This window comes from Ruegeria sp. BJ3, assembly GCF_056535665.1.
In genome coordinates, this window is sequence record NZ_JBQFIT010000001.1 from 1,637,810 (window position 1) to 1,692,626 (window position 54,817).

General features: G+C 60.5%; 61 protein-coding genes and 1 tRNA gene (2 of these 62 cut by a window edge). 21 read left to right on the top strand and 41 right to left on the bottom strand.

Features of this window, described 5'->3' with window-relative positions; translation table 11 throughout:
- Both ACR3EL_RS08205 and ACR3EL_RS08210 read right to left on the bottom strand, forming a co-directional pair.
- On the bottom strand, positions 1–353 hold the 5' portion of the coding sequence (locus ACR3EL_RS08205; protein ID WP_480721143.1) for a phosphotransferase. It extends 673 nt beyond the left edge of the window; only the first 353 of its 1,026 coding nucleotides appear in the window; it begins with the start codon at positions 351–353; the stop codon falls past the left edge of the window.
- 32 nt (positions 354–385) lie between these two features.
- Positions 386–1,204 (bottom strand): SDR family NAD(P)-dependent oxidoreductase, encoded by an 819-nt coding sequence (locus ACR3EL_RS08210; protein ID WP_170357836.1) that lies wholly within the window; start codon positions 1,202–1,204, stop codon positions 386–388.
- Positions 1,205–1,358: 154 nt separating this feature from the next.
- Between ACR3EL_RS08210 and ACR3EL_RS08215 the strand changes: the two genes are divergently transcribed.
- From ACR3EL_RS08215 to ACR3EL_RS08225, 3 genes are all read left to right on the top strand, one after another.
- A complete protein-coding gene (locus ACR3EL_RS08215) occupies positions 1,359–2,354 on the top strand; it encodes an NADPH:quinone oxidoreductase family protein (protein WP_480721146.1) in 996 nt (331 codons plus the stop codon).
- Between the two features lie 130 nt (positions 2,355–2,484).
- A complete protein-coding gene (gene aroQ, locus ACR3EL_RS08220; protein WP_170338624.1) occupies positions 2,485–2,934 on the top strand; it encodes a type II 3-dehydroquinate dehydratase in 450 nt (149 codons plus the stop codon).
- Positions 2,934–3,686, top strand: coding sequence for a LuxR family transcriptional regulator (locus ACR3EL_RS08225; RefSeq protein WP_093962957.1), 753 nt, complete (start codon positions 2,934–2,936; stop codon positions 3,684–3,686). Before aroQ ends, ACR3EL_RS08225 begins: the two co-directional genes overlap by 1 nt.
- 346 nt (positions 3,687–4,032) lie before the next feature.
- Here the strand turns inward: ACR3EL_RS08225 and tsf are convergent, their stop codons facing one another.
- From tsf to ACR3EL_RS08250, 5 genes are all read right to left on the bottom strand, one after another.
- Positions 4,033–4,908, bottom strand: a complete 876-nt coding sequence (gene tsf / locus ACR3EL_RS08230) for a translation elongation factor Ts (RefSeq protein WP_170338626.1) — start codon at positions 4,906–4,908, stop codon at positions 4,033–4,035.
- A 76-nt stretch (positions 4,909–4,984) separates the two neighbouring features.
- Positions 4,985–5,764 carry a 30S ribosomal protein S2 gene (rpsB, locus tag ACR3EL_RS08235; protein ID WP_093962056.1) on the bottom strand — a complete coding sequence of 260 codons (780 nt, stop codon included), beginning with the start codon at positions 5,762–5,764 and terminating at the stop codon, positions 4,985–4,987.
- Between the two features lie 168 nt (positions 5,765–5,932).
- Positions 5,933–6,787 (bottom strand): lyso-ornithine lipid O-acyltransferase, encoded by an 855-nt coding sequence (gene olsA / locus ACR3EL_RS08240; protein WP_170338628.1) that lies wholly within the window; start codon positions 6,785–6,787, stop codon positions 5,933–5,935.
- Complete coding sequence (gene olsB / locus ACR3EL_RS08245) at positions 6,774–7,529, bottom strand: L-ornithine N(alpha)-acyltransferase (protein WP_170338630.1); 756 nt, start codon at positions 7,527–7,529, stop codon at positions 6,774–6,776. The genes olsA and olsB overlap by 14 nt, the downstream gene beginning before the upstream one ends.
- A 108-nt stretch (positions 7,530–7,637) precedes the next feature.
- The gene (locus tag ACR3EL_RS08250; RefSeq protein ID WP_093962053.1) at positions 7,638–7,820 is read right to left on the bottom strand and encodes a DUF3553 domain-containing protein; all 183 of its coding nucleotides are present in this window, start codon (positions 7,818–7,820) and stop codon (positions 7,638–7,640) included.
- Positions 7,821–7,866: 46 nt separating this feature from the next.
- Here ACR3EL_RS08250 and ACR3EL_RS08255 point away from each other — a divergent pair, with 46 nt between their 5' ends.
- Positions 7,867–8,463 carry a histidine phosphotransferase family protein gene (locus ACR3EL_RS08255; protein WP_093962052.1) on the top strand — a complete coding sequence of 199 codons (597 nt, stop codon included), beginning with the start codon at positions 7,867–7,869 and terminating at the stop codon, positions 8,461–8,463.
- A 9-nt stretch (positions 8,464–8,472) separates the two neighbouring features.
- Here ACR3EL_RS08255 and ACR3EL_RS08260 read toward each other — a convergent pair whose 3' ends face one another.
- The 9 genes from ACR3EL_RS08260 to ACR3EL_RS08300 all read right to left on the bottom strand — a co-directional run bounded on the left by ACR3EL_RS08260 (position 8,473) and on the right by ACR3EL_RS08300 (position 15,943).
- Complete coding sequence (locus ACR3EL_RS08260; RefSeq protein ID WP_480721153.1) at positions 8,473–9,735, bottom strand: glutamate-5-semialdehyde dehydrogenase; 1,263 nt, start codon at positions 9,733–9,735, stop codon at positions 8,473–8,475.
- Positions 9,736–9,786: 51 nt separating this feature from the next.
- Complete coding sequence (gene proB / locus ACR3EL_RS08265; protein ID WP_170338633.1) at positions 9,787–10,893, bottom strand: glutamate 5-kinase; 1,107 nt, start codon at positions 10,891–10,893, stop codon at positions 9,787–9,789.
- Complete coding sequence (obgE, locus tag ACR3EL_RS08270; RefSeq protein ID WP_005983058.1) at positions 10,881–11,915, bottom strand: GTPase ObgE; 1,035 nt, start codon at positions 11,913–11,915, stop codon at positions 10,881–10,883. Before obgE ends, proB begins: the two co-directional genes overlap by 13 nt.
- A 37-nt stretch (positions 11,916–11,952) precedes the next feature.
- A complete protein-coding gene (locus ACR3EL_RS08275) occupies positions 11,953–12,489 on the bottom strand; it encodes a GNAT family N-acetyltransferase (protein ID WP_170338635.1) in 537 nt (178 codons plus the stop codon).
- The gene (locus ACR3EL_RS08280; protein ID WP_480721156.1) at positions 12,486–13,094 is read right to left on the bottom strand and encodes a LysE family translocator; all 609 of its coding nucleotides are present in this window, start codon (positions 13,092–13,094) and stop codon (positions 12,486–12,488) included. Before ACR3EL_RS08280 ends, ACR3EL_RS08275 begins: the two co-directional genes overlap by 4 nt.
- A gap of 96 nt (positions 13,095–13,190) precedes the next feature.
- Complete coding sequence (gene rpmA / locus ACR3EL_RS08285) at positions 13,191–13,460, bottom strand: 50S ribosomal protein L27 (RefSeq protein WP_480721158.1); 270 nt, start codon at positions 13,458–13,460, stop codon at positions 13,191–13,193.
- Between the two features lie 11 nt (positions 13,461–13,471).
- Positions 13,472–14,086: a 50S ribosomal protein L21 gene (locus ACR3EL_RS08290; protein ID WP_170339207.1), complete on the bottom strand. Its 615-nt coding sequence runs from the start codon at positions 14,084–14,086 to the stop codon at positions 13,472–13,474.
- 208 nt (positions 14,087–14,294) lie between these two features.
- Positions 14,295–15,101 carry a DUF2059 domain-containing protein gene (locus ACR3EL_RS08295; RefSeq protein WP_480721159.1) on the bottom strand — a complete coding sequence of 269 codons (807 nt, stop codon included), beginning with the start codon at positions 15,099–15,101 and terminating at the stop codon, positions 14,295–14,297.
- Positions 15,101–15,943: a DUF2059 domain-containing protein gene (locus ACR3EL_RS08300; protein WP_170338641.1), complete on the bottom strand. Its 843-nt coding sequence runs from the start codon at positions 15,941–15,943 to the stop codon at positions 15,101–15,103. The genes ACR3EL_RS08295 and ACR3EL_RS08300 overlap by 1 nt, the downstream gene beginning before the upstream one ends.
- Before the next feature lie 123 nt (positions 15,944–16,066).
- On the opposite strand from ACR3EL_RS08300, the gene ACR3EL_RS08305 reads away from it, so the two are divergent.
- From ACR3EL_RS08305 to ACR3EL_RS08345, 9 genes are all read left to right on the top strand, one after another.
- A tRNA-Ser gene (locus ACR3EL_RS08305) sits at positions 16,067–16,156 on the top strand.
- Positions 16,157–16,364: 208 nt separating this feature from the next.
- Positions 16,365–16,916, top strand: coding sequence for a hypothetical protein (locus ACR3EL_RS08310; protein WP_170338643.1), 552 nt, complete (start codon positions 16,365–16,367; stop codon positions 16,914–16,916).
- Between the two features lie 231 nt (positions 16,917–17,147).
- Positions 17,148–18,176, top strand: a complete 1,029-nt coding sequence (locus ACR3EL_RS08315) for a zinc-binding dehydrogenase (RefSeq protein ID WP_170338645.1) — start codon at positions 17,148–17,150, stop codon at positions 18,174–18,176.
- Positions 18,177–18,252: 76 nt separating this feature from the next.
- Positions 18,253–19,128 carry a branched-chain amino acid ABC transporter permease gene (locus ACR3EL_RS08320; protein ID WP_005983028.1) on the top strand — a complete coding sequence of 292 codons (876 nt, stop codon included), beginning with the start codon at positions 18,253–18,255 and terminating at the stop codon, positions 19,126–19,128.
- A 4-nt stretch (positions 19,129–19,132) separates the two neighbouring features.
- Positions 19,133–20,230, top strand: a complete 1,098-nt coding sequence (locus ACR3EL_RS08325) for a branched-chain amino acid ABC transporter permease (RefSeq protein WP_170338647.1) — start codon at positions 19,133–19,135, stop codon at positions 20,228–20,230.
- On the top strand, positions 20,227–20,991 hold the full coding sequence (locus ACR3EL_RS08330; protein WP_170338649.1) for an ABC transporter ATP-binding protein: 765 nt from the start codon (positions 20,227–20,229) through the stop codon (positions 20,989–20,991). The genes ACR3EL_RS08325 and ACR3EL_RS08330 overlap by 4 nt, the downstream gene beginning before the upstream one ends.
- Complete coding sequence (locus tag ACR3EL_RS08335; RefSeq protein WP_170338651.1) at positions 20,988–21,761, top strand: ABC transporter ATP-binding protein; 774 nt, start codon at positions 20,988–20,990, stop codon at positions 21,759–21,761. The genes ACR3EL_RS08330 and ACR3EL_RS08335 overlap by 4 nt, the downstream gene beginning before the upstream one ends.
- 5 nt (positions 21,762–21,766) lie before the next feature.
- Positions 21,767–23,653: an AMP-dependent synthetase/ligase gene (locus tag ACR3EL_RS08340; RefSeq protein ID WP_480721165.1), complete on the top strand. Its 1,887-nt coding sequence runs from the start codon at positions 21,767–21,769 to the stop codon at positions 23,651–23,653.
- 31 nt (positions 23,654–23,684) lie between these two features.
- On the top strand, positions 23,685–24,845 hold the full coding sequence (locus ACR3EL_RS08345; RefSeq protein ID WP_480721167.1) for an ABC transporter substrate-binding protein: 1,161 nt from the start codon (positions 23,685–23,687) through the stop codon (positions 24,843–24,845).
- Between the two features lie 70 nt (positions 24,846–24,915).
- Here ACR3EL_RS08345 and rpsI read toward each other — a convergent pair whose 3' ends face one another.
- From rpsI to ACR3EL_RS08360, 3 genes are all read right to left on the bottom strand, one after another.
- On the bottom strand, positions 24,916–25,401 hold the full coding sequence (gene rpsI / locus ACR3EL_RS08350; RefSeq protein ID WP_005983014.1) for a 30S ribosomal protein S9: 486 nt from the start codon (positions 25,399–25,401) through the stop codon (positions 24,916–24,918).
- A gap of 6 nt (positions 25,402–25,407) precedes the next feature.
- The gene (gene rplM, locus ACR3EL_RS08355; protein ID WP_093962031.1) at positions 25,408–25,866 is read right to left on the bottom strand and encodes a 50S ribosomal protein L13; all 459 of its coding nucleotides are present in this window, start codon (positions 25,864–25,866) and stop codon (positions 25,408–25,410) included.
- Between the two features lie 164 nt (positions 25,867–26,030).
- The gene (locus ACR3EL_RS08360; protein ID WP_170338657.1) at positions 26,031–27,434 is read right to left on the bottom strand and encodes an aminotransferase-like domain-containing protein; all 1,404 of its coding nucleotides are present in this window, start codon (positions 27,432–27,434) and stop codon (positions 26,031–26,033) included.
- A 99-nt stretch (positions 27,435–27,533) separates the two neighbouring features.
- On the opposite strand from ACR3EL_RS08360, the gene ACR3EL_RS08365 reads away from it, so the two are divergent.
- Complete coding sequence (locus ACR3EL_RS08365; protein ID WP_093962029.1) at positions 27,534–27,761, top strand: DUF1127 domain-containing protein; 228 nt, start codon at positions 27,534–27,536, stop codon at positions 27,759–27,761.
- Positions 27,762–27,822: 61 nt separating this feature from the next.
- Here the strand turns inward: ACR3EL_RS08365 and ACR3EL_RS08370 are convergent, their stop codons facing one another.
- The gene (locus ACR3EL_RS08370; protein WP_093962028.1) at positions 27,823–28,266 is read right to left on the bottom strand and encodes a PaaI family thioesterase; all 444 of its coding nucleotides are present in this window, start codon (positions 28,264–28,266) and stop codon (positions 27,823–27,825) included.
- Between the two features lie 58 nt (positions 28,267–28,324).
- Between ACR3EL_RS08370 and ACR3EL_RS08375 the strand changes: the two genes are divergently transcribed.
- The 4 genes from ACR3EL_RS08375 (at position 28,325) to gluQRS (ending at position 32,252) form a co-directional block, all read left to right on the top strand.
- Entirely contained in the window at positions 28,325–29,110 is a 786-nt protein-coding gene (locus tag ACR3EL_RS08375) for an enoyl-CoA hydratase (protein WP_170338659.1), read from the top strand.
- 274 nt (positions 29,111–29,384) lie between these two features.
- Positions 29,385–30,725, top strand: coding sequence for a methylenetetrahydrofolate--tRNA-(uracil(54)-C(5))-methyltransferase (FADH(2)-oxidizing) TrmFO (trmFO, locus tag ACR3EL_RS08380; protein WP_480721170.1), 1,341 nt, complete (start codon positions 29,385–29,387; stop codon positions 30,723–30,725).
- Positions 30,726–30,762: 37 nt separating this feature from the next.
- The gene (locus ACR3EL_RS08385; protein ID WP_170338662.1) at positions 30,763–31,377 is read left to right on the top strand and encodes a class I SAM-dependent DNA methyltransferase; all 615 of its coding nucleotides are present in this window, start codon (positions 30,763–30,765) and stop codon (positions 31,375–31,377) included.
- Positions 31,374–32,252, top strand: a complete 879-nt coding sequence (gluQRS, locus tag ACR3EL_RS08390) for a tRNA glutamyl-Q(34) synthetase GluQRS (protein ID WP_480721172.1) — start codon at positions 31,374–31,376, stop codon at positions 32,250–32,252. Before ACR3EL_RS08385 ends, gluQRS begins: the two co-directional genes overlap by 4 nt.
- A 15-nt stretch (positions 32,253–32,267) precedes the next feature.
- Here the strand turns inward: gluQRS and hisI are convergent, their stop codons facing one another.
- Positions 32,268–32,657, bottom strand: coding sequence for a phosphoribosyl-AMP cyclohydrolase (gene hisI / locus ACR3EL_RS08395; RefSeq protein ID WP_480721173.1), 390 nt, complete (start codon positions 32,655–32,657; stop codon positions 32,268–32,270).
- 48 nt (positions 32,658–32,705) lie between these two features.
- Between hisI and ACR3EL_RS08400 the strand changes: the two genes are divergently transcribed.
- Entirely contained in the window at positions 32,706–33,158 is a 453-nt protein-coding gene (locus tag ACR3EL_RS08400; protein WP_093962022.1) for an iron-sulfur cluster assembly scaffold protein, read from the top strand.
- 58 nt (positions 33,159–33,216) lie between these two features.
- Positions 33,217–33,855, top strand: a complete 639-nt coding sequence (locus ACR3EL_RS08405) for a MarC family protein (protein ID WP_093962021.1) — start codon at positions 33,217–33,219, stop codon at positions 33,853–33,855.
- 186 nt (positions 33,856–34,041) lie between these two features.
- Here the strand turns inward: ACR3EL_RS08405 and ACR3EL_RS08410 are convergent, their stop codons facing one another.
- The 5 genes from ACR3EL_RS08410 to sciP form a co-directional block, all read right to left on the bottom strand.
- Positions 34,042–34,164 carry a hypothetical protein gene (locus ACR3EL_RS08410; protein ID WP_260066061.1) on the bottom strand — a complete coding sequence of 41 codons (123 nt, stop codon included), beginning with the start codon at positions 34,162–34,164 and terminating at the stop codon, positions 34,042–34,044.
- A gap of 110 nt (positions 34,165–34,274) precedes the next feature.
- Entirely contained in the window at positions 34,275–36,365 is a 2,091-nt protein-coding gene (gene recG, locus ACR3EL_RS08415; RefSeq protein ID WP_480721174.1) for an ATP-dependent DNA helicase RecG, read from the bottom strand.
- A complete protein-coding gene (gene ligA / locus ACR3EL_RS08420; protein ID WP_170338671.1) occupies positions 36,362–38,488 on the bottom strand; it encodes an NAD-dependent DNA ligase LigA in 2,127 nt (708 codons plus the stop codon). The genes recG and ligA overlap by 4 nt, the downstream gene beginning before the upstream one ends.
- A 122-nt stretch (positions 38,489–38,610) precedes the next feature.
- Positions 38,611–39,327, bottom strand: coding sequence for a response regulator transcription factor CtrA (gene ctrA / locus ACR3EL_RS08425; RefSeq protein WP_480721177.1), 717 nt, complete (start codon positions 39,325–39,327; stop codon positions 38,611–38,613).
- 84 nt (positions 39,328–39,411) lie between these two features.
- Entirely contained in the window at positions 39,412–39,705 is a 294-nt protein-coding gene (gene sciP, locus ACR3EL_RS08430) for a CtrA inhibitor SciP (protein WP_170338674.1), read from the bottom strand.
- Positions 39,706–39,835: 130 nt separating this feature from the next.
- On the opposite strand from sciP, the gene mnmA reads away from it, so the two are divergent.
- Entirely contained in the window at positions 39,836–40,981 is a 1,146-nt protein-coding gene (gene mnmA, locus ACR3EL_RS08435; RefSeq protein ID WP_170390053.1) for a tRNA 2-thiouridine(34) synthase MnmA, read from the top strand.
- Here mnmA and ACR3EL_RS08440 read toward each other — a convergent pair.
- The 15 genes from ACR3EL_RS08440 to ACR3EL_RS08510 form a co-directional block, all read right to left on the bottom strand.
- Positions 40,975–41,559: a hypothetical protein gene (locus ACR3EL_RS08440; protein ID WP_217372046.1), complete on the bottom strand. Its 585-nt coding sequence runs from the start codon at positions 41,557–41,559 to the stop codon at positions 40,975–40,977. The genes mnmA and ACR3EL_RS08440 overlap by 7 nt on opposite strands.
- Positions 41,559–42,716, bottom strand: coding sequence for a lipid-A-disaccharide synthase (gene lpxB / locus ACR3EL_RS08445; protein WP_170459178.1), 1,158 nt, complete (start codon positions 42,714–42,716; stop codon positions 41,559–41,561). The genes ACR3EL_RS08440 and lpxB overlap by 1 nt, the downstream gene beginning before the upstream one ends.
- Positions 42,716–43,510 (bottom strand): LpxI family protein, encoded by a 795-nt coding sequence (locus ACR3EL_RS08450; RefSeq protein WP_170338683.1) that lies wholly within the window; start codon positions 43,508–43,510, stop codon positions 42,716–42,718. The genes lpxB and ACR3EL_RS08450 overlap by 1 nt, the downstream gene beginning before the upstream one ends.
- A gap of 4 nt (positions 43,511–43,514) precedes the next feature.
- Positions 43,515–44,300: an acyl-ACP--UDP-N-acetylglucosamine O-acyltransferase gene (lpxA, locus tag ACR3EL_RS08455; RefSeq protein WP_170338685.1), complete on the bottom strand. Its 786-nt coding sequence runs from the start codon at positions 44,298–44,300 to the stop codon at positions 43,515–43,517.
- A complete protein-coding gene (gene fabZ, locus ACR3EL_RS08460) occupies positions 44,297–44,770 on the bottom strand; it encodes a 3-hydroxyacyl-ACP dehydratase FabZ (protein WP_093962012.1) in 474 nt (157 codons plus the stop codon). Before fabZ ends, lpxA begins: the two co-directional genes overlap by 4 nt.
- Positions 44,771–44,842: 72 nt before the next feature.
- Positions 44,843–45,358 (bottom strand): OmpH/Skp family outer membrane protein, encoded by a 516-nt coding sequence (locus ACR3EL_RS08465; RefSeq protein WP_480721181.1) that lies wholly within the window; start codon positions 45,356–45,358, stop codon positions 44,843–44,845.
- Between the two features lie 74 nt (positions 45,359–45,432).
- Positions 45,433–47,793 carry an outer membrane protein assembly factor BamA gene (gene bamA / locus ACR3EL_RS08470; protein ID WP_170338688.1) on the bottom strand — a complete coding sequence of 787 codons (2,361 nt, stop codon included), beginning with the start codon at positions 47,791–47,793 and terminating at the stop codon, positions 45,433–45,435.
- 127 nt (positions 47,794–47,920) lie between these two features.
- On the bottom strand, positions 47,921–48,049 hold the full coding sequence (locus tag ACR3EL_RS08475; RefSeq protein WP_254920122.1) for a hypothetical protein: 129 nt from the start codon (positions 48,047–48,049) through the stop codon (positions 47,921–47,923).
- Positions 48,050–48,152: 103 nt separating this feature from the next.
- Positions 48,153–49,505 (bottom strand): RIP metalloprotease RseP, encoded by a 1,353-nt coding sequence (gene rseP, locus ACR3EL_RS08480; protein WP_093962009.1) that lies wholly within the window; start codon positions 49,503–49,505, stop codon positions 48,153–48,155.
- 4 nt (positions 49,506–49,509) lie between these two features.
- On the bottom strand, positions 49,510–50,682 hold the full coding sequence (gene dxr / locus ACR3EL_RS08485; protein WP_170338690.1) for a 1-deoxy-D-xylulose-5-phosphate reductoisomerase: 1,173 nt from the start codon (positions 50,680–50,682) through the stop codon (positions 49,510–49,512).
- The gene (locus ACR3EL_RS08490) at positions 50,682–51,464 is read right to left on the bottom strand and encodes a phosphatidate cytidylyltransferase (protein WP_170338692.1); all 783 of its coding nucleotides are present in this window, start codon (positions 51,462–51,464) and stop codon (positions 50,682–50,684) included. Before ACR3EL_RS08490 ends, dxr begins: the two co-directional genes overlap by 1 nt.
- A complete protein-coding gene (locus ACR3EL_RS08495; RefSeq protein WP_170368417.1) occupies positions 51,461–52,192 on the bottom strand; it encodes an isoprenyl transferase in 732 nt (243 codons plus the stop codon). Before ACR3EL_RS08495 ends, ACR3EL_RS08490 begins: the two co-directional genes overlap by 4 nt.
- Positions 52,193–52,201: 9 nt before the next feature.
- Positions 52,202–52,765 (bottom strand): ribosome recycling factor, encoded by a 564-nt coding sequence (frr, locus tag ACR3EL_RS08500; RefSeq protein WP_093962005.1) that lies wholly within the window; start codon positions 52,763–52,765, stop codon positions 52,202–52,204.
- Positions 52,766–52,948: 183 nt separating this feature from the next.
- Positions 52,949–53,944: an acryloyl-CoA reductase gene (acuI, locus tag ACR3EL_RS08505; RefSeq protein WP_170338698.1), complete on the bottom strand. Its 996-nt coding sequence runs from the start codon at positions 53,942–53,944 to the stop codon at positions 52,949–52,951.
- Between the two features lie 88 nt (positions 53,945–54,032).
- On the bottom strand, positions 54,033–54,817 hold the 3' portion of the coding sequence (locus ACR3EL_RS08510) for a dimethylsulfoniopropionate demethylase (protein WP_170442650.1). 319 nt of this gene lie beyond the right edge of the window; only the last 785 of its 1,104 coding nucleotides appear in the window; its start codon lies off the right edge, out of view — the gene reads right to left on this strand; it ends in the stop codon at positions 54,033–54,035.

The window sequence follows — 54,817 nt, forward strand, 5'->3', positions numbered from 1 at the left end:
ATGGTCGGTTCCAGAAAATTCCGGCCGACGAGACGCTCCATGACATAGAAGGCAGAGCCGATGATGCTGTCATCCTCGCACAGCACGTACATGCGCGGCACCGGCACTTTGCTGTGCGCCAACGCGGTCTGAACACGGAATTCGCGGTCGACCGCGTGTGCGGATTTCAGCAGAACTCCGGGCGGCTTGCGCCGCAGAACATAGGATTTGCCAGGCGTGCGCAGTTCGTAGGTCGGATTGGACTGACCCACCGTGAACTTCTTCGCCTCAAGCGGACCGGCATAGCCTTGCAGGTTGACGCGCAGATAGGCATCTACGGCGACAAGGTCGAGGGTGTTCGGGTCATCGCTCATGCGATCGACCTCGCTTGATAATGGACCAGGTTTCACAGGGCATCGGCAAAGATGTTTCCTCCGGTCAGAACGTTGATACCACCCGAGACCGGGATCACGGCGCCGGTCACGTAACTGCCGCCGCGTCCGCTGAGGAACAGCATACAGCCCGCGATGTCCTCGTCGCGCCCGACACGGCCCAGCGGGACTGACTTGCCCACTTTCTCGCGTTTTTCCTCGTCAGCCGTGGCAAAGGCGGTCATGCGCGAAACGAACGGTCCCGGTGCCAGAGCATTCACAGTCACGCGGTAGGGCGACAGCTCCTTTGCCATGATCTTGGTCAGATGGATGACGGCCGCCTTGGACGCGGAATAGCTGTAGGCGCCATCACCCATCGGAACTTCTCCCATCACCGATGCGACGTTGATTACCCGTGCAGGATCATCGTCCGAGCCCGATTGCATCAGCAGAGGAAGCAGCTTCTGGGTCAGATGAAAGATGCCGGCGACATTCACGGACATGACTTTGTCCCAGGCGTCATAGGGAAACTGTCCCATAGGAGCGCCCCACGAAACGCCGGCATTGTTCATAAGAATATCAAGCCTTTGGGTGCGGTTGCTCACCTCTTCGACCAGTGCGTCAATGCCGGCCTCGCTGCTGACGTCACCGGCAAACCCTTCGGCGGTTCCGGACGCATCCAGCGCGTTCAGTTCGGCGGCCACAGCTTCGCAGGCTTCGCCCTTGCGCGAGGCGATCAGCACCCGCGCACCCGCGCGCAGCAGAGCCTCGGCTGCCATCCGACCAATGCCGGTCGCGCCGCCCGTGACCAAAGCAGTCTTGCCCGCTAGCGAAAATAAGTTCTCCGGTGTCATCAGCCTCTCCCCATAATTCGTTTTTGTTGCGTCCTGAGTTCTATTTCAGGTCGGGTCAGTTTCACTGTGCAGAATTGCATTTCACATCTGCCTTGACAACATGGTGTCAGGACCCGACCTTCGGGCCGACAAATGGCGAGGATCGGAATACGAAATGCAAGCATTACTCAGCGTCGCCCCGGGTGGTCCGGAAACACTGGAATTGACCACCCTGCCCGATCCAACGCCCAAAAAGGGTCAGGTGCTGATCCGGGTACGTGCGGCAGGCGTGAATTTTCCGGACACGCTGATCATTCGCGATTTGTACCAGATGAAACCACCGCGCCCCTTCGCGCCCGGAGGGGAGGTGTCGGGCGATTTGATCGCCGTTGGAGATGGTGTTTCCGATCTGAAGGTCGGTGACCGCGTTCTGGCCCTGACAGGTCACGGAGGTTTCGCCGAACAGCTTTGCATTCCGGCCGCCAGCGCCGTTACCATCCCGGAGTCCATGCCGTACGAGGATGCGGCTTGTTTCATTTTCACCTACGGAACGTCCTACCATGCACTGAAGGATCGCGCCGGGCTCAAAGGCGGTGAAACTCTGTTGGTGCTTGGGGCCGCTGGCGGTGTCGGCTCGGCCGCGGTTGAATTGGGCAAAGCCATGGGCGCGCGTGTGATTGCTGCGGTGTCCACGGAAGACAAAGCTCAGTTCTGCAGGGATTTGGGCGCTGATGAAACGATCGTCTACTCCAAGGAGATGACGCGAGAGGCGCAAAAAGCGTTCTCGTCAGAAATCAAGAAGCTGGCGGGCGGTGATGGCGTTGACGTGGTCTATGATGCGGTTGGCGGCGACTATGCCGAACCGGCATTGCGCGCGATGGCCTGGAAGGGGCGGTTTCTGGTCGTTGGTTTTCCGGCCGGAATCCCCAATATCCCGTTGAATCTGCCTTTGCTTAAGGGCTGTGAGATCGTCGGCGTGTTCTGGGGCGCGTCCGTATTCCGCGATCCGGCCGGACATGCCGAAAACTTGCGGGAACTGTTTGCCATGTATCATGGCAGCAAGATCAAGCCGCGTATCAGCGCCCGCTTTTCCTTGCCCCGCGCCGCCGAAGCTTTGGAGATGTTGGGCGATCGGTCGGTTCTCGGCAAAGTTGTCGTGTCCATCGACTAGGAACGACATTCACGGTCGTTTCACAGCATGACCCCATGACCTGACCTGCACCCGCTCGCCTCATGAGAGCAAAGCCGGTAGACGCGTTTTCAATTCGCGGCTATGAAACAGGTATGGGGACAGAAAAATAATGCGTACTATTCTTGTATTGAACGGACCGAACCTGAACCTTTTGGGCACACGGCAGCCCGAGGTTTACGGTCATACCACCTTGAAGATGATCGAAGACTTGTGCGTTTCGCATGGCGCATCGATCGGGTTGCGTGTCGAGTGCGCTCAATCAAACCATGAAGGTGTGTTGATCGATGCCATCCACGGCGCGCGCGGGACCCATGACGGGATCGTCCTGAACGCCGGCGCGTATACCCACACGTCAATAGCGTTGATGGATGCCATTTCGTCGGCTGAACTGCCGGTAGTCGAGGTTCACCTGTCCAATATCCACGCCCGCGAGGCATTTCGGCACAAGTCCTACATCTCGGCCGTGGCCATCGGGCAGATCTGCGGCTTTGGCGCTCAAAGCTATGTTCTGGCGCTGGAAGCGCTGGCCGCGCATCTTCAGGAGGGTGGCGGCGCATGATGACGCTCAAGGAATACCTCAACTTTCTGAGCTATGTGAAAACCCTCGAGGAGCTTTGGGCCGCGCACACCGAACAGATGGCCAAGTATGGTTTTGACCGCCTGTTGTACGGACACACACAGTACCGCACCCAAACGTCTTTGGGCGACCCCGAAGATTTCGTGATCCTGACCAATCACTGCAAGGAATACATGGACGGTTTCCTTCGGGATGGTCTGTATTTCCATGCGCCCATGCTGAAATGGGCATTGGATCACGAAGGGGCCGCAAGCTGGAGCATGATCCGTGAGATGATGTCCAGCGGCACGATGACCAACGAAGAACGCAAGGTGTACGAGTTCAACCGCTCGAAAGGTATCACTGTCGGTTACACGATCAGTTTCACTTCGGTGTCCATGCGGTCGAAGGGGGCAATTTCGCTGGCCGCTCTGAACCGCAGCCAGGACGAGATGGACGAGATGTGGGCCGAGCATGGTGATGACATCCTGCTGATGAACAACATCGCCCATCTCAAGATCCTGACCCTGCCCTACAATCCCCCGAACCGCGCCTTGACCAAGCGGCAGCGTGAGGCTCTGGAATGGGTGGGTGACGGCAAAACGACCCAGGACATTGCCCTGCTGATGGGACTGACTTCGGCAACTGTTGAAAAACACCTCAGGCTGGCGCGCGAGGCTCTTTCCGTCGAAACGACCGCACAGGCGGTTTTGAAGGCTTCGCTGCAGAATCAGATGTTCGTAATGGAGGTCTGAAGCCGCTGTCGCACGACGGTTGACCTTAGGTAAGGAATACATGACTTCCTAAAACTGCGCAGAAATTGCACATTGATCCCGTTCCGTGAGTGGTGGCTTTAGCCAAGGAACATTTGGACGGATCTTTGTATTCCCAAGGCTCTCCGTTCGCTCTGACAAAGGGCGCTTATTCGTCCGCGTGCCGATGTCGGAAATTTTGGGGGGCCTCGACCATCCCCATCTTGCGGGGCCCTCCAATTACTACTCTGATCAATCGGAAAATTCGCCAAGAAAAAACCGGTCGCGCGTTGCGCAACCGGTTTCGGGTGTTTTTGGATCAGCCCGGAAAACCCGGGCTGAATAGGCGTCAGCCCTGAGCCGCTTTGGCGACTTCGGCAGCAAAGTCTTCTTTTTCGACCACGATGCCTTCGCCAACTTCCAGACGAACAAAACCGGTGATGGTTGCGCCGGCTTCCTTGGCCGCTGCTTCCACGGTCAGGTCGGGGTTCACAACGAACTGCTGGCTCAGCAGGGTCGATTCCGCAACGAATTTCTTCATGCGGCCCTCGATCATCTTTTCGATGACCTGCTCGGGCTTGCCAGACTCGCGCGCGATGTCCATCTGGACCTGCTTTTCTTTTTCGACAACGGCCGGATCCAGGTCGGCTTCGGACAGAGCGGCCGGGTTCACGGCTGCGATGTGCATCGCGACCTGCTTGCCGATGGCTTCATCGCCGCCCGAAAGAGCAACCAGAACACCGATCTTGCCCATGCCGTTGGTCGCGGCGTTGTGGACATACGAGACTAAGGTGTCGCCCGACAGTTTGGCCATGCGGCGGACCGACATGTTTTCGCCGATGGTGGCGATCTTGTCGGTCAGCGTGTCGGCAACCGACTTGCCGCCGAGATCAGCAGCCAGCAGTTCCTCAACCGAGTCAACGCCCTGGGCTGCATAGGTGATCTTGGCGACCATTTCCTGGAACTCGGCGTTCTTCGCGACAAAGTCGGTTTCCGAGTTCACTTCGACAGCAACACCGTTGCCGCCTTCGACGTGAACGGCAACCAAGCCTTCTGCTGCGGTACGGCCGGATTTCTTTGCGGCCTTTGCCAGACCTTTGGTGCGCAGCCAGTCAACGGCCTCGTCCATGTTGCCGCCGGTTTCGGTCAGCGCTTTTTTCGCGTCCATCATGCCTGCGCCGGTCGAGTCGCGCAGTTCTTTCACCATTGCTGCAGTGATTGCCATCTCTTGGCTCTCCTCAATTCAAACGGAATTGGGGCAGGTCTACCCTGCCCCATATGTCATTTACGTGACGGGCAGCTTACGCTTCGGCCGACGCTTCGGCTTCTTCTGCAACGGCTTCTTCAACCGGTGCTTCTTCGAACTCGCCCAGGTCGACGCCGGCGGCGCCCAGCTGTGCGGTCATGCCGTCCAGCGCAGCACGTGCGGCCAGGTCGCAATACAGTGCGATTGCACGGGCAGCATCGTCGTTGCCGGGGATGATGTAGTCCACACCATCCGGCGAGCAGTTGGTGTCGACGACGGCCACAACCGGAATACCCAGCTTGTTGGCTTCGGCGATGGCCAGCGCTTCTTTCTTGACGTCGATGACGAACAGCAGGTCAGGAACGCCGCCCATCTCGCGGATGCCGCCCAGCGAAGCCTGCAGCTTGGCCTGGTCACGCTCCATGCCCAGACGCTCTTTCTTGGTCAGGCCTTCAGCGCCCGATTCCATGGCTTCGTCGATCTGGTTCAGACGGTTGATCGACTGGGAAACGGTTTTCCAGTTGGTCAGCGTGCCGCCCAGCCAGCGGTGGTTCATGTAATACTGAGCCGACTTTTCAGCGGCTTCGGCGATCGGCTGTGCAGCCTGACGCTTGGTGCCGACAAACAGAACGCGGCCACCTTTGGCGACGGTGTCACGTACCGCCTGCAGCGCCTGGTCCAGCATCGGAACGGTCTGGGTCAGGTCCATGATGTGGATGCCGTTGCGCGCGCCATAGATGAACGGCGCCATGCGGGGGTTCCAACGCTGTGTTTGGTGACCAAAGTGAACGCCAGCTTCCAGCAGCTGACGCATGGTGAACTCGGGAAGAGCCATGCTATCTTTTCCTTTTCCGGTTTTCGCCTTGGCGGGGGTGAAAGAAGCGTTTGCTCCAACCGGCGGCCTTGATGAGGATGTCTCCCTCAAAACGACCAAACCCCGCCTGCGGATTTGAATGCCGCGCGTATACTGCAGGTTGACTGATGGTGCAAGGGGCTTTTACCCCTATTTTTCTGGCCGCGCCAAGGCATGCCCGTGGCGAACGGCCTGCTCGCAATGCGCGGCCAAAGCCTTGCGGTTGTCGAAATCGCTGACCCGCGCCGGAGAATGATAAATCAATTCGACACGCCCCTGCCGCCGCGCGCCCAGCGTCTTCAGAAGATGCGGGGCAAAATCCATGTCCCCCCACCAGCCATAGAACCGGTCCGGCTGCCCGTCGGGCGCGTGGTAGACAACCGAAACCGGCTGAACATACATGAAATCACGCAGCTCATCTGCAAAGAATGCCGCAAAAAGCGTTGTTTTGAATGGCAAAACCCGAAGGCCATCTGTCGATGTGCCCTCTGGAAAAAACAACAGCTTGTGCCCGGCCTTCAGACGGTCTTCGAACAATCTGGTCTGCTCGCGCGCTTTTTTGGGATTACGTTCGATGAACACGGTTCCGGTGGCCCGGGCCAGCCAACCGATGCCGGGCCAATTCGCCACCTCGGCCTTGGACACGAAGTATACACGCTTGCGGGCGTTGAGCGCGAAGATATCCAGCCAGGACGTGTGATTGGCCACAACTGCCCCGCGCTGCTGCATCAACTCACCCGAGCTGGAAAATCCGATCCCAAGAATTCGAAACGCATTGCGACATACGAATTGGGCAATGAACGGCGTTACCGGCCGACGCAGGCCAAAGATGGGTCTTTCGACCAGGCGCACAAGCAACAGAACGATCAGACCACCGAACACCAGCACAGCCAGAGGAAGCCCCCGCAGGATCACCAAAATCCAACCCGACACGCCCAACTCAACCGGGTCCGGGTCGTCCGAGCTGTGCCAGACAGCGCCGTTTGGCACGTCACGCTCCGCCATAGATGCGTCTCTGTCTTTCGTTCATCCGAGTGGTGTCGAGGATCAGGCAAACGTCGGTGGTGTTGAATGCATGATCGATGAATGCCCCCTCGCCCACAAACCCACCCAATCGAAGATAGGCCTTGATCAAGGCCGGAACTTGCAACATCGCACCCCGTCGATCCAGCGCATCTTTCGGAACCAGGTTCATGTTCTGAAAAACATCCGGCTGCGCCCGCACCCGCAGCTCGGGTGGCGCCAAGTGGTTGTGATGCAGCATCGACAGAGGCTGGGCAAGGTGCTTGACGTCTGTGCCGTGAAAACTGGCAACGCCGAACAGAACCTCGATCTCCCGTTCGGACACATATTTCGCGAGGCCATTCCACAAATGATACATTGCGGTTCCGCCGCGATAGTCCGGATGCAGGCAGGACCGGCCGAGTTCCAGCAATTTGCGGCCGCTGTTTTTCAGAACGGTAAGGTCGTATTCATCCTCAGAGTAGAACCGTCCGACTTCAGCTACGCGGTCACCCGGCAACAGGCGGTAGACTCCGACCACTTGTCCGTTGGCGTCGTCATAGGCCAGCATGTGATCAAAATACGGGTCGAACTGGTCGCGCTCCAGACCTTCGGCGTGATCGACCATCTCTCCCCCACCGCCCAGTTCACGCACGAAGACATCATAACGCAGCCGCTGCGCCGCGCGCAGTTCCTCGTCGGTTTCGGCAAGTTTGACAGTGAAAGAAGGGCCCGTATCCGGCATTTGGAATGGTCGTCGTCTTGTTGCGATCCCAGCGCTGATACCGCAGCTGCGCGGCGAATGGCAACACGAACCGGGTGGCGGACACCGTTAACCTTTCCTAAACCAGTTTCAGGGATCAAGAACCGGCATCAAGGCGATGCGTGTTCCGTCAATCACCACTTTGCCCTGGTCGCGAAAGTTCACGGTGATCTTGCCCGCGATGTTGGACTGGACCTGTCCGACGCCCCAGTCGGGGAAATCGGGATGGCGGACATACATGCCCGGTGCAAGAATGGCATTCAGATCTGTCATGCGGCGGCTCCGGGTCGGGCATGGGCGGATACCACAGGAGGTACGCATGGGCGACACCAACGTCAACCTGGCCGAGTTGATCGGCTCTCGGATCTGCCACGATCTGATCAGCCCGATCGGCGCGATCACGAACGGTCTGGAACTGTTGGAGATGGTTGGCGGCACCCAGGGCCCCGAGATGGAGCTGATTACCGGCAGCGTCGGCAGCGCCGGGGCGCGGATCCGGTTTTTCCGCGTGGCCTTTGGCGCGGCCAGCGATCAGCCGCTGGGCCGCAGCGAAGTGACGGACCTGCTGCGCGATGTCGAGCGTGCGGGCCGAGTCCGGGTGCATTGGAACGTCACCGAGGCAATGCCGCGCAATCAGATCAAACTGGCGTTTCTGGCCATCATGTGCTGCGAAAGCGCCATGCCGATGGGCGGCGAGGTCAAGATTGACAGCGTGGGCGACAAATGGACGGTCACCGGTACGGCTGATCGCATGAATGTCGATCCCGACCTTTGGAAAGGCCTCCCGACCGGCACATTCGCCAACAAGGTGACACCGGCGCAGGTCCAGTTCGCCCTTCTGCCGCAGACGGCGGCCGCTCAGGGCCGCCGGGTGTCGGCCGAGACGGGCGCGACCCGCGTGGTGCTGCGGTTCTGACCCGACGCCTCAGGCGCGCGTCGTGCCGTTGCCGCGCACCAGGTATTTGAAACTGGTCAACTGCGCCGCCCCCACCGGGCCGCGTGCGTGCATTTTGCCCGTGGCGATCCCGATCTCGGTGCCCATGCCGAACTCACCACCGTCCGCAAACTGGGTCGAGGCGTTGTGCATCAGGATCGCACTGTCGAGCCGTTCAAAGAAACGGTCGGCGGCGGGCTGATCCTCGGTCATGATGCAATCGGTGTGGTTCGATCCGTATTGGCGGATATGCGCGATTGCCTTGTCGATATCAGCCACCGGTTTTGCGGCGATGATGCTGTCCAGAAACTCCTTACCCCAATCGTCATCGCTGGCCGGCACGGTGCCGTCGATGGCCAGCGCACCTGCGGCATGGACCTCGACGCCCGCGGCCAGCAGCGCGGCGATCACGTCACGCCCCAGCGTTTCCGCGATATCCTGATGCACCAGCAGGCATTCGGCCGCCCCGCAGATGCCGGTGCGGCGGGTCTTGGCGTTCAACACCACGTCCAGCGTTTTCTGCGGATGCGCTGCCTTGTCGATGTAGATGTGCACGATCCCTTCAAGATGGGCAAAGACCGGAACCCGCGCCTCGCGCTGGACCAGCCCAACCAGTCCCTTGCCGCCGCGCGGCACGATGACGTCGACATAGTCGGTCATGGTCAGCAATTCCTGCACCGCCGCCCGGTCACGGGTCGGCACCAGCTGGATCGCATCCTCGGGCAGGTTGGCGGCCTTCAGACCATCGACCAGACAGGCGTGGATCGCGGTCGAAGAATGAAAGCTTTCCGACCCGCCGCGCAGGATCACGGCGTTGCCCGACTTCAGGCACAGCGCCCCGGCATCAGCGGTCACGTTCGGGCGGCTTTCATAGATCACGCCGATCACGCCCAGCGGGGTGCGTACGCGGCGGATGTTCAGCCCCGAGGGCATATCCCATTCGGCCAGAACCTCACCCACCGGATCGGACTGTTCGGCCACGGTGCGCAACCCGTCGACCATGCCCTGAATGCGCGACTCGTCCAGCATCAGGCGGTCCATCATGGCCGGGCTCAGACCTTTTTCGCGGCCATAGCCCAAGTCTTTCCTGTTGGCCTCGATGATCTGCGCGCGGTTCTTCCACACGGCTTCGGCGGCGGCGATCAACGCGGCGTGTTTGCGCTCGGCTGAGGCGAAGGCCAGGTCCCGAGATGCATCCTTGGCGCGCTTGCCAAGATCGGCCATCAGGGCGGGAATGCTGTCAAAGTCCTTCATGTCATCTGCCTTTCCGGTCGTCGGACCAGCCAAATCTATCAGTTTTCTCGGCTACAAAGCCAGATCATCACGGTGGATCATCACCGCACGGCCGGGATAGCCGAGTGCGTCCTCGATCTCGGAGGATTTGCGCCCCTTGATGGCGTCGGCCTCGTGCGCGGTATAGCGGCTGAGGCCCAATCCCAGACGCCGGCCCTCGTGGTCCTTGATGGCCACCGGGTCGCCCCGTCCGAAATCGCCCGTCACTTCGACGATGCCGGCCGGCAACAGGCTCTTGCCATTCTCCAGCGCCCGCGCAGCCCCTGCATCGACCGTGATCTCGCCCCGCGGCTTCATCGCCGAGATCCAGCGTTTGCGCGCCGCATGCGGGTCCAACTTGGCTTTGAACCAAGTGCTGTTCGCGCCATTGTTCAGCAGTTTCAGAGGGTTCAACGGCGATCCTTCCGTAATCGCCATGTCACAGCCCGCCGCCGTCGCCATCTGCGCGGCCATCAGCTTGGTCTTCATGCCGCCCTTGGACAGCCCCGAACCGGCATCACCGGCCATCGCCTCGATCTCGGGCGTGATCGCGTCGATCACGGCAAACCGGGTGGCGGACGGGTCCTCGGCGGGGTTGCCGGTGTAGAACCCATCGACATCGGACAGCAGAATCAATTGATCCGCACCGACGGTCACGGCGATCTGCGCGGCCAGGCGATCATTGTCGCCGTAACGGATTTCATCCGTGGCCACCGTGTCATTTTCGTTCACGATGGGCACGACACCCAGCCCCAGCAGAGTTTCCAACGTCGCGCGCGAGTTCAGGTACCGGCGGCGGTTCTCGCTGTCTTCAAGCGTTACCAGAACCTGTGCCGTGGTGATGTCGTGGGGGGCCAACGCCTCTTCATAGGCCCGCGCCAGCCGGATCTGCCCGACGGCGGCCGCGGCCTGGGACTGCTCCAGCGACAGCGCGGTTGCGGGCAGGCCCAGAACACCGCGCCCCAGCGCGATCGAACCGGACGAGACCAGAACCACATCGGCCCCCTGCCCCTTGAGCCACGCCACGTCCTGCGCCAGCGAATGCAACCAGTCCGAACGCAGCTTGCCGGTCGAACGATCGACCAGCAACGCCGAGCCGATCTTGACCACCAGGCGCTTTGCGTCGGTCAGGGCTGCCACGTCTCGCGCTCCTCGGTGGGTTTCTGGCGCAGACGGTTTTCGTCGATCTGGGCGCGCAGGGCCCGCAGAACCTCGGTCACGCCCTGTCGGGCGACGCCCGACATGGTCATGACAGGGCCGCCCACGGCCTCTTCCAATTCGGCCTTGGCCAGTTCGAGCTGTTCTTCGTCCAACGCGTCGATCTTGTTCAGCACGGTGATCCGGGGCTTGTCGGCCAGCGCGCCGCCATAGGCTTCAAGCTCGTGGATGATGGTGTGATAGTCCTGCGCGATGGTCTCAGACGTGCCATCGACCAGATGCAGCAACACCGCGCAGCGTTCGACATGGCCCAGAAAACGGTCGCCGATGCCGCGGCCTTCATGCGCGCCTTCGATCAGGCCGGGAATGTCGGCCACCACGAATTCCACGTTGTCCACGCCGACGACGCCCAGATTTGGGTGCAGCGTGGTAAAGGGATAGTCGGCGATCTTGGGCCGGGCATTCGAGGTGGCGGCCAGAAAGGTTGACTTGCCCGCATTCGGCAGGCCCAGCAGGCCCACATCGGCGATCAGCTTCAGGCGCAGCCAAATCGTACGGTCCACGCCCGGCTGCCCCGGATTGGCACGGCGCGGCGCCTGGTTGGTGGCCGATTTGAAATGCAGGTTGCCGAAACCGCCATTGCCGCCCCGCGCCAGAAGGACACGTTGCCCCACTTCGGTCAGGTCGGCGATCACCGTCTCCTGATCCTCGTCCAGGATCTCGGTTCCGACCGGCACGCGCAGGATAATGTCGTCGCCGTCCTTGCCAGTGCGCTGCTGGCCCCGGCCGGGCTGTCCGTTTTTGGCAAAGAAATGCTGCTGATAGCGGAAGTCGATCAGGGTGTTCAGCCCGTCCACGACCTCAGCCCAGACGGACCCGCCTTTGCCGCCGTCCCCGCCATCGGGGCCGCCGTATTCGATGTACTTTTCGCGTCGAAAGCTGACGCACCCGCTACCGCCGGCCCCGGACCGGATGTAGACCTTTGCAAGATCGAGAAATTTCATGTCAGTCCCCTACTGCAAAGGCCCCATCGGCCACAAGTCAGAGTTTTTTGCTGTACGTCCAGGTGGGCACATTTGCGTTGCGCGCCACCGAGAAGCTTTCGGCATCGCCAAGGTACTGGAACCCGCAATGAGTCAGGACCCGGGCCGAGGCGGGATTGTCCTGAAACACGCTGGCAAACATCGTGGCGTTTTCCAGCGGGTTCGAATGAACCAGCGTTTCCACCGCCAGCGAGGCGATGCCCGTGTTCCAGTACAGGGGCGCGACCCAATAGCCCACTTCGGACTGGTTGCGATCCAGCCGCTTGAGCGAGATCACTCCGATCAACTCGGGCCCGCCATCCTTGGTGGCGTCCATCGCCCAGACGTCCTCGTCCCGGTCCTCGGCCATGGCGCGGGTCACGAAAGCTTCGATCGAACCGGGCGGCAAAGGGTGCGGGATCGACGTGGTCATGCGCGCCACGCGCTCGTCCCCTGCGTAGTGCTCGATCAGGCCCATGTCCGACCGGCGCAGCGGGCGCAGGTCGAACCGCTCGGTTTCAATGACCGGCTGATTTATGATTGCCTCAAGTTTCATTGGTGTGTTCCTCCTCCGAACAACACGAAAAGTACGGATGCAACAGTCAGACCCGCGAGAGTCCACATCAGATATTTTTCCGCCGGCCGTCCCGCAACCACGCGGGCAATTCTATCGCCCGCAAAAGTCCAGATCGGGTGCAGGACCACCTGGCAGGTCAACAAAACGAGCGCGATCGTGAGCGTCGCACTCAGCACCGATGTTCCCGCCGCGACGAACCCGGTGAATCCCGCGATGGTCATCGCCCAGGCCTTGGGGTTCAGCGGATGGACCACCAACCCGGCCCAGAATCCGGGAGCCGCCTCGCCCGCGTCCTGATGCGACAGGCGCAGGTTGGCGATTTTCCACGCAAGCCAGCAAATATAGGCCGCCGAAGCATATTTCAGAACCGCGAACGCTGTCGGAGCCTGTTCTGCCAGTTGCAGAAGGCCAAAGCCCAGCGGCCAGATGATCAGCTGCTTGCCCAGAATCACGCCTGCCACGAAAGGCAGCGCCGCGCGGAACCCAAAGCGCGCACCCGTTCCCAACAGGACCATGTTGGCCGGTCCCGGCGTGCCGACCTGGCTGGCGGCAAAGATCAGGAAACTGGTGGTTGCAACGGGCATCGGGGCTTTCGATCAAATCTGTGTCAAAACGAGAAAGGGGACCGGCACTTTGTGCCGGTCCCCCATGAATTTTTCTTAAACCTTCTGGGTTTCGGCTTACTCTGCGGCCTCCGCCGCTGGCAGGACCGAAATGAAGGTGCGGTTTTTCAGTCCCTTGTGGAACTTCACGGCGCCATCGACAGTTGCAAAGATGGTGTGATCCTTGCCCATGCCCACGCCTTCGCCCGGCCAGAACTTGGTGCCGCGCTGACGCACGATAATGTTGCCTGCAACGGCGGCCTGGCCACCATACAGTTTCACGCCAAGGCGACGACCCGCTGAGTCGCGGCCGTTACGGGAGGAACCGCCAGCTTTTTTATGTGCCATTCTCTCTCTCCTTAGCCTTTGGCCAGATCTTTGGCCTGCTCAACCCATTCGGGTTTCACTTTGACCGTCTCGATAGCAGCAATCTGCTCGTCCGACAAGGCGGCCAGAGCGGCAAAGCTTTCGATACCGGCTTCGGCCAGTTTCTTGGCAGCTGCGGGACCAACACCGGTGATCTTGGTCAGATCGTCAGCGGCAGCAGCAGCGGCCGGGGCTTCTGCCTTGGCAGCGGCTTTCTTGGCGGGTTTCGCTGCTTTCGCAACTTCACCTGCCGGAGCCGAACCGGTTGCGGCCTTGACGCCCGACTTGTCCGCACCCGAGGGCAGGATGTCGGTGATCTTGACCAGGGTCAGCTTCTGACGGTGGCCAACGGTGCGCTTCGAGCTGTGCTTGCGGCGGCGCTTGACGAATTTGATGACCTTGTCACCTTTGATCTGTTCGATCACTTCCGCCTGAACGGCCGCACCATCGATGAACGGCGCGCCGACCACCGGGGCGTCGCCACCCAGCATCAGAACGTCGTTGAATTGGACTTTTTCACCTGCGTCGGCAGCCAGCTTTTCAACGCGGAGCACGTCGCCCGCCTGAACCTTGTACTGCTTGCCGCCAGTCTTGAGGACTGCAAACATGCGTCTTTCCTTTTTCTACCGCGTTCTGTGGTCCCCGTCAGACGGGTGTTTCGGCCAAGGCCACCTCGAACAGCGCGCCTTTTTAGGGCGGATGAACGACCGTCAGGGCGCACCCGTCAGGCCAGCAATAACGATACCCGGCGCGGAGGTTCCGGCCGGGATGCGCGCTTATCCACGGATCACAGGGCAAAGTCAACAGCAAACCGGCCTAAAGATCCGACGCTTGCAGAACCTGCGCCACCGTCACGCCCAGCTGGTATGACAACTCGTTGAACATGGTGTCCAGACCAGCGAACAAGGCGTTGTTCAAGGCCTGCCCGGCCTCGGTGCGTGAAAAGGCGATATTCTCGCGCAGCTGGGCCTCGCTGAGCGGTTGGTATGCAAACAGAAGGAACGAGTACAGCCACTCGCGGGTTTGTTGCTCGGACTGCGCACCCTGCGCCAGCAATTGGGCCAACATTTCCCCGTCGTCGCCCGTGATGCCCTGCCCATCCGCCAACCCACGGAAGAAATTGTAATCGGCCTGCAACGCTCCACGCACGTTCCGATCAACAAGGTCGTTGATCTCGACATACTCATCGATCAGGCGAAAATAGGCCGCATCACGATCGGCCTCCCGATAGGCGGACATGGCCATCTCTTCGATGGCTTCGTCGGAAAACGTTCGGCGGGCCGAGTTTTCCAAAGACACAACGGCGCGGCCCAGGTCGCTTTCGAAAAACAGCGCGGCCTGCTCCAATTGCCCTTCGGACATACCGCCAGCCAGCGCATCATGAATCTTGGCCTGCATCCAGGCCTTGTCGTACAAATCTTCAACCTGGGCCTCGAAAAACGATCCGCCCTCACCGTCCAGCAGGCTTTTGTCCAGTTCGCGCCCCTGCGCGACACCCTCATCACGCAGAATCTGCATCACGTCGGACAAATGCATTGCCTTGGTCAGACGGTCGACCTGATCGGCCGTGACCGCACTGGCCCAACCGGCCAGAACCAGCCACAGAGCCAGTAGCAACCGCATTAGATGTCCTGAGCCGGACGCAGCTCGGCCATGCGCGCCGCCAGCACTTCAAACCGCATGGCCATGATCTCGTACTGGATGGCGTTCAACAGCTCATAGACTTCCTGCATCAGCGGCTGTTCCAGCGCTTTGGTATAGGCGTCGACATCCGCGTCAGAGAAATCCTGATAGGTATAGGCCGCGTTGGCCAAGGCGGACAGTTGCAATGACTGCCGCATCTCGGGTTCGTTCAGCTTCATCATCTGGCGCAGCCCGTCCGCGTCCAATTGCAGGTCGATCACTCCGGCGGCGCTGGCGGCCAGCAGGAACCGAAGCTGGATCTCCTGCAATGCCCGCAACGAGGTTTCGCTGGCATCGATGGCACTGTTCATCCGCTTCAGGCTTTCGATGCGGCTCGAACCGGACTTGACCAGATCGGATATGATCTCCTGCCCCTCAAGTTGCTTGGCTTCGTCATCCTCGACAAGGTGCGAGGCATTTTCCGCCTCGACAAGCCGTTGCCCCAGATCCGAAGCATAAAACTCGACCGCGTGGTTCAGGGCCTCGTCGCTCAGCGTCTGTTCGAGAATCGCAACCGCAGTTTCATGCATGTCATCGGTGTCGAACACCTCTTCCGTCAGACGCGTCCATTGCGAGCCAAAACCCTCGGGGTCGATCCCCAGCATCTGAGGCGCCGAGGCCGAGGCCAGTGCGATGCTTTCCAGCGCCACGTCAAAACCCGTCGTGGTCAGAAAAGCCTCGATCCGATCCCGACTGGCGGACAAGGCGGTCTGAGCCGTCAGAGCGAACGCGAACACGGGCAGGATGAGCAGAAGCGAAATGCGGTGCAGAAGATGTCTCATACATGTCAGCCTAGGAGATTTCGTCGGACTGGCAATGGAAAATCCTCGGTTTGGCGAATTCGGGAATTTTCTGCTTGCACCCCTCGGCGATCACAACTAAATCCCCCCCTCACAGACCCCCGCGGAGAGGTGCCGGAGTGGTCGAACGGGGCGGTCTCGAAAACCGTTGTGGGTGCAAGCCCACCCAGGGTTCGAATCCCTGTCTCTCCGCCATTACTTCCCAATGACGCCCCCCTTTCTTGTTCGCCTGATGGTTGCAACCGTGTATTTTCGCCGGTGGCGTGTTGCCGCCGCCGATCGTCTGATTGATCAGCGCCGAGTGGCCCAAACCCCGAACATGCGCCGAATTTTTGGGATTTCCCCTTTGATCTCAGGTAGTTTCTCCCCACATCAGCGGCACACATCCGAAAAGGAGACCCCAATGTCCCGCATTATCATCCTGATTATCATCGCCGGATTGGGTGCCGGCGCGTATTTCTACCTGAATCAGCCCGAGCCCACCCCGGCCGAGAAACTGCAATCTGCCGCCAAAGAAGCCGGCGAGGCCGTCGGCGAGGCCGCAACCGCAGCCCAGGAAGCCGCCAGCGAGGCGTTGTCGACGGCCGCGCAGCAAGCGGGTGACGCAGCCTCGGCCGCCGTCGAACAGGCCGGTGAAGCCGCCGAGCAAGCCGGTCAGACAGCCACGGATCTGGCAAACCAGGCCGGCGATGCAGCCACGGATCTGGCCAACCAGGCAGGCGATCAGGTTGCAGCACTCACTGCCCAAGGGCAGGAGTTGCTGAATACCTGGGTTGACGAAGGCATGCTGTCGGCCGAGCAGTTCGACTATGACGCGATGGTTGAATCCGTGAAGAACAGTCAGCTGAGCCAGGAGATTCAGGACCAGGTGATCAAGATCCTCGATGGCATCAAGGAAGCGCCGGAAACGGCTGCGCTCAAGATTCAGGAACTGCGCAACCTGTTGACGCAATAAGGCCTTCGACAAGGCCGGCATTTTTCCGGCCTTGTCACACCTGCACCGGCTTCCCAATTCCCCAACGTTAACCCTGTGGTCGATTGACCTGTCCGGTGCCATTTGTTTGGCTTGGCTTAACCAGTCGCATCAAGTCGGGACGACCTATTGTCGGCATCGGTGCGCCCTGCCCTGGGGCGTGCACTCGGATCGACCCGTTTGCTTGAAAATGTCGGAAACAAAGGAAAAAGAATGACTGAACTCCCCAAATCCATGTTTGCCGTGATCCAGAAATTTGACGGATACTCCGGTACGGCCACGGGCCCGGCGATCGATGACGCCGCCGACTGGGTTGAGAATGCCGAGATCCCGGTGCCCACGCCGGGCCCCGGCCAGGTGCTGATCAAATTGCGCACCGCATCGGTGAACCCCTCGGACCTTCATTTCATCAAGGGTGAGTACGGTCAGCCGCGGGTCAAAGGTGCACCGGCCGGTTTCGAAGGGTGCGGGGACGTCGTCGCCACCGGCGCGGGCGCCGAAGCGCTGAAGGGGCAAAGGGTCGCCTTCGTCGCCTCCGGGTCCGGCGCATGGGCCGAGTATGCCCTGACACAGGCCCAGATGTGCATTCCTTTGCGGCCCGAGATCTCGGACGATGACGGTGCTGCACAGATCGTCAATCCGCTGACCGCAATGGCAATGGTTGAGATCGCGCGTTCCGAAGGTGAGGCCTTTGTCGTTTCCGCGGCCACCAGCCAGTTGGGCAAGCTGATGTGCGGGCTGGGCCGAGACCTTGGCCTGAAGCCGATTGCCATGGTGCGGCGCCCTGAAACGGTCGAACTGCTCAAAAGCCACGGAGCGGCCGAGGTCATCGTAACCACCGAAGACGATGCCGTCTCCAAGTTTGCGGCCATCAGCGCACAGCTCAAGCCTCGGGTTTTTCTGGATGCGGTCTCGGATCAGCTGTCCGAGCAAGTATTCTGCGCCATGCCCAACGGCGGGCGCTGGGTGTCTTATGGCAAACTCAGCAGCGAGCCGCCGAAGCTGACCCAGATGGGCCAGTTGATCTTCATGAGCAAGCAGATCGAGGGCTTCTGGCTGACCAAATGGATGATGTCCACGCCACCCGAAGAGCAGATGCGCGCGGTTGCCGAGGTGCAGGCCCGCTTTGCGGACGGACGGTGGAAAACGGATGTCTCGGCGCATGTCCCGCTGAACAAAATCGTTTCCGATCTGGCAGTTGCACTGAAAAAGAGTGACGGTAAGGTAATAATCACGCCATAGTAGAACAGGCGCCCCGGTGATTGGAGGAGATCCGGGGCGTTAGGACGCCGGGCAAACCGGCAATTGGGAGGAGAATTTGGACAACGCACAGCTGCTGATCAGCGGGCTGGCGAATGGCTGTGTCTACGGCCTGATCGCACTCGGCTTCGTACTGATCTACAAGGCGACCGAGGCCGTGAACTTCGCCCAGGGCGATTTTATGATGCTGGGCGCCTTCGTCACCATCGGGCTGACCAATACCGAGTATATGGGCCTGCCCTTCTGGCTGGCCCTGCCCATCTCGCTGGGGATCATGGGTGCGCTGGGGTATCTGCTGGACCGGTTGATCATCCGCCGCCTGTTCGGGGAAAGCCAGACCGCCGTGGTCATCCTGACCATCGCCCTGGGTTTCGTGATCCGCTTTGTTGCCGGGCTGATCTGGGGGCACGAGCCGCAGACGCTGGAAAATCCGCTGGCCGGCAAGGAGGTCCGTTTTGGCGGGTTGGTTCTGGGGATGGAGGACGTGGCGGTCATCGTCGTGACGGTGCTGCTGACGTGGGGGCTGTATGTGTTTTTCAGCAAGACCAAGCTGGGTCTGGCGATGCAGGGCGCCTCGCAGAACCAGTTGGCGGCCTATTACATGGGGGTACCGGTCAAGCGTGTTCAGGGTTTCATCTGGGGTCTGGCCGGCGTCGTGGCCGGGATCGCGGGCATCCTGTTCGCCGCCAAGGGTTCGGTCGATCCGACCACCGGGCTGCTGGGAATCAAGGCGTTTGCGGCCGCGGTCATCGGCGGGTTTGGCAGCCTGCCCGGAGCCTTGGCGGGCGGTCTGATCGTCGGCGTGATCGAACCCTTCGCCAGCCGCTACATCGCTGCGGGCTACAGCCAGATCGCGCCCTATGCGCTGTTGCTGGCGGTGCTGATCTTCCGTCCGCACGGCCTGTTCAGCCAGGTCCGGGTCAAGAAGGTCTGAGCGCATGAGGATCGTTTTCAAAACCGACTACATGCAGGACATCCGCCCGTGGAAGGACGGATACCAGTTGTCACTCTACCTGATCCTGCTGACGGTGGTCTTTGCCGCGCCGTGGTGGCTGGACGCGTTCTATCTGGGAGAGCTGACGAACGTTCTGATCTGGGCCATCGCCGGGCTGGGTCTGATGATCCTGACCGGGCATACCGGCCAGGCCAGCCTGGGCCACGCGGCGTTTCTGGCCTTTGGCTGCTATGCCAACGTGATCCTGATCGAGTCAGGCGTGCCGTTTCTGGTGGCCTTTCCGTTGGCCGGCATCCTGACCGGTATCGCCGGGGTCACGGTTGCCATCCCTGCCCTGCGGCTACACGGAATCTATCTGGCGATTTTCACCCTGGCCCTGTCGATCCTGATGGACGACCTCATCGTTCTGGCCGAACCGATCACCGGCGGCGTGGCGGGCAAATACATGGGCGGGGTCGAGATATTCGGCCATCTGGTCGATCGCTGGGGCACGCCCGAGCAGTTCTATTGGCTGGTTCTGGCCGTCACGGTTCTGGTCACGCTGGGCTATATCAACCTTCTGCGTACGCCGCTGGGGCGCAGCTTCATCGCGGTGCGCGACTCGGAAGTGTCCGCGCAGGCGATGGGCATCGACATCGCGCGCACCAAGACCGTGTCTTTCGCATTGTCCTGCGCCGTGACTGGATGGGCGGGGGCGCTGATGGGCCTGTATGCCGGGGCCTTCAACAACGAAACCTTCAGCGTTGTGATCTCGATCCAGCTGCTGATGATGATCGTGATCGGCGGACTGGGCTCGATCCACGGCGCGTTTCTGGGCGCCATCGTCATCGGGTTTCTGCCGCAGTTCCTGTCGATCGCCAAGGAATACGCAGCCGCCCTGTTCGGTGGCGGAACCGTCGCCATTCCGGGGCTTGAATTCGGCATCTTCGGCATGATCCTGATCGGGTTCATCCTGTTCGAGCCGATGGGCATCTACGGCCGATGGCTGAAAATCCGCACCTGGTTCGAGCTGTTCCCCTTCTACCGCAAGGACATGTTCAAGCGGCAGAAATCCTATCTCAAGACGGAGCGCCTGAGATGAGCCTGCTGGAATTCGAGAACGTCACCCTGAAATTCGGTGGCCTGACGGCGGTGAACGATCTGTCCTTTTCGGTCGAGGAAGGCGAGGTCTTTGCCATCGTCGGCCCGAACGGGGCCGGCAAATCCACGGTGTTCAACTTGATTTCGCGCTTTTACGACCCGTTCGCGGGCCAGATCCGGTTCGACGGGCACGATCTGCTGCAGGTCAAGCCCTCGGGCGTGGCCGCCTATGGCGTCGCGCGCACCTTCCAGAACATCGAGCTGTTCGAACATGCAACCGTGTTGCAGAACCTGCTGGTCGGGCGGCACCGCCACCGGCGGACCAACCTGCTGTCCGAGGTGTTCTTTACTCCCTCGGCCCGCCGGCAAGAGCTGGAGAACCGCGAGAAGGTCGAAGAGATCATCGATTTCCTCGATCTGCAGGCCTATCGCGACAAGATGATTGCCGGCCTGCCTTACGGCGTCCGCAAGGTGGTCGAGGTCGCGCGTGCGCTGGCCACCGACCCCAAGCTGCTGCTGCTGGATGAACCGGCCTCGGGGCTGTCGGTCGAGGAAACAACAGACATGCGCTGGTGGATCGACGACATCCGGCGGCAGATGGGGATCACGGTGTTGATGGTCGAACATGACATGGGGCTGGTTTCGGGCGTGTCCGACCGGGTGCTGGCCATGGCCGACGGGGCGAAACTGGCCCTTGGGACACCGGCGCAGGTGCAATCGCACCCCGCCGTCGTCGAAGCCTATCTGGGGAAAGCCTCATGAGCGCACCGATCCTGAGCATCCGCAACATCGAAAGCTTCTATGGCCCGATTATGGCGATCCGCGGCGTGTCGCTGGACGTGCACCCGGGCCAGATCGTCTCAATCCTGGGCGCCAACGGGGCGGGCAAGACGACGCTGATGAAGACCGTCTCGGGCGTGATGGACCCGGAAAAGGGAACGATCACCTTCGACGGCGAGGAAATCCAGGGGCTGGAGCCGCACAAGATCGTCCAGAAGGGCATCGTGCATGTGCCCGAGGGGCGCGAGGTGTTCCCGCTGCTGACGGTGAACGAAAACCTCAGCCTCGGGGCCTACACCCTGCATGACAAGGCCCAGATCGAGCGCGATCGCGAGTTGGTGTTTTCCTACTTCCCGGTCCTGAAGGAACGTCGCAACCAAGAGGCCGGCACACTGTCTGGTGGGCAGCAGCAGATGCTGGCCATCGGCCGCGGCCTGATGGCCAACCCGCGCATCATGCTGCTGGACGAACCCTCGCTGGGCCTGTCGCCGCTGCTGGTCCAAGAGATCTTCGGCATCCTCAGACGCCTGAATGGCGAGCAGAACATGACCATGATGCTGGTCGAGCAGAACGCCAACGCCGCGCTGGAACTGGCCGATCATGGCTATGTCATGGAGGTCGGGCGCATCGTGATGGACGGCCCCGCCGACGTGTTGATGCGGTCCGAGGACATCCAGAACTTCTATCTGGGCGTGCAGGAGGAAGGCGCGCGGGAAAACCGCCGCTGGAAACGCAAGAAGACGTGGAGGTGAGCCGGATGAACATGACCACCCTGCCCCCGCAGACCACCATCAACGGCGTCCAGTTCAACGCCACCCCCGGCCAGCGCCCCGTGCGGGTCGATGGCTGCGTCACCATCCCCGAGCTGTTCCAGAAACGCTGTGCCGCCCTGGGCGACCGCACCGCGCATCGGGAAAAGGATCTGGGCATCTGGAAATCCTATTCCTGGGCCGTCTACTGGCAGCACGCCAAATGGATCGGGCTGGCGCTGCGCAAGCTGGGACTGCAACGCGGTGAGGTCGTCTCGATCCTGTCCGAGGACCGCAAGGAATGGGCCTGGTTCGATCTGGGCATCCAATGCGTCGGCGGCATCGCCTCGGGCGTCTACACCACCGACTCGGCCAGCCAGTTGAAGTACCTGATCAATGACAGCGACAGCCGCTTTCTGATCGTCGAAGACGAAGAGCAGCTGGACAAATTTCTGGACATAGAAGACGAGGTGCCCGGCCTGTTGAAGGTCATCATACTCGAAGACGAAGGCCTGCACGACTTGGCCCACCCCCGCTGCATGATGATCGAGGATCTCTATGCCCTCGGCCACGCGGCCGAGCGCGAAGAACCGGGCCGGTTCGAAGCCGAAATCGCACTGGCCACGCCGCAGGACACGGCGCTGCTGATCTATACCTCGGGCACCACCGGCATGCCCAAGGGTGCGATGCTGAGCAACGAAAACATCATGGCCGCGATCGAATGCGGCGCACGCTGCCTGCCCGCGCTGGAAACGGACGAGCAGCTTTGCTTTTTGCCGCTGTGTCATATCCTTGAGCGCGACGTGTCGATCTATTTCCCGCTGGCCTCGAAATGTACGGTGAACTTCGCCGAAAGCCCCGAGACGGTCTTTGCCAACCTGCAGGAAGTGTCGCCCTCGACCTTTACCGCCGTCCCGCGCGTGTGGGAGAAGATCTATTCGCAGGTGCTGATCATGGCGCAAGAGGCCACCCCGGCCGGGCGCGCCGCCTTTGGCATGGCGCTGAAGGCCGGGATGAAACGGGCCGAGTACATCCTGCAGGGCAAACCGGTGCCGCCGGCGGTGGCCGCGAATTTCTGGCTGTGGGACCGGCTGGTGCTGCGCAACCTGCGCCGGATGCTAGGCATGGACCGGCTGCGGCGCGGCGGGTCCGGTGCGGCCCCGATCTCGCCCGAGCTGCTGAAATGGTACTGGGCCATCGGCGTGCCGCTGGTCGAGGGCTTCGGCATGACCGAGACCTCGGGCATCGCCACGCTGAACACGCCCGAGGCCAACCACATCGGTACCATCGGCAAGCCCGCACCGGGGATCGACCTGCGTATCTCGGACGAGGGCGAAATCCAGATCCGCGGCCTGAACGTGTTCCAGGGCTATTGGCGCAACAATGCCAAAACCGCCGAGACCTTCACCGCCGATGGCTGGCTGCGCACCGGCGATATGGGGCACGTGGACGCGGACGGCTATGTCACCATCACCGGCCGCCTCAAAGACATCATCATCACCGCCGGCGGAAAGAACATCACCCCGGCCGAGATCGAAAGCCGGCTGAAGTTCTCGCATTACATCTCGGACGCAGTGATCATCGGCGACCGCCGCAAGTACCTGACGGCGCTGGTGATGATCGATCAGGAAAACGTCGAGAAGTTCGCGCAGGACCGCAAGGTGCCGTTTTCGAACTTCGCCTCGCTCTGCGCTGCAGCCGAGGTGCGCGAACTGATCGGTGCCGAAGTGGCGGCGGTGAACAAGGAATTCGCGCGGGTCGAGCAGATCAAGGATTTCCGCCTGATCGACGTGCTGCTGACTGCCGAAGATGACGAACTGACCGCGACGATGAAACTGAAACGCAGCTTGGTGGAAAAGAAACACGCGCATCTCATTGAAGACATGTACAAATAGAACAGGGATCAATCCCAAGGGAGGAAGACACATGACCAAAGCAATCAGACGGCTGGCGGCAGCAACCGCCCTGTCCGCCCTGGCCTCGGTGGGCTGGGCCGAAACGCAAGGCGTGACTGACGACGAAATCGTCATCGGGTCGGTCAATGACCTCAGCGGCATTTTCGCCGCCGTCGGGGTTCCGGCCACCAAGGGCGCGAACGTGGTGTTCGACCGGGTCAATGCAAATGGCGGCGTGCATGGCCGCAAGATCCGCTATGTGGTCGAGGACAACGGATACCAGATGCCGCGCGCGATGCAGGGCTACAACAAGCTGCTGAACCGCGACAAGGTGTTTGCCATGCTGCAATCGCTGGGCACGCCGATGAACCTGGCCGGGTTCAAGCTGCTGGACCCCAAAGGCATTCCCAACGTCGCCCCCTTGTCGGCCGCGCGGCAGATGCTGCAGGAGCCGATGAAGAACAAGTTCACCTCGTTTTCCAGCTATTACGACCAAGCGCGCGTGGGCGTGAAATATCTGGCGCAGGAATTCGGCGGCGACAAGGTCTGCACGATGTATCTGCCCACCGATTTCGGCAAGGAAATCCTGGAAGGCAGCCAGGAAGGCGCCAGGGAATCCGGCACTACCTTTGCCGCGGAAACCACTCATAAACCTGACGAAACCGATTTCGTGGGCTCGCTGAGCAAGCTGAAGGAAGAAGGCTGCGACATCGTCACCATCGCCCTGGGCGTACGGCAGGCCATCACCGTGGTCGGCACCGCCAAGAAGATGGGCCTGACGGACATGAAGTTCCTGGGCACCTCGGCCAGTTTCCTGACCGTGGTGGCACAGGTGCCGGGTGGCGTGACCGATGGCTTCTACGCCGCCGCCTCGTGGCAGGACCTGTGGGCCCGCGCGGATGAACCGGCCCCCAAGGCCTTCATCGAGGAATACAAGGCTGCCACCGGCGAAGACCCGGTGGGCTTTTCAATGCTGGGATATGCCGCGGCCGAAATGATGGTCAAGGCGCTGGAGGCCGCCGGCCCCGACCTGACCCAGGACAGCTTTATCGCTGCAATGGAGACGCTGGACTATCAGGATGAACTGGTCGGCAACCACATGACCTTTGGACCCGATGACCATCAGGGCGCCGATACTGTCTACGTCAACGTGGTGGAAAACGGCGCGTGGAAAATGGTCTACGAAGAGTAAAACCAAAGAAACACAACGAAAAAAGGGCTCGCGAATGCGAGCCCTTTGCATTTGAAAAACTCGGTAGCGATTAACGCTTCGAGAACTGGAACGAACGGCGGGCTTTGCGCTTGCCGTATTTCTTCCGTTCCACGACGCGGCTGTCGCGGGTCAGGAAGCCAGCGGCCTTCAGCGCACCGCGCAGGCTGGGATCGTACAGCTGCAGCGCTTTCGAGATGCCGTGCTTGACCGCACCGGCCTGACCGGTCAGGCCACCGCCCTTGACGGTTGCCACAACGTCGAATTCACCTTCGACACCAGCAACCTGGAACGGCTGGCGCAGGATCAGCTGCAGAACGGGGCGTGCGAAATACACGTCCTGGTCCTTGCCGTTCACGGTGACCTTGCCGGAGCCCGGCTTGATCCAAACGCGGGCAACAGCGTCTTTACGCTTGCCGGTTGCATAGGAGCGACCCAGTTCGTCACGCACGGGCTCGCGCACAACAACTTCTTCGGCCACGGTTTCAACGCCTGCGACGGCGCTCAGCTCTTCGAGAGTATTGATCTGATCAGCCATCGGTCATTAGCTCCGGGTGTTTTTCTTGTTCATGGATTTGACATCCAGAACTTCGGGGGCCTGGGCTTCGTGCGGGTGCTCGGCACCGGCATAGATGCGCAGGTTGGTCATCTGCTTGCGCGACAGACGGTTGCCCGGCAGCATGCGCTTGACGGCCTGAAAGACCACACGCTCGGGGTGCGCGCCTTCCAGGATCTGCTGTTTGGTGCGCGATTTGATGCCGCCCGGGTGGCCAGTGTGCCAGTAGAAGTGCTCGTCGCGCTTCTTGCCGGTCATCTGGATCTTGTCGGCGTTGATGACGATGACGTTGTCGCCCATGTCCATGTTCGGGGTGAACGACGGCTTGTGCTTGCCACGCAGGCGCATGGCGACGATCGAGGCAAGACGGCCCAGAACAACGCCCTCGGCGTCGATCAGGATCCACTTCTTGTCGATGTCTGCAGGTGTTGCAGAGAAGGTTTTCATGTCAGGACAATCCTGTTTGATGTGAAAGACCGCCCCCAAGGCGGAGCGGCCCGAATTCGATGAATGGGTATTTAGATGGCTCGAAAGTGCACGTCAAGAACGGTAACGTCCAATTTAAGTTTAAAAAACAGCAGCTTAAAAAATAGGTATCTATTTACCCCAAATCAAACACTGATTTGTTCGGGCGGATTGTCCAGCAAGGCGCGCAGACGCAACATGGCGGATTCGAACTGCTTCAGCGAGACATGCCCGTTCATCGCAATGCGCACGGCATTTGGCGCCCTTCCATCCCTCAGCGCGAATTCATCTGCCGATCGGAGTTGAATGCCCTCACGCTCGGCAGCCCTGCTGAAGGCTGCGGCGCGCCAGCCGGACGGCAGGCTCAGCCAGACAAATGGAATATCGGGGTCCCAGTTCAGATTGAAGCCGCCCAGTGCATTGACGGCCACCCGTACATACTCACCCATCTTCGCGCGAACATCCCGCGCCATTTGCCTGGATTGAGGGTGACTGAGGAGCAAGCGGGTCAATTCGGCCAATGGCTGCGCCAATCCGAAATACCCGTATTCCGCCGATCGGCGCAGGTCTCCGCTGCGTTCCCGCGGAGCGATGGCGAACCCCACGCGCAACGCAGGCGTAAGGGTCTTGGAAATCGACGACACATGCCAGCCCCGTTCAGGCGCAAGTGCCCTGTAGCTGGGTGCGCGCGCCTCGCCCATACGATAGCAATCGTCTTCGATGATTTGCAGATCGTAGCGGCGGGCGATCTCGATCACCTCGTTGCGGCGTTCAAGAGGCGAATGCCCACCGGTCGGATTCTGAACCTCGGGCGACACGCAAATCGCTTGCGCCCGAGTTTGACGAAGGATGTGGTCCAACGCGTCGGGGCTGATACCCCATTTGTCCATTTTCACACCAATAACTTCGGCGCGCATCAACTCACCGGCTCGACGGAACCCAGCATAAGAAAGGTCCTCGACCAGAACAACGGGTTTCGGATCGCGCAGAACGGTCTGGAACACGACGCACAGTCCGCTTTGCCCGCCATGCGTAAGAACGATGTCATCGGCGTTCAAAGCACCCAGCGGCAAGTCGGAGAGCCAATCTACGACCGCCTGGCGCACAGGCAGGTAAGCGTCGCGGGTGGGATAGTTCATGAACATCTTCGGATCCCCCTGCGCCACCTTGGCAAGGCATGACCGTATCAGGGACACCTGCCCGACATCTGGCAGTCGCGGGCTGAACAGGCTGACATTGGCGTCATACTTGTCGTCCCGAAGGTGAAGCTGCCGTGACCAGACATCGTCTAGCAATGGCATTTTCGGTGGTGCCACGAATGTACCACGCCCGACCTCGGCCTGCAGCAACCCCTCCTCGGTCAGAATGGAATAAGCCCGGGCGACCGTTCCCGGTGTGATTTGCAATCGATACGCCAATTCCCGCACCGGAGGAAGTTTCACCCCGACTTCCAGCTGCTTGTTTTCGATGGCTTTTCGAATTGTATCTGCGACCAGTGTGTACTTTGGTCCCTTGGATTTTGGCAGGTCTGTCGGCCAAATTGTATCCATTACAATTCTTCCTTTGCGTTCAGTACAATCTTGAATGTACCACAGCAATGTACCGAACATTTATGCTTTGTGTCAATACAATTTGAAAGGATACTTACCATGACACGCGCAATGCACACCCCCGCCCTCTTGCTGCTGAACGACAGCCCCCGGCTGCCTCTGATCGCTGCGCTGGCCGTGCGTTTTGCGGCGACTGTCACCCAATGGGAACGCCGGCGCCGCAGCCGCGTCAACCTGAGCAGGCTGGATGACCGTCTGCTGAAGGATGTCGGGCTGACGCGCTTTGAGGCTGACCGCGAAGCACGCCGCCAATTCTGGCTTGGCTAGAATATCCCCAGTCCCAATTACGGGACCTCTTCCTGTGCCGGGGCTTGTCCCCGGCATTTTTTTATCCGAACGCAGCTGCGGCGGAGCCGGCAGGTGGCAGCGAGTAGGTCATGCTTGCGCGCGCCACCGGCGCCTCCTGCCCTTCCGAGTACATCAGGACGTCGCCAACAGCCAGCGTACGCCCCAGTTTCAGCAACCTGCACTCGGCAATCATGTCGGCTCCACCGGCAGGTTTGCGCAGAAAATCCATGGAACTGCTGGTGGTCACGGCCAGGGATTGACGACCCTTTCGCGCCAGAACCATTGAATAGACACAGACATCGGCCAGGGCGAACATCGAAGGTCCGGACACAGTTCCGCCCGGACGCAGATGCCGATCTTCGACAACGAGGCGCATGCGGATCGAGTCGTCGGTCAGATCCATGACGACGAAATCCTTGTGCACCTGCGGGAAGACCTGCGCCAGATATTCCGTCAGCTCTTCCTTGTTCATTGCCAATGACATGCTTCCCCTCCTCGATTTGCCGACCTAAAGTTGGCCCCACAGCCGGCAGGAGGGCAAGATGGCAATTTTGGAACGTAACGACACGGGCGCGATCGCTCATCTGAAAATGAATACGCCCGAGCGGCTGAATGCGCTGAGCGACGAAATGCTGGAGGCACTGCAATCTGAATTGGATACGCTGCGCGATGATCGCACGATCCGCGCTGTAATACTGTCAGGGGCAGGCAAGGCGTTTTGTGCCGGTCATGACCTCAAGCAGATGACCGCGGGCCGGCAGGCTGAAGATGGAGGCAAGGCCTACTTCACCGAACTGTTCAATCGCTGCGCCCGAATGATGATGTCGATCCAATCCCTGCCCCAACCGGTGATCGCGCAGGTCCATGGCATTGCAACGGCCGCCGGCTGCCAACTGGTGGCGACCTGCGATCTGGCCGTGGCGGCCGAAGGAACGCGATTCGGCGTCAATGGCGTGAACATCGGTCTCTTCTGCTCGACGCCGATGGTGGCGCTGAGCCGCAACATTCCGCGCAAACTAGCGTTTGAGATGCTGACCACCGGTGATTTCATACCAGCGGAGCGGGCCGCCGAGCTGGGCCTGGTCAATCGTGTCGTTCCGGAAACGCTGCTGGAGCATGAAACCCTGTCGTTGGCCGAGCAGTTGGCGTCCAAACTGGGCGCGGCGGTAAAGATCGGGAAACAGGCGTTTTATCAGCAACTTCAGATGCCTTTGGATCAGGCATATGCCTATACCGGCGGCGTAATGGCCGAAAATATGCTGCACCGGGATACCGAGGAAGGTATTTCCGCATTTATCGAAAAACGCTCACCAAATTGGACCCAATGACGCAATTGTTATGGCTAAAATTATCGACTGTTCGCATTTTTGCACTTTTCAAAAGGGCATCTCTGTGGCAAAGCTGGGACAGGGCTGAGGCCTTCACTATCTTTTGGGTCGCCGTGGGCGGAAGGTCCCTCCAAGCTGGTTTCTCTCACCGGCGCAGACATTCCCGCAGCGGCGACCCCAAGACTTCCCAATAAAATCATAGCGTTGCTGCCTTGTTGGCAGCAGTTTTCGTTGGCCGTTGCACGCGCGGGCCACCTGCCCTATTTGGACGCACATGACACAGAAATTGCATATCGTTGGCGGCGGCATGGCCGGATCCGAGGCCGCATGGCAGGCCGCCGAAATGGGCGTGGACGTCGTGATTCACGAAATGCGCCCCAAAGTGGGCACTTTTGCGCATCAAACCGGCAACCTGGGCGAGATGGTCTGTTCCAATTCGTTCCGGTCTGATGATGACGAGCAGAATGCCGTTGGTTTGCTGCACTGGGAAATGCGCGCGGCCAATGGGTTGATCATGACCACCGCTGACGCCCACCGACTTCCTGCGGGCGGCGCTCTTGCCGTAGACCGTGAACCTTTTGCCGAAACGGTGACCGCCAAGCTGAAGACGCACCCACGCGTCACCGTCACCGGTGAGGAAGTCACCACGCTTCCGGACGATGGACTTTGGATTTTTGCCACCGGTCCGCTGACCTCGCCAGCGTTGGGCGCAGCGATCCAGCGCGAGACCGGGGCCGAAGCACTGGCCTTTTTCGACGCGATCGCCCCGATCGTCTACGCTGACACGATCGACATGAGCAAGGCGTGGATGCAGTCGCGCTATGACAAAGGTGAGACCGAGGAAGAGCGTACCGCCTATCTGAACTGCCCGATGGACCGTGACCAGTACGAGGCTTTCATCGACGCGCTGCTGGCCGCTGACAAGACCGAGTTCCACGAAGGTGAAACAGCTGGCTATTTCGATGGCTGCCTGCCGATCGAGGTGATGGCCGAGCGTGGGCGCGAGACCCTCCGCCACGGGCCCATGAAACCGGTGGGCCTAACCAATCCGCATCAGCCGGACGTAAAGCCCCATGCCGTGGTTCAACTGCGCCGCGACAACGCTTTGGGCACGCTGTTCAACATCGTTGGGTTCCAGACCAAGATGAAATACGGCGCCCAGACCGAGGTGTTCCGGATGATCCCGGGGCTCGAGAATGCCAGTTTTGCCCGACTGGGCGGCATCCATCGCAACACCTTCATCAACTCGCCCACCTTGCTGGATGCGCAGATGCGCCTGAAATCCAAGCCAAACATCCGATTTGCCGGGCAGATCACCGGGGTTGAAGGATATGTCGAGAGCGCCGCGATGGGCCTGCTGGCCGGACGTCTGGCGGCTGCCGAGATTCTGGGCCACCCCCTGCCCCCGGTTCCGCAGGACAGCGCCATGGGCGCGCTGATCCACCACATCACCGGCGGCGCAGAGGCCAAGACCTTTCAGCCTATGAACGTGAATTTTGGTTTGTTCCGACCGGTCGACGGGTTGAAAGGCGGACGGCGCGGCCGCAAGGATCGCTACAAAGCCTATACCGATCGCGCCAAGGAGGCATGGCAGCAGTGGCTGACGCAAAGCTGACTGGACGCAGACCGGGCCACGCGCCTAAACTGACGGCATGAGCGAGAAGTTCCTCAAAAACACATATGATCTGAACACGCCGCAGGAAACCCAGGCGCATTACCAGAAATGGGCGGCCTCTTACGAAGATGAGGTGGCCGAGCACGGGTATGCCACGCCGGGCCGCGTGGCCGAGGCGTTGTGGTCCAAGTTGCCGCAACCGGACACACCTATCCTTGACTATGGCTGCGGGACCGGGTTGTCCGGTGTCGCCTTGCACAAGGTCGGATACCGGGCAATCGACGGCGTCGATCCGACACCCGAGATGCTGAAAGGTGCTGCTGCCAAGGGCGTCTACCGCAACCTTGCTGCCATCGACATCACCGATCCCAACCCGTTGGAGACGGGGGCATACAAGGCAATCGCCGCGATCGGAGTGATCGGCGCCGGCGCCGCGCCGCCCCAGACATTCGACATGCTTATGAAAGTCTTGCCAAAGAGTGGCCTGCTGGCGTTTTCGTTCAACGACCATACATTGGACGACCCCGGCTATACCGGGCGCCTGAACGAATGGCTGGACATGGGAGCGGCGCGCCTTCTGTTTCGCGAACACGGACCGCACTTGCCAGGGCTGGACTTGAAATCCGACGTATATATCGTTGAAAAGACGTGAAATTCACCACAAGATTTGCCCCATCTCCAACCGGGCCATTGCATCTTGGTCATGCGTATTCTGCATTGCTGGCGTATGGCCTCGCTGCCCGAAACTCCGGCACGTTCCTGCTGCGGATCGAGGATATCGATCAGTCCCGGGCGCGTCGGCATTGGGAGGATCAGATCTATGACGATCTGACGTGGTTGGGTTTGACGTGGCCTCGCCCTGTGTTGCGGCAATCCGATCGTATGCCGCTCTATCGGCGGGCCTTGAACCGGCTGTGGTCCCAAGGGCTGCTATATCCGTGCACCTGCAATCGCAAGGATATCGCGGCCGCCGCCAGTGCGCCGCAGGAAGGGTATCCTCTGCACGGACCTGACGGCGTCATATATCCCGGAACATGCCGTGAAAAATGGACATATCAGGTGCAGTCCGCGATCCCGGAGGATGTGGCCCTGCGTCTCAATATGTCCGAAGCGCTGCGCCGGATCGCGAGGGACGCCACCGGGTTGAGGTTTCACGAGACCGGGTCCGGTCCGGATGGCGCGACTGGCTGGATAGAATTGTCGGACGAACAGATGCTGCACGGCGTCGGCGATGTCGTCCTCGCCCGGCGGGGTATGGGCACGTCCTATCACCTGTCAGTCGTTCTGGATGATGCCGCCCAGAACATCTCACATGTGGTTCGCGGTCAGGATCTGTTTGACGCAACCGGGATTCACGTGGTGCTGCAGCGCTTGTTGGGGTTGGAGACGCCCACCTATCACCATCACCTACTGATCCGGGACGAAACGGGAAAACGGCTGGCCAAGCGAGACGACGCCAGGGCGATTGCGAAATATCGGGCCGAAGGAGCGACGCCGGAAGACGTCCGCGCAATGGTCGGTCTTTAGGCCCGCTAGGCGCCGTCAAACCATCGGCGACATCAATTCGACCTCTTCCCCGTCCCGGACGGCGGTGTAGAAGCAGCTTTGGCGGTTTGTGTGGCAAGCGGGGCCGCTTTGTCGTACCAGAACCAACAGGCAGTCTCGATCGCAATCGACGCGAAAATCCACCAACTCTTGTACGTGGCCCGAGCTTTCTCCCTTGACCCAGAAGGACTGGCGCGAGCGCGACCAATAGGTGACGCGCCCGGTTTCCAGCGACTTTCGGATCGCCTCGGCGTTCATCCAGGCCATCATGAGAACCTCGCCGGTGCTCTCCTCTTGCGCGATGGCCGGGACCAACCCAGCCTCATTGAATTTGAGTGTAGACGGGTCGAACGTAGCAGAGCGCGACATCGCAAAAACCTTTTGCATCCCAGAACATGGCCACTATGTATGGGGAACAGCCACCGAGGGAAACCCATGTCCGGCGAAACCGACCTGATCAAGCTCTACTCCGGGCGCATTTTGGCGCTGGCGGCCGACATTCCGCACCTGCAGCGGTTGGAAGATCCGGATGCGACCGTCAAGAAACGGTCGCCCTTGTGCGGCTCGACGGTTGCCGTGGACATCAAAGTACGGGACGGTCGGATTACCGAGTTTGGCCAGGACGTGAAAGCCTGCGCACTGGGTCAGGCCGCAGCGGCAGTAGTCGGTGCATCGGTCATCGGGGCAACCCGCCCCCAAATCGAAACCGCGCGCGACCAGTTGGCGGCCATGCTCAAGAGTGATGGCCCGACCCCGGATGCGCCGTTTGACGAGTTGGAAGTTCTGCGGCCCGCCCGCGATTACAAGAACCGGCACGCGTCGATCATGCTTGCGCTGGACGCCACCGCCGAGGCTTTCGAGAAGGCCGAACAAGCCAACTGCGCCTGAACATGGTCTTTTGAATCGAAGGCGGCTAACCTCCTGACCAATTTGACGGAGAAGCCAATTGAACAACCTTCTGGAACATTTTGTAACCTTGTGGGTCGTCATCGACCCGATCGGAACCATCCCGGTTTTCATTGCCGTCACTGCGGGTATCGAAGCCGCCGCGCGCCGGCGCACTGCCTTGCTGGCCGCACTGATCAGCGCCGGCATCCTTCTGTTCTTTCTGGTCTTTGGACAATTGCTGATCGAGGCGCTGGATATCGGCCTCAACTCGTTTCAGGTCGCCGGCGGGATCATCCTGTTCCTGTTCGCGCTGACGATGATTTTTGGTGAAAGCAAACAGGAAATCGAACAGCGCCAGGCCGAAGAAGACATGGAAGACAAGCTGCACAGGCACAACCCGGCGATCTTCCCCTTGGCGGTCCCGTCATTGGCCTCACCCGGTGCTATGCTGGCCATCGTCATTCTGACGGACAACCACCGCTACAGCGTGGCGGATCAGGGCATTACTGCGCTGGTCATGCTGTCCGTGCTGGCCTGCGCCTTTGTGTTGATGCTACTGGCCGAGCCAATCATCCGGCTGATCGGTCATTCGGGGGCGGCAATCATCAGCCGGGTCATGGGAATGATTCTGGCCTCGGTGGCCGTCAACTCGGTCCTGTCAGCCCTGCTTGAGATCTTCAAAACCGGTCAATTGTAAAAAAACCGCCGCTCCTTCCGGGCGGAAAGGGCGGCGGCAGTCAATGCGTTTCTCGCGTGGGGTCCGGATTACCGCGTGGGGCCGAGGCACGGCCCCTTCAAGGGGTTTGGGACAGGCAGGTCACCCTTGACTGAAATGGGGATGACATACGCGGGTTGATCGGCACGAGATCGCAGGCAGAAAGGCTTAGAACCCGACGGGCAAGTGAAGCGCCACCATCAGCATGACAACCAGCGAAGCTACGCCGGCTGCATCCTGCAAAAGCGTGGCTTGCGAACGGCTGAAAGCGCTTTTGATCTGGGTCAGCATGTTTCACCTCCGGTCGGGAATTAATCCTTTGTTGACCTTTTGTTCTCATATTTCCGGGGATCAGTAAAGAACTTTATGAGAACATTTGTGAACTTTTTGCGCGCAACCCGCTAACCCACTGAAATCAAACGGATGGCCTGATCCTGTTTCATCAACCAAAGAAGAACACGCGCGGCCTGACCTCGTTCCGAGGTCAATTTCGGGTCCGAAGCCAGCAGCGCACGCGCGTCAGATTGTGCAACAGCCATAAGTCCAGCCTGCCGTTCTAGGTCGGCAATCTGGAACCGGGGAAGACCGGATTGAGCGGTCCCGATCAGGTCCCCTGCCCCGCGCATCTCGAGGTCCGTTTCGGCAATTCTGAATCCATCTTCGGTTTCCCGCAGAACTTCCAGCCGTCTTCGGCCCCCTTCGCTGAGCGGCGCTTGATACATCAACAGACAGGTTGACGCGTCATGCCCGCGTCCGACCCGACCGCGTAGCTGGTGCAACTGGGCCAGCCCGAAGATTTCCGCCCGCTCAATGACCATGATCGTGGCGTTGGGGACGTTTACTCCCACCTCAATGACCGTCGTCGCAACCAAAACCTTGGTCCGCCCGTCCTGAAAGGCGGCCATTGCCGCATCTTTCTCGGCCGGGGGCATCTGTCCGTGCACAAGGCCGACGATTCCGTCACCCAGCTGGGCCCGCAAGTGTTTGAACCGTTCCTCGGCCGCGGTGAGGTCGGAGACCTCGGATTCGTCGACCAGTGGACAGACCCAATAACACTGCTTTCCGTCTTCGATCGCGCGGCGCAGATGATCGACCACCTCCTCCATGCGCGAAGTGCTGACAATCGCAGTTTTGACCGGTTTCCGTCCCGGCGGTTTCTCATCCAGGACCGAGACGTCCATATCCCCATATTGTGCAAGCGCAAGGCTGCGTGGGATCGGTGTGGCTGTCATGACCAGAACATCGGCCCCCTGTCCCTTCTCAGAGAGCTCCATCCGCTGGCGGACACCGAACCTGTGCTGTTCGTCGACAATCGCCAGACGCAAGTCATGGAATGCCACATCGTTCTGGAAAACCGCGTGAGTGCCCACCAGAATTTGGATGTCACCCGCCTTGAGCGCGGCCAGCTTCGCCTTGCGCTCGGACCCCTTGTCCCGTCCCGTCAGGATTTCGAGAACCACGCCGGTGTCCTCGGCCAGGGGGCGAAGGCCCTCCAGGTGCTGGCGCGCGAGGATCTCGGTCGGAGCCATCATGACACCCTGACCACCGGCCTCTACCGCAACCAGAAGCGCCATGAACGCAACCAGTGTCTTGCCGGATCCGACGTCCCCCTGCAGCAGGCGGTTCATTCGGGTCGGAGCGCCCATGTCCTCGGTTATCTCTCGTATCGCACGCAACTGCGCCCCAGTGGGTTTGTACGGAAGCGCATCCAGTACACGGGTCTGCAACGCCCCGGTCGCGACACTTACGGTTCCACGAGTTTTGCGTTCCCGCAGGCGGGCCAGAGCCAGAGTCAGTTGGTGGGCGAACAGTTCGTCATAGGCCAGGCGTTCGCGCGCGGGAGCAAAGGCTGCCACGTCATCGGCACCTTGCGGTGTGTGGGCCGCCCGGACTGCATCGGCCCAGGTCGGCCAGGTTTGGCGGGCAACCTGTGCAGGATCCGCCCATTCCGCCAAATCTGGCAGGCGTGCCAGCGCGCTTTGCGCCGCCTTGTAGGCCGTCTTTTGGGTGACACCTTGGGTAAGGTGGTAGACCGGTTCAAACTCGGGGATGCTGTGGGCCTGCTCGACCGGCAGAATGTGGTCCGGGTGAACCATTTGCGCTGTACCGTCAAACAGTTCGAGCTTGCCGGACACCACCCGTCTCGCCCCCTCGGGCAGGACCTTTTTCAGGTAGTCGGCCCGGGCGTGAAAGAAGACCAGCTGGAAATCGGTCTGACTGTCCTGCACGAAAATCCGATAGGCTCCGCCCCTGTTGTGCGCCGGGCGGTGGGCGCCGACGGTGACTTCCACCGTGAGTGTTTTGGGCAGATCGACGCCCCGGATCGTATCACGCCGCCGCCGGTCAACTACTGCATATGGCAATGCAAACAGCAGATCACGCGGCGTTTCCAGCCCGGTCTGCGCCAGCAGGCGTGCGGTCTTGGGACCGATACCATCCAGCCTCTCGAGCCCTGCAAAAAGCGGGAACAGTTGCTCTGGACGGCCGCTCATGCGTCCCCGATCAACTGCAGCCAGCTGTCTTCATCCAAGGTTTCGACCCCCAGCTCTGCCGCCTTCTTGGCCTTGGAACCTGCGCCGGGGCCGGCCACCAGATAGTCCGTTTTTGCGCTGACTGAGCCAGCCACTTTGGCCCCCAAGGCTTCCGCGCGGGCCTTTGCTTCGGCCCGGGTCATTTTTTCGAGCGTACCCGTAAAGACAACCGTTTTTCCCGCGACTGGGCTGCCCGATGTATCCGGCCGTTTGGCCTCTTGTACGTTCAGTTGGGCGACCAGCGCATCGATGCTTTGGCGCTCTGCGTCCTGAGCAAATGTCGAAACCAGGGTCCGGGCCATGACTTCACCGACGCCGTCGATATTCAGCAGTTCATCCCATTCGGGTCCGCTGAATTGGCTGGCAGCCGTGACAGCCTGCTCGAACGCGTCCCACGTGCCGTAGTGATTGGCGATCAGGTTCGAGGCGGCTTCACCAAGGTGTCGAATACCCAGCGCAAACAGAAGGCGGCCCAGCGGAATTGTCCGCTTTTCCTCGATCGCGGCAAAGAGTTTTGCGGCGCTCTGACTGCCCCAGCCTTTTCGGTTGGCCAGCTTGTTCAGATTTGCAGCGTCCCGCTTTTGCAATGTGAAAATGTCTGCCGGCGTACGGATCGGCAGATCCGGGTCGTTGTAGAACATTTCGATCTGCTTGGCCCCCAACCCATCGATGTCAAACGCCTTGCGGGAAACGAAGTGCTTCAGTTTCTCGACCGCTTGCGCCGGGCAGATCACCCCTCCGGTACAGCGGCGCACCGAGTCGCCTTCCTCGCGGATCGCGTCGCTGCCGCATTCCGGACATTTCGTCGGAAACTCAAACGGGACAGCTTGTTCCGGCCTTTTGCTCAGGTCGACGTCGGCTATTTTGGGGATCACATCGCCGGCGCGGTACACCTGCACCCAATCGCCAACACGGATATCTTTACCGTCGCGGATCTGCTCGCCTTTCGAATCCCGGCCGGCGATGTAGTCTTCGTTGTGCAAGGTTGCATTGGACACGACCACACCGCCAACCGTCACCGGGTGCAGCCGCGCAACCGGGCTAAGCGCGCCGGTGCGGCCAACTTGAATGTCAATCGCCTCAAGCCGGGTCCAGGCGAGTTCGGCAGGAAATTTATGAGCGATCGCCCATCTTGGTGTGGTCGAGCGAAACCCAAGACGGGCCTGCAACGACAAATCGTTCACTTTGTAGACGACGCCGTCGATGTCATAGCCAAGCGTAGAGCGCTGCTCTTCGATTGCGCGGTAGTGCTCCAGCATTTGCGCGGTCGAGCTGCAAACGGCAGTCAGGTCGTTGGTGGAAAAGCCAAAGGACTTCAACCGATCCAACGCAGATGACTGAGTGGTTCCCAACGGCTCGGACACTTCGCCCCAGGCATAGGCGAAGAACCGCAGGGGTCTTGCGCGCGTAACTTCTGGGTCAAGCTGGCGTAGCGAACCGGCGGCCGCATTTCTCGGATTCGCAAACAACTTCGCCCCCGCCTCTGCCTGCTTGGCATTCAGCTTCTCGAAATCGTCATGAGACATATAGACTTCGCCGCGAACCTCCAGGATCCCGGGCGCGTCGGCGATCTTTTGAGGGATATCTGAAACGGTCAACGCATTGGCCGTGACGTTTTCGCCGACCTCACCATCGCCCCGTGTTGCCGCCTGCACCAGTTCGCCGTCCTCGTAACGCAGAGACAGCGACAAACCGTCGATCTTTGGTTCGGCCGTGAATTCGAGGGGCGCCTCTTCGCTCAGCCCAAGATAGTTTCGTACGGACCGAACAAAGTCTGCTACGTCCTCATCGTCGAATGCGTTTCCAAGCGACATCATGCGGACCGCATGGGTCACTTTACCGAAACCGTCCACCGGTCGCGCACCAACCTGATCGCTGGGGCTGTCGGGGCGCTTTAGCTGCGGGAACCGCGACTCGATTTCGAGATTCCGAAGTTTCAGGGCATCGTATTCGGCATCCGAGATCTCGGGCGCGTCCTGGCCGTGATACAGGTCGTTGGCCTGCTGCAAGAGTTCCGCAAGGCGTGCCAATTCCTCTCGAGCCTGGTCCTCGGTCAGATCTTCTACTGCAATCGAATTGCTCATGGCCTCGCCCTGTCACATCGTCTTGGACCCCAGTGATAGGGCGAGGTCATGGTCAGGTCCAGATGTGCTGAGCCGTGAGTGCGAGTGCCACCCTGGACCGCGGTGGCGGATGGGTCAGATTTTCAGGCGCCGACGGCCAAGCGAGTGCTTTCCACCGTGTCCGTCTGGGGGTCGCGCAATACATATCCTCGGCCCCACACCGTTTCGATGTAGTTCTCGCCGCCTGTGGCATTGCTGAGCTTCTTGCGCAGCTTGCAGATGAAAACGTCGATGATCTTGAGTTCCGGCTCGTCCATGCCGCCGTAAAGGTGATTCAGGAACATTTCCTTGGTCAGGGTCGTGCCCTTGCGCAGGCTCAGAAGCTCAAGCATCTGGTATTCCTTGCCGGTCAGATGCACCGCCTGATTGTCAACCTCGACCGTCTTGGCATCCAGATTGACCGCGATTCGTCCGGTTCGGATAATCGATTGCGAATGACCTTTGGATCGGCGGATGATCGCATGGATTCGCGCCACCAACTCCTCGCGGTGGAACGGTTTGGTCAGGTAGTCGTCGGCCCCGAAACCGAAGCCCTTGATCTTGCTTTCAGTGTCGTCGGCTCCGGAAAGGATCAGGATCGGCGTTTCAACCCTTGCAATGCGCAACTGACGCAGGACTTCATGTCCGTTCATGTCCGGCAGGTTCAGGTCAAGCAGGATCAGATCGTAGTCATACAGCTTGGCCAGATCTATGCCTTCCTCGCCCAGGTCCGTCGCATACACGTTCAGGTTGGCATGCGTCAGCATCAGCTCGATGCTTTTGGACGTGGTCGGATCATCCTCGACAAGAAGAATTCGCATTGCACTGCTCCAATTCAGGTCAACTATTCCAGTTCGGGTTAACCCTGATCACAAATGGTTAATCTGACGTTACCGTTGAATCATTTATTCGCTTTCGCCTTTAGGTTGTCTATATTTTTTTAGCGCCGTCACTTTCAAGGCCTCGATTCCGTGTTCGGCGACCGCAGACACCCATGTGTTGAACTCTTCGTCACTCAGGCCGTATCGTTTCTTGGCGTCCGACAAGGAGATCAATCCGTAAAGCACGCCTCGAACGACAATGGCCTTTCTTGATGCGACCCAGCGTTTCGTATCCGCAGGCGGCAAATCCGCTCGGGACAAAACAGACCCATCCGGCAGGGTAACTGACCTTGGTCCCTCAACTTTGTGCAAATACATCTTTTGACCCTTTTTCTGGTGCCACAAAGCTGACGGCAGTCTACTTAATGCGCGGTGAAACCGCCCCTTGAGAGTGCGTAGAATTTTCCTATATTCTGCCGGTCTTTCTTAACCCGGACTGGAACAGCCCATGGCCCTCGACACCGAGACCCCTCTGAACTCGCTTGGCTTTGCCAAACCCCCGTCGGAAACGCGGGTGGTCGTCGCCATGTCGGGCGGTGTCGACAGCTCGGTCGTGGCGGCGTATCTGGCGGATCAGGGTTATGATGTGGTGGGTGTGACGCTGCAGCTCTACGACCACGGAGCGGCGCTGGCCAAGAAGGGCGCGTGCTGTGCCGGGATCGACATCCACGACGCCCGCCGCGTGGCCGAGGAACGCGGCTTTCCGCACTACGTTCTGGATTATGAAAACATCTTCAAGGACGCCGTGATTGACGAGTTCGCCGACAGCTATCTGGCCGGCGCAACTCCGGTGCCCTGCATCCGCTGCAACGAGCGCGTCAAGTTCAAGGACCTGTTGGAAACCGCCAAGGATCTCGAGGCCGACTGCATGGCGACCGGCCATTACATCCAGCGCAAAATGGGTCCCAATGGCCCCGAATTGCACTGCGCCGAGGATGCCAACCGCGACCAGTCCTATTTCCTGTTCTCGACCACGCCCGAGCAGTTGGAGTTCCTGCGCTTCCCGCTGGGGCATCTGCCGTCCAAGGACGCGACCCGCGAGATGGCCGCGCAATACGGGCTGAGCGTAGCCGATAAGCCCGACAGCCAGGACATCTGCTTCGTGCCCAACGGCAACTATGCCAGCGTGATCGAGAAACTGCGCCCCGGCGCGGCCGAACCGGGCGAGATCGTTCACGCCGACGGTCGCGTTCTGGGCCAGCACGACGGCGTAATCCACTACACGATCGGCCAGCGACGCGGTCTTGGCATCGGCGGGCTCAGTGAGCCGCTCTATGTCGTCAAGCTGGACGTGGATCGCAAACAGGTCGTCGTCGGCCCAAAGGAACTGCTGGCCACCCGCACCATTCCCGTGCGCGAGATCAACTGGCTGGGCGATGAGCCCTTCACCTCGCAGAAAGAATGGCATGTTTCGGTCAAGGTCCGCTCGACCCGCCCCCCGCGCGAGGCAATCATCCGCCCGCTGACCGACACCACCGCCGAGGTCGAATTGCTGACGCCCGAGGAAGGTGTCTCGCCCGGTCAGGCCTGCGTGTTCTATGAAACCGGTGGCAGCCGGATCTTTGGCGGCGGCTGGATCTGGCGCGGTTACTGAACCGCGTCGGTCCACGAATTGCTGAGAATATAAAGCCCGGCGCAGATCATGACGTAAGGCACGAGGTACTCCAGCCGTTGCGCCAGGCGCCCCGTCATGATCTGGGCGCGCCCACCGATCAGCCCCACAACCGCAAGGGAGAGCGCGGCCAGACCTGCCCCGAGCACACCTGCCAGCCGGAAATCGGGGGTCGAGTCCGCCAGCAAGGGGGCGAGGACCGCAAACGTGTCCATCGAAAGGCTTGTGAACAACAACATTGTCACAAGCGCCGAGGCGCTGCCCGGCACTGCGGGCGCGTCCTGCGCATTTGTTCCGCGAAGCTGTCGAGCGGCCCCAAAAAGCCCCAAGGCCAGAGGGATGGCGCCGAGGTAGCCCGCCCAGTGCGGCACAACATCTTCGACCCCCAGCGCCAGCAGGAAAGCCGCGCCGATCACAAGCCCCTGTGCCAGCAGGAACCCCAGAACCGCGCGTTGCGGGCCGGTTACGATCATTAGGGCGACCAGCGCCATGAGGTTGTCGAGATTGGTCAGCACCTGCGCCATGAAGGCCGAGGCCGCAAAGACCACATAGTCCAGCATCACGGCGTCATCCGCTCCAACACCGCGCGCGCGGCCCGAAGACCGGGCGCTTCGCCACCGCGGCCGAGACGCTCCATCGTGACGGCCATGGCCTGTTCCTGCGCGTCCGGCGCGGCCGACACGGAGTCAAGCGCGGCGGAAATGGCTTCAGGCGTGCAGTCATCCAGCAGGCATTCCGGCACTGTCCGGGTTTCGGACACCAGGTTGACCAGCGTGACCGTATCCAGCTTGACCATGCGTTCGGCGATCTTCTGGGTCAGCCAGGTCAGTTTATAGGCAATCACCATCGGCGTGGACTGGGCCGCCAGCTCCAATGAGACCGTGCCGGATGCGGCCAGCGCGATCTCGGCGGCGGCAAAGGCCGCACGTTTGCTGGCCACCGCCTGATCCGTGGCGATGTTGCGCGGGTCCACCACGACCGGCTGCCCCGGCCAGGACCGGACATGGGCGGCCACGGTATCGGCCACATGCGCGACCGCCGGAACCACCACTCGCATGTCGGGGCGGTCTTTCAGGTACAGGTCAAGCGCCGCTCCGAATACGGGCGCCAGCCGATCGACCTCACCCCGGCGCGAGCCGGGCAAGGCCAGCAGGATTGGCGCGTCGCCCAGCCCGTGATCGGCGCGGAACTGTGCGATCTGCGCGTCGGTTGCAACCGGCTCGCTGGCCACCGGGTGGCCGACGAAATCGCACTCCATTCCGGCGTTTTCCATATAGGGCGGCTCGAACGGCAGCAGGGCCAGAACATGGTCGATGACCTTGGCCATCTTGTCCGCCCTCTTGGGGCGCCAAGCCCAGACGCTGGGCGCGACGTAGTGCACGGTGCGTATATTGCTGCGCGCCTTGACCTGCTTGGCCACGCGCAGCGAAAAGTCGGGGCTGTCGATAGTAATCAGAACGTCGGGCTGGGTATCAAGAACGGCCTGTGCCGTTTCGGCGATGCGACGTTTGAGATGAAAAAACTTGGGCAGAACCTCGACCAGGCCCATCACGCTGAGCTCGGACATCGGGAAGCGACTGACCAGACCCTGGGCCTGCATCAGCGGCCCGCCAACCCCGTCGAATTCGATATCCGGAACAAGGGTCTTCAACCCCTCCATCAGCGCACCGCCCAGACGGTCGCCCGACGGTTCACCGGCGACCAGAAAAACGCGCATCAGACGGCCCGCTCATGTACGTGCAGGAACAGGCCCAGGCGGTCGCATTCCGCGATCACTTGGGGCCGGTCCAACACGATCACCCCACCCTTTTCGATGACGATGCCGGACAATCCGGCGGCAACGGCGCTGGATACGGTGTCGGGGCCGATGGCAGGCAGATCGGCACGTCGGTCTTGGCCCGGCTTGGGGCCCTTGAACAGAATACCGCCGCCCGCATCCGGGCGCGCGGCCAGCGATTGCAGCATCCAGGCCGTGCCGAAGGCCCCTTCGACTACCAGAACCTGGCCCTTGTGAACCACGCAGGCCTGTCCGATATCCGCAGCCCCCATAGCCCGCAGGACACCCACGGCCCGATTTGCATCGCCCAGCTCCGCCTCGGTCGGCTGGGCCTGGGTCAGACACCCGAGCGGAGGCAACAGGTCCGGCGCAATCTCGTGCGCGGCCCGCACGCGCAGACCGGCGTCCTCCAAAATGCCGATCACCGCCCGCAAGGCTCCGTCGTCGCCCGACATCAACGCCTGCTGTATGATCGGAACCAAGGGCATGGTCTGCGCGTCAATCCGGGCGGGGTTTATTTCTGGCCTGCGAACGGCACCTGCGAGGCATACATCTGTGACGCCGCGCGCTTTGAGCTCGGCGATAAAACTGCCCAACTGCTCCAGCGGGAAGGTCACGTCTGGCGTCAGAGTGTCAGGCTGAAATCCCTCCATCGCGCAAACCAAGGGGCGTTCCGGCAGGTGCGCAACCAGTTCGTCCGGCAAAACCCCTGTTCCCGCGATCAGAGCCAGCATGATCCTATTTCCTTGGTGTCAGGAACGAACGATCGCTTTCGCCCGTCACGAATTCCACGATCTGACGTACATAGTCGCTGTCGGTGCTGTCGCCCAGTCGCTTGGCGCGGTCCATGAAGGTGCCCTCGCCTTCGGACAGTTCGCGAAAGGCCGCACGCAGCGCCGAAATGTCCGCCCGGGAAACGCCACGGCGTTTAAGGCCGACAAGGTTCAGCCCTTCCAATTCGCCACGCGAGGCCTGAACCAGGCCGTAAGGGATGACATCGTTGGGCACCATGGTCAGCGCACCGATGATGGCGCCGCGGCCCACGCGCACCCATTGATGCAAGCCGGAAATGCCGCCGAGGATCACGTCATCCTCGATGATGCAGTGGCCGGCGGCGCCGGAATGGTTCACCATGATCACCCGGTTGCCGATCTGCACGTCATGCGCCACATGAACCCCGGCCATCAGCAGGCAGTCATCGCCGATGCGGGTCACGCCGCCGCCACCCTCGGTGCCGGTATTGACCGTAACGTGTTCCCGGATGCGGTTTCGCCTGCCGATTTCCAGTCGCGTGTTTTCGCCCCCGAACTTGAGGTCCTGCGGGATTTCACCAATCACCGAAAAGTTGAAGATGACGCAGTCGTCACCGATCGAGGTATCCCCGGTGACCACCACATGCGACTTCAATTCGACTCGGTCGCCCAAACGCACCTGTGGCCCCACATGGCAGAACGGGCCGATTACGCAGTCCTGGCCGATCTGAGCGCCGTCTTCGATGATCGCGCTGGGATGAATTCGGCTCATGCTGTTTTTTCCATATCCCAATCGACATAGGCCGAAAACTCGGCCTCGGCCGCCACTTCGCCGTCAACGGTCGCACGGCCGCTGAACTTGAAGATCTTGCCGCCCTTCTTGCCGCGCACGGTTTCGACATGCATTTTCAGCACGTCACCCGGCACCACTTTGCGGCGGAATTTGCACTTGTCGATATTCATGAAATAGATCAGCAGTTCGCTGTCGATGACATCCATGCCGACGCCCAGCATAACACCTGCGGTTTGCGCCATCGCTTCGACGATGGTCACGCCGGGCATGATCGGCGTACCGGGGAAATGGCCCTGGAAATGCGGCTCGTTCATGGTGACGTTCTTGATGCCGACCGCCGACTGATAGCCGTCGATCTCGACAACCTTGTCAACCAGCAGGAACGGATAGCGATGCGGCAGGATCCGCTGGATCAGCTGAATGTCGGCGCTCTTGGTTTCCGTGGTCATTTTCAGGATGTCCTGTTCTCGGGGTCTCGTTCACGCGTGGTTAGCAATACCCGTACCCAAGGGCAAGCCACGCTATGGCTTGTCGCCCTCTTCCAGCTGCGATCCGTCGCCGATGGCAGCGTCGATCTTGCGGATGGCGATGGCCGTAACATCCGAGGCGTCCGAGCTGAGAAATACGTTGGATCGTTCGATGATCAGCGACGCGCCAGTTTCACGCAGCAGGTCGATGAGCACGGGCTGGGCCAGCTCAAAGAACTGATTGCGCGCCTCGTCACTGCGGCGGGCCAGAGCATCCAGTTTCGCGCGTTGCCCCTCGCGGTGAGACTGGACCTTTCGGTCGAAGGCTTCCGCAAGCGGGCGGAACTCCTCAGGGCTCAGAACTTCGCGCTTTTGCGTCAGCTCTTTTTCCTCGCGGCTCAGCTCGGCAACGATGCGTTCATTTTCAGCGGCCAGCGCAGCACTTTCTGCTTCGATCTCATCAAAAATCCGTCGCCCGAATGCGGAGTCGGTGAAGATCCGGTCGCTGGAGATGGTCAGCACGCCGGATTGCGGCACACCCAACTGCTGGGCCGCCACTGGGAGCGACACTACCAGGAAGATCAAAACACACAGGGCCCGCAACGGGCCCTGTACAAACTTCGATATCGTCTTGACCATGGACGTCAGAACCGTGCCTGAATTGTAAAGTCGAAGTTCTGCTCTTTGTCGAAGTCTTCCTTCTTCACGGCCTGCGAGAAGTTGAACCGCAGCGGACCGAACGGCGTATCCCATAGCAGCGAGACGCCGATAACCTGACGGATCGAGCCATCTGCGCCGACGATATTGGCACCTGTCGTATCAACATTGTTAATGTTGTACAGGTTGCCGATGTCATAGAAGACACCGCCGCGCAGCCCCAGTTCTTCGGGCAGCCCCAACGGGAAGTCCGACTCGAACCGGGCGACCCAGTAGTAGTTGCCGCCGATCGCATCATCCTGCCCGTTCGACAGGTCACGAGGGCCGATACCGGCCGGCTCGAAGCCGCGGAACGTTGTCGGACCCAGAACATAACGGTCAATTGCCCGGCTGAAGTCGTCACCCTGCCAATGGAGCGCGCCGGCCTCGAAGGACGCGCGCAGCGTCATTTCTTCGTTAAGGACCTTTGTTTGGGCAATCGCCCGGGTCGAGGTCTTGAAGTACTTGTTGTCGCCACCAAGGCCAGCCGCGTCCACGCCGACCTCGAACAGAACACCTGCATTCGGGTTCAGGCCGCCCAGTCGGCTGTCATAGACATAGGCCAACCCCAGCGAGCTTGTCGAACGTTTGCCTTGCGCGATTTCCGACGCGATGACTGCCCCGTTTACCTCATCGTCCTGTTGCGACATTTCGGACTTGTTCCAGTTGTACCGCAGCCGCAACGAGGACAGTTCGCCAATTGCGTAACTGATCTGCGGATTGAAGAACACACTCTTGGTGTCATAGCTGGCAAAGCTGGAATTGGTTCTCGAAAGACCAAAGCCCAGATCAAAACGCAGTTTGCGGCCCAGCAGATACGGTTCGGCAAAGTTGATGACGTACTGCTCAGAGTCCTGCGCAGTCGACAGCGTCAGGCCAAATTCCTGTCCGCGCCCGAGGAAGTTCCGTTCCTCAAGCCGGATGGCGATCCCGAAACCGTCGGAAACCGAGTAGCTACCGCCCAACGCCAGTGAACCGGTCGGCTGCTCTTGGACATCCACGTCCACGATCACCTGGCTGGGGCTGGACCCTTCGCGGGTTTCCACATCCGCGACCGAGAAGAAACCCAAGGCCCGGATACGTTCGGCGCTCTGCCGGATTTCGCGCGGGTTGAAGGGGTCACCCTCTACCGTGTCGAACTGGCGCCGGATGACCCGGTCTAGAGTGGTCGTGTTGCCCTCGATGTCGATCCGTTCGACAAAGATGCGCGGGCCTCTGGTCAGCACGAACTGAACATCCAGCGTCAGGTCACGGTCGTTGCGGGTCACGCGCGGCTCAACACGTAGGAAGTCGACGCCCTGCTTCAGGCCAAGACGTTCCTGCCGAGCGATCGAATTCTCAATCAGAGTTGGCGAATACGTGACACCAGGTTTGATCTTGAGGGCCTTCTGATACTCGGCCGCATCAACGCCCGGGATTTCGCTGACTGTCGAGATGTTGCCGAACGAGAATTTCTGACCTTCGGTGATGTTCATCACCAGATAAAAGGCGTCGCGCTCCCGCGTGAACTCGACATTGGCGCTGTTGATCCGAAAATCGACATAGCCGCGCGACAGGTAGAAATCACGCAGAACCTGTTTGTCGAATTCGATGCGGTCGGCAATGAACGTGTCACCGCGCAGGAAGGTGCGCAGGATGTTGGCCTGCTTGGATTCAAGGACACGGCGCAGACGACGGTCGGAATAGGCGCGGTTTCCAACAAAGCTGACGCGCTCGATCTCAATCGTGGTGCCTTCCGCCACTTCAAAAACCAGGTCCACCCGGTTGTCGCTGCGGCGGATGATCCGCGGAATGACAGTGGCCGATACGCGGCCTTGCGCCGAGTAGATTTCGGCGATCTTGTCAGCGTCGGACTCCGCGACTTGCGGCGTAAACACGCGGCGCGGCTGCGACGAGATTGCCTGGATCAACACGTCATCCTTGACGCGGCGATTGCCCTCGATGCTGATCTTGTTGATCGTCGGATACTCGGCGACCTCGATCACCAGAGTGTTCCCTCGCGGGGTCAATTCGACTGTCTCAAAAACACCACTGTCAAGCAAACGCTGGTAGGCGTCATTCAACTGGCCCGCAGTGACTGTCTGACCGGGTGTGATTCCTGTCCGGGCGATGATGGTGGACGTCTCAATGCGACGGTTGCCCTGAACATCGAACGACGAAATCGTGTAGGTCTGGGCCTGGGCGGCTTGCGGAACCGCCGTAAAACTCATTGCCGCAAAGAGGAAAAAAATCGTTAGTGCCCGCCACAAAATGTTGCCGTGCGGTTGCGCAGTACCGCAGGATGTGCCCGCGCCTCTCCTGTAAGCCATTTTTGTCTCTACCTAGAATTTCGGACTTTAGAAGTTGAGTAGCCGCTCTGGTGGGCCTTGTCAAAAGCACAAACGAAAAACGCGACCGGATCGGTCGCGCTCGGGTCGTTCAGCTGGGTATGGGGAATCACATACCGGCCAGATATGCGGCGCCTGCCAGTGCCAAAGCGGTCAGCCCAAAGCTCAGCAACGCGTCCCAGTTCAATACGAACAGGAAGCTGAAGCCCCGATAGGAATTTCGCAATGCCTTGGTCATTGGTTACAGCCCGCTTAATTGCATGTCTCGGCAGAATTACCCCAAACAAACTAGGTTTGAATTGAGGCAATTTTGCGACCGCAACGCGTCAATGCCGCCACAATCAGCAGAACAGGTCGTTGCTTACCGAGAAGATCATGAGGCTGAGAATTAACGTGATGCCCACCGCCATCAACAGTTGCAAAGCTCGGTCGCTGGGCGGTTTCCCCGCGACTGCTTCGTAGGCGTAGAAAACAAGGTGCCCCCCGTCCAATGCCGGGATTGGGAACAGGTTCAGCAAGCCTACAGCAGTGGACAGAACCGCGATGAAGAAGATGAAGCTCTGCGCCCCTTGGCTCGCCATCGCGCCCGAGGTTTCCGCGATACCAATGGGTCCGGACATGTTGCAGGTGCTGATCGCACCGGTGACCATGTGCCATATGCCGGACAGCGACCCCTCGATGATGCGGCCGGTCTGGATGACACCGCCATGCAGCGAGTCGACTAGACCCGCAGGTTCGGTCGCCGGGACCAGCATCATGCCGCCGACGATTCCAATCCGCCATTCGGTTTTGAAGCCGCCGTCCGCCTGTGGTTCATCCGTGCGACGCGGCGCCAGTGCAAATTCCAACTCGGCGCCGTCGCGCCAGACGTCCAGCAGAAGCACCTTTCCGTCCGAGCTTTCGACCTTTTCCTTGAGCTGTTCGAAGGCAAAAATCGGGTCGCCATCAACCGAGGTGATGACGTCGCCCGCCTGCAACTGGATATCCATCGCAGCACTGCGCGGGGCGACCTGCTGGATCAAGGGCGGGAACAGCCACGGAGCCGACACGTCGAGGGTCTGGCCGTCGCGGATGACAGTGTATTCGAGAACCGGCTGCACCGGCAGCGCTTCGGTAAACTCGGTCCAGGCCCCCTCCTGATCGAAATCAGGCGTGGGGATGCCAGCGATCGCAACGATTTCGTCCCCCTCCTGAAGCTCCTGCACGGTGCCCGGCAGAGGTTTCAGCGATCCGACCGTCAGTGGCTCGCGGGTCACGCCTTGCGACCAGAAGATCAAACCGAAGACAAGGATCGACAGAACGAAATTGAAGACCGGCCCGGCTGCAACCGTGGCTGTCCGCGCCCAAAGCGGTGCGCCATGCATCGTCCGACGCAATTCTTCGGGGCTTTGCGTGGTGATTTCGGCCATCGTCTCGGTGTCCTTGCCCGAGGCCGCATTGGCATCGCCCAGGAATTTCACGTAACCGCCAAAAGGCAGCAGAGCGATCTGCCATTTGGTGCCGCGTTTGTCCATTCGGCTCCATAGCACCGGACCAAACCCCAACGAGAACACCTCGGCATGGATCCCCGACCAGCGGCCAACGATGTAGTGCCCGTATTCATGCACCGCCACGATGACGGACAGCGCCACGACGAATGCGGCAATCGTATAGACCAGCCCACCAAATTGCGGGATCAGCGAGAGTATGTCCAAAATTCTATCCTGCTCTTCGTAGTACGGCGTCATCCACCCATTGACGTGCCAGATGGTCCGTTTTCAGGACGTTATCAAGGGTCAAAGGGGCATCAATAAGGCCGCCTGCATCGTCGAAACGGCCCAGAACGGCGGCCACGGCGTCGGTCATGTCCAGAAAGCCGATGCGTTGACCGATGAAATGATCCAACGCACGCTCCTTGGCGGCGTTGAAGATCGCGCCTGACAGGCCACCGCGCTGCATGACCTCGCGGGCCAGCCGCAGGGCCGGGTAACGCGCCGGGTCCGGATCACGAAAACGCAGCTGGCCCAACTTGGCCAGGTCCAGGCGCGGCACCGGCAGGTCGCGCCTTTCGGGCCAATGCAGTGCATAGCCGATCGCATGCCGCATATCAGGCGCGCCCAAATGCGCCATCACTGCGCCATCGCGAAATCCGACGAGAGCATGCACGATGGATTCCGGGTGAACCACAACCTCGATCCGTTCAGCGTTGATCCCGAAAAACTCTTTGGTCTCTATTACTTCCAGCGCCTTGTTGAACATCGAGGCGCTGTCGATCGTTATCCGCTGACCCATGTCCCAATTGGGGTGGCTCGAAGCTTGCTCGACCGTAGCGCCGGCCAGCTTCTCGACCGGCCAGTCGCGAAAGGCGCCGCCGCTGGCAGTGATGATGATGCGCTCGACCGCATCCATGTCTTCACCCACAAGCGCCTGAAAGACCGCCGAATGCTCGCTGTCGACAGGCAGCAGACGCGCGCCATGGCGTTCCGCGGTTTCCAGAACAAGCGGGCCGGCACACACCAGCGTTTCCTTGTTTGCCAAGGCCAGGGTCGCGCCTTGCTTCAAAGCCTCAAGCCCCGGCGCCAAACCGGCCGAGCCAACAATGGCGGACATGACCCAGTCTACCGGGCGAGCGGCCGCTTCGATCAGCGCGGTTGCGCCCGCGGCAGCCTCGATCCCTGTGCCGGACAATGCATCACGAAGATCATCCAGATGCTGGTCAAAGGCGGTTACTGCCACTTCAGCGCCCAGCCGGCGGGCGTCCTGCGCCAACTGCCGGACATTCGCCCCGCCGGTGACGGCGACCACCTTGTAATCCTCCGGGGCCCGAGCAATCAGATCGATCGTATTCTGGCCAATCGATCCGGTCGCGCCGAATATCGAAACCTTTCGCATCAGATTTCCCCGGGCGAATAGACCAGCGACGCGATCAGAACCATCAGCGATGCACCCATCATGCCGTCAAATCGATCCAGAAAACCGCCATGTCCTGGCACCAGGTTCGAGCTGTCTTTGACCCCGAACCGCCGCTTGACGGCGCTTTCCACGATATCACCGGCCTGGCTGGCCATCGAGGCCAGGACCGAAACCAAAACAAACCGGTAGCCAAACCCGGCATACGCGGCAACGGCTGCGCCCACCAGCGCGGCTGCCACCCAGCCGCCCGCCGTGCCCGACCAGGTTTTCTTGGGGCTGACCCGCGGCCAGAACTTCGGGCCACCGAACGTCTTTCCCACGAAGTACCCAGCTACGTCCGTGGCAACGACGACCAAGATCAACCAGACCATCCAGCCAAACCCCATCGTCTCGCGGATCTGGATAAACCCGTAACCCGCACAGGCAATCCACATGGCAAACAGCACGTAGATCCCGCGTGAGTGCGAGACCTGCCCTGCCCCGACCAGTGCGGGCGCGATCAGAAAGGGCAGTTTGTAGAGCGGCGGAACATGATAGCTGAGCATGACGGCAACGCCGGTCAGGATTCCCAACTGAACCGCGACGCCCATCCGATCGGAATCGATCATGCGAACCAGTTCCCAGGTCATCAGACCGCACGCTGCGGCAACAAATGTCTCGAACCATAGTCCGCCCAGCCAAACCTCGACCGCTCCAATAGCGACCAGCACCAGGGCAGACAACACCCGGGTGGTGAGGTCGGACCATCGGCCGTCCGTCATGCCGGAACTGCTCCGAACCGGCGTTCGCGCGACCCGAAGCTCTTGCACAGCCGTTCCAGCTCGGCCGCGGTGAAGTCGGGCCAGAGCGTGTCGATGAATTCGTATTCCGAGTAAGCGGATTGCCAGAGAAGGAAATTCGATATCCGCGCCTCGCCGCTGGTGCGAATGACCAGATCGGGGTCAGGCAGGACGCGCGTGTCCAGATATCTGGGCAGCGTTTCCTCGTCGACATCTTCTGGCCGCAGGTTGCCTGCGGCAACGTCCCGCGCCAGCCGCTTGGTTGCCCGGGCCACTTCGTCCCGACCACCATAGTTGAGAGCGACGGTCAGGTGGACAAGGTCATTGTTGGCCGTCTCGCGCTCCAACGTGTCCATCAACTCGATCAGTTTGGCATCCAGCCGCACCCTGTCGCCGATGAATCGGACACGGATACCGTTTTGGGTCAGTGTTCGGGTTTCCTTGATGATGTAGCGCTTGAACAGGCTCATCAAACCGGCAACCTCGACCTGGGTCCGTTTCCAGTTTTCCGTCGAGAAGGCAAAAATCGTCAGGTACTTGATCCCCAGCCCCGGACAGGCTTCGACCACTTCGCGCACCCGACGGGCACCGGCGTGATGCCCGTACAGCCGTGGCCGGCCGCGCGCCTGGGCCCACCTACCGTTGCCATCCATGATGATGGCCACGTGACGCGGACCACAGTGGGGCTCGTTTTGGGGATCAGCGGGCATGGCTTGCGCTCAAACCTGCATGATTTCGGCCTGCTTGGCCTCAAGGGCCGTATCGACGGCCTTGATCATCTGGTCGGTCAGTTCCTGAACCTCGGTTTCCCAGAACTTCTGATCGTCTTCCGACAGGCCGTCGGCCTTGGCTTTCTTGATCTGATCCATCCCATCGCGCCGCACGTTGCGAATAGCAACGCGGGCGTGTTCGGCGTATTGCCCGGCCACTTTGCCCAGCTCGCGGCGGCGCTCTTCGTTCAGCTCGGGGATCGGCAGCATGATGATCGTGCCATTCAGCTGCGGGTTGATGCCCAGTCCGCTTTCCCGGATCGCCTTTTCCACTTTGCCGACCAAAGCCTTGTCCCAAACATTCACGGTGACCATACGCGGCTCGGGAACGTTTACAGTGCCGACCTGGTTGATCGGTGTCATCGACCCATACGCATCCACCATAACCGGCTCGAGCATCGAAGCCGACGCACGTCCGGTGCGCAGCGACGCGAATTCGGTTCTGAGGTTGGCCATCGCGCCATCCATGCGGCGTTTCAAATCATCGGTGTCCAGTTCAAAATCGTCAGACATGCTGCTCACTCCCCGTCTTCAGGTGATGTTGGAATGGCTCTTACGCCATCGCACCTGGGATGTATAGCAATCATGATCAGGAAATGTGGCAATGACCAGAGTTGTTTCCGCGAAAAAACCGATCCCCCGGACAAAAAAGACCGGCCCTGTGGCGGGCCGGTCTGGCACAGAAAAAACTAAGGCTCAGGCGTTCAGGTCAACGACCACGCGTCCCTTGACCTGACCGTTGAGGATGTCGGCACCCAGCTTCGGAAGATCATTCAGAGTGGCCGGCTGAATCATCGCTTCCAGCTTGTCCATCGGCAGATCCGAAGCCACCCGCTGCCAGGCCCGCAGTCGGTTGTCGAACGGCTGCATCACGCTGTCGATACCCAACAGGTTGACTCCGCGCAGCAGGAACGGAATGACGGTCGCCGGCAAGCCCGCGCCACCGGCCAGACCGACCGCTGCCACTGAGGCGCCATACTTCATCTGACCCAGAACGCGCGCCAGCATTGCGCCCCCGACGGCATCAACGCAGCCAGCCCAGGTTTCGCTTTCCAGCGGACGTTTGGTGGTTTCGTTCAACTCGTCACGCGGCACGATCGACGTGGCGCCAAGCGCCTTCAGATAGCCTTCGGTTTCTGGCCGCCCGGTCACAGCCGCAACTTCATATCCCAGATTGGCCAAAATCGCCGTGGCAACCGAGCCGACGCCCCCGGCAGCACCGGTTACCAGAACCGGTCCACGGTCGGGCGTCAGACCGTGATCTTCCAGCGCCATCACCGCCAGCATCGCGGTAAAACCGGCAGTTCCCACGGCCATGGCCTGGCGCGTGCTCAACCCCTCGGGCAGAGGGACGAGCCAGTCGGCCAGCGCGCTGGCCTTCTGGGCGTATCCGCCCCAATGCGCCTCACCCACGCGCCAACCGGTCAGCACGACCTTGTCGCCGGGTTTGTACCGGTCGTCCGAGGATTCTTCGACAGTTCCGGCATAGTCGATCCCGGGCACATGCGGATAATTTCGGACCAGACCGCCGCCCTTGGGCGACATGCACAAACCATCCTTGTAGTTGACGGTCGAGAACTCGACGGCCACACGTACTTCACCATGCGGCAAGTCATCTTCCGAGATCTGCTTGATCACCGGGCTGGCCAGTCCGCTTTCCTCGTCCTTTTCCATCACCAAAGCGTTGAACATATTCCAATTCCTTTCATTGACCGTGGCCCGAGCGATTTCTCATCTGGCCCAAATACTTCCCGGGCGCGTCCCGCGCGCCCTTCCCGGCTCAAATCCAGAACTTGTCCTGCACGATTGCAGTCCGCATTCCAGACGGCGTTTCGACTTCAACCTGCGTTCCCGGATCCCAATGGCTCAGCCGCAGCATACCGATCGACACGTTGGTTTGAAAATCCGGCGACCAGGTGGCCGAGGTCACCTGGCCCACACGCTTGCCGCCGCCATAGACCGGCCACGGCCGATCGCAGGGGGGCACCGCGTCGCCCTCGATCGCGATCGGACGGATTTGCTGAACCGGCCCCTCTTTGGCCACCCGCAACAGCGCATCCCGCCCGATGCAGCCAATGGCCGTATGCGTGTTGCAAAACTTGCCCAACCCGCATTCATGGGGAGTGTTGTCATCGGTCATGTCATTGCCGTAAGACAGCAACCCGCCCTCGATCCGCTCGATCAGGTTGGGGCAGCCCGCCCGAACCTGCAGGTCCTCTCCGGCGGCGAAAAGCGCATTCCACAAGGGCATGCCGACGTCGCCGCCTTCGACATAGATCTCGAACCCGCCCTGTTTGGAATAGCCCGACCGCGCAATCGCCAGATCACGCCCCTCGAACTGGAACATGTCGAACTTGAAGAAGCGGATATCACGCACCCGGTCGCCAAAGACCCGCGCCATCAGGTCATCCGACTTGGGTCCCTGCACCGCCAAGGGCGACACGTCTGGTTCATCCACCAGAACATCCAGCCGATATCCGTTGGCCAAGCCTTTGACCCACAACAGCAAATCGCTGTCTGCGATCGAAATCCACCAGCGGTCATCCGCCAGTTTCACCGCCACGG

Coding starts and splice junctions, on each gene's coding strand:
- ACR3EL_RS08210 (WP_170357836.1), bottom strand. CDS start 1,204: ATGACACCGGAGAACTTATTTTCGCTAGCGGGCAAGACTGCTTTGGTC.
- ACR3EL_RS08215 (WP_480721146.1), top strand. CDS start 1,359: ATGCAAGCATTACTCAGCGTCGCCCCGGGTGGTCCGGAAACACTGGAA.
- aroQ (WP_170338624.1), top strand. CDS start 2,485: ATGCGTACTATTCTTGTATTGAACGGACCGAACCTGAACCTTTTGGGC.
- ACR3EL_RS08225 (WP_093962957.1), top strand. CDS start 2,934: ATGACGCTCAAGGAATACCTCAACTTTCTGAGCTATGTGAAAACCCTC.
- tsf (WP_170338626.1), bottom strand. CDS start 4,908: ATGGCAATCACTGCAGCAATGGTGAAAGAACTGCGCGACTCGACCGGC.
- rpsB (WP_093962056.1), bottom strand. CDS start 5,764: ATGGCTCTTCCCGAGTTCACCATGCGTCAGCTGCTGGAAGCTGGCGTT.
- olsA (WP_170338628.1), bottom strand. CDS start 6,787: ATGGCGGAGCGTGACGTGCCAAACGGCGCTGTCTGGCACAGCTCGGAC.
- olsB (WP_170338630.1), bottom strand. CDS start 7,529: ATGCCGGATACGGGCCCTTCTTTCACTGTCAAACTTGCCGAAACCGAC.
- ACR3EL_RS08250 (WP_093962053.1), bottom strand. CDS start 7,820: ATGACAGATCTGAATGCCATTCTTGCACCGGGCATGTATGTCCGCCAT.
- ACR3EL_RS08255 (WP_093962052.1), top strand. CDS start 7,867: ATGGGCGACACCAACGTCAACCTGGCCGAGTTGATCGGCTCTCGGATC.
- ACR3EL_RS08260 (WP_480721153.1), bottom strand. CDS start 9,735: ATGAAGGACTTTGACAGCATTCCCGCCCTGATGGCCGATCTTGGCAAG.
- obgE (WP_005983058.1), bottom strand. CDS start 11,915: ATGAAATTTCTCGATCTTGCAAAGGTCTACATCCGGTCCGGGGCCGGC.
- ACR3EL_RS08275 (WP_170338635.1), bottom strand. CDS start 12,489: ATGAAACTTGAGGCAATCATAAATCAGCCGGTCATTGAAACCGAGCGG.
- ACR3EL_RS08280 (WP_480721156.1), bottom strand. CDS start 13,094: ATGCCCGTTGCAACCACCAGTTTCCTGATCTTTGCCGCCAGCCAGGTC.
- rpmA (WP_480721158.1), bottom strand. CDS start 13,460: ATGGCACATAAAAAAGCTGGCGGTTCCTCCCGTAACGGCCGCGACTCA.
- ACR3EL_RS08290 (WP_170339207.1), bottom strand. CDS start 14,086: ATGTTTGCAGTCCTCAAGACTGGCGGCAAGCAGTACAAGGTTCAGGCG.
- ACR3EL_RS08295 (WP_480721159.1), bottom strand. CDS start 15,101: ATGCGGTTGCTACTGGCTCTGTGGCTGGTTCTGGCCGGTTGGGCCAGT.
- ACR3EL_RS08300 (WP_170338641.1), bottom strand. CDS start 15,943: ATGAGACATCTTCTGCACCGCATTTCGCTTCTGCTCATCCTGCCCGTG.
- ACR3EL_RS08310 (WP_170338643.1), top strand. CDS start 16,365: ATGTCCCGCATTATCATCCTGATTATCATCGCCGGATTGGGTGCCGGC.
- ACR3EL_RS08315 (WP_170338645.1), top strand. CDS start 17,148: ATGACTGAACTCCCCAAATCCATGTTTGCCGTGATCCAGAAATTTGAC.
- ACR3EL_RS08325 (WP_170338647.1), top strand. CDS start 19,133: ATGAGGATCGTTTTCAAAACCGACTACATGCAGGACATCCGCCCGTGG.
- ACR3EL_RS08330 (WP_170338649.1), top strand. CDS start 20,227: ATGAGCCTGCTGGAATTCGAGAACGTCACCCTGAAATTCGGTGGCCTG.
- ACR3EL_RS08335 (WP_170338651.1), top strand. CDS start 20,988: ATGAGCGCACCGATCCTGAGCATCCGCAACATCGAAAGCTTCTATGGC.
- ACR3EL_RS08340 (WP_480721165.1), top strand. CDS start 21,767: ATGAACATGACCACCCTGCCCCCGCAGACCACCATCAACGGCGTCCAG.
- ACR3EL_RS08345 (WP_480721167.1), top strand. CDS start 23,685: ATGACCAAAGCAATCAGACGGCTGGCGGCAGCAACCGCCCTGTCCGCC.
- rpsI (WP_005983014.1), bottom strand. CDS start 25,401: ATGGCTGATCAGATCAATACTCTCGAAGAGCTGAGCGCCGTCGCAGGC.
- rplM (WP_093962031.1), bottom strand. CDS start 25,866: ATGAAAACCTTCTCTGCAACACCTGCAGACATCGACAAGAAGTGGATC.
- ACR3EL_RS08360 (WP_170338657.1), bottom strand. CDS start 27,434: ATGGATACAATTTGGCCGACAGACCTGCCAAAATCCAAGGGACCAAAG.
- ACR3EL_RS08365 (WP_093962029.1), top strand. CDS start 27,534: ATGACACGCGCAATGCACACCCCCGCCCTCTTGCTGCTGAACGACAGC.
- ACR3EL_RS08370 (WP_093962028.1), bottom strand. CDS start 28,266: ATGTCATTGGCAATGAACAAGGAAGAGCTGACGGAATATCTGGCGCAG.
- ACR3EL_RS08375 (WP_170338659.1), top strand. CDS start 28,325: ATGGCAATTTTGGAACGTAACGACACGGGCGCGATCGCTCATCTGAAA.
- trmFO (WP_480721170.1), top strand. CDS start 29,385: ATGACACAGAAATTGCATATCGTTGGCGGCGGCATGGCCGGATCCGAG.
- ACR3EL_RS08385 (WP_170338662.1), top strand. CDS start 30,763: ATGAGCGAGAAGTTCCTCAAAAACACATATGATCTGAACACGCCGCAG.
- hisI (WP_480721173.1), bottom strand. CDS start 32,657: ATGCAAAAGGTTTTTGCGATGTCGCGCTCTGCTACGTTCGACCCGTCT.
- ACR3EL_RS08400 (WP_093962022.1), top strand. CDS start 32,706: ATGTCCGGCGAAACCGACCTGATCAAGCTCTACTCCGGGCGCATTTTG.
- ACR3EL_RS08410 (WP_260066061.1), bottom strand. CDS start 34,164: ATGCTGACCCAGATCAAAAGCGCTTTCAGCCGTTCGCAAGCCACGCTT.
- recG (WP_480721174.1), bottom strand. CDS start 36,365: ATGAGCGGCCGTCCAGAGCAACTGTTCCCGCTTTTTGCAGGGCTCGAG.
- ligA (WP_170338671.1), bottom strand. CDS start 38,488: ATGAGCAATTCGATTGCAGTAGAAGATCTGACCGAGGACCAGGCTCGA.
- ctrA (WP_480721177.1), bottom strand. CDS start 39,327: ATGCGAATTCTTCTTGTCGAGGATGATCCGACCACGTCCAAAAGCATC.
- sciP (WP_170338674.1), bottom strand. CDS start 39,705: ATGTATTTGCACAAAGTTGAGGGACCAAGGTCAGTTACCCTGCCGGAT.
- mnmA (WP_170390053.1), top strand. CDS start 39,836: ATGGCCCTCGACACCGAGACCCCTCTGAACTCGCTTGGCTTTGCCAAA.
- ACR3EL_RS08440 (WP_217372046.1), bottom strand. CDS start 41,559: ATGCTGGACTATGTGGTCTTTGCGGCCTCGGCCTTCATGGCGCAGGTG.
- lpxB (WP_170459178.1), bottom strand. CDS start 42,716: ATGCGCGTTTTTCTGGTCGCCGGTGAACCGTCGGGCGACCGTCTGGGC.
- ACR3EL_RS08450 (WP_170338683.1), bottom strand. CDS start 43,510: ATGCTGGCTCTGATCGCGGGAACAGGGGTTTTGCCGGACGAACTGGTT.
- lpxA (WP_170338685.1), bottom strand. CDS start 44,300: ATGAGCCGAATTCATCCCAGCGCGATCATCGAAGACGGCGCTCAGATC.
- fabZ (WP_093962012.1), bottom strand. CDS start 44,770: ATGACCACGGAAACCAAGAGCGCCGACATTCAGCTGATCCAGCGGATC.
- bamA (WP_170338688.1), bottom strand. CDS start 47,793: ATGGCTTACAGGAGAGGCGCGGGCACATCCTGCGGTACTGCGCAACCG.
- ACR3EL_RS08475 (WP_254920122.1), bottom strand. CDS start 48,049: ATGACCAAGGCATTGCGAAATTCCTATCGGGGCTTCAGCTTCCTGTTC.
- dxr (WP_170338690.1), bottom strand. CDS start 50,682: ATGCGAAAGGTTTCGATATTCGGCGCGACCGGATCGATTGGCCAGAAT.
- ACR3EL_RS08490 (WP_170338692.1), bottom strand. CDS start 51,464: ATGACGGACGGCCGATGGTCCGACCTCACCACCCGGGTGTTGTCTGCC.
- ACR3EL_RS08495 (WP_170368417.1), bottom strand. CDS start 52,192: ATGCCCGCTGATCCCCAAAACGAGCCCCACTGTGGTCCGCGTCACGTG.
- frr (WP_093962005.1), bottom strand. CDS start 52,765: ATGTCTGACGATTTTGAACTGGACACCGATGATTTGAAACGCCGCATG.
- acuI (WP_170338698.1), bottom strand. CDS start 53,944: ATGTTCAACGCTTTGGTGATGGAAAAGGACGAGGAAAGCGGACTGGCC.